The organism is Microbacterium sp. Root53 (genome assembly GCF_001426925.1).
In the GTDB taxonomy this organism is placed as follows: domain Bacteria; phylum Actinomycetota; class Actinomycetes; order Actinomycetales; family Microbacteriaceae; genus Microbacterium.
In genome coordinates, this window is sequence record NZ_LMFR01000012.1 from 1 (window position 1) to 57671 (window position 57671).

48 protein-coding genes and 1 tRNA gene (1 of these 49 running past the window's edge) are annotated in these 57671 nt (G+C 72.5%); 13 read left to right on the forward strand and 36 right to left on the reverse strand.

Annotated features, from left to right (window positions below; all coding sequences use genetic code 11):
• The first annotated feature begins 191 nt into the window (after positions 1-191).
• The gene (locus ASD19_RS14295; protein WP_156377113.1) at positions 192-635 is read left to right on the forward strand and encodes a hypothetical protein; all 444 of its coding nucleotides are present in this window, start codon (positions 192-194) and stop codon (positions 633-635) included.
• Positions 636-833: 198 nt separating this feature from the next.
• Here ASD19_RS14295 and ASD19_RS14300 read toward each other — a convergent pair whose 3' ends face one another.
• The 5 genes from ASD19_RS14300 to dut form a co-directional block, all read right to left on the reverse strand.
• Positions 834-971 (reverse strand): hypothetical protein, encoded by a 138-nt coding sequence (locus ASD19_RS14300; RefSeq protein ID WP_156377114.1) that lies wholly within the window; start codon positions 969-971, stop codon positions 834-836.
• 103 nt (positions 972-1074) lie between these two features.
• The gene (locus ASD19_RS04905; protein ID WP_055989221.1) at positions 1075-3936 is read right to left on the reverse strand and encodes an aconitate hydratase; all 2862 of its coding nucleotides are present in this window, start codon (positions 3934-3936) and stop codon (positions 1075-1077) included.
• 148 nt (positions 3937-4084) lie between these two features.
• Entirely contained in the window at positions 4085-4813 is a 729-nt protein-coding gene (locus ASD19_RS04910) for a DUF3159 domain-containing protein (RefSeq protein WP_055989223.1), read from the reverse strand.
• 9 nt (positions 4814-4822) lie between these two features.
• Positions 4823-5410 (reverse strand): DUF3710 domain-containing protein, encoded by a 588-nt coding sequence (locus ASD19_RS04915; RefSeq protein WP_055989225.1) that lies wholly within the window; start codon positions 5408-5410, stop codon positions 4823-4825.
• Positions 5407-5859: a dUTP diphosphatase gene (dut, locus tag ASD19_RS04920; RefSeq protein ID WP_200941069.1), complete on the reverse strand. Its 453-nt coding sequence runs from the start codon at positions 5857-5859 to the stop codon at positions 5407-5409. The genes ASD19_RS04915 and dut overlap by 4 nt, the downstream gene beginning before the upstream one ends.
• 12 nt (positions 5860-5871) lie before the next feature.
• On the opposite strand from dut, the gene ASD19_RS04925 reads away from it, so the two are divergent.
• On the forward strand, positions 5872-6375 hold the full coding sequence (locus ASD19_RS04925; protein ID WP_055989231.1) for a DUF3093 domain-containing protein: 504 nt from the start codon (positions 5872-5874) through the stop codon (positions 6373-6375).
• On the opposite strand, the gene ASD19_RS04930 is transcribed toward ASD19_RS04925, so the two are convergent.
• Positions 6350-6646 (reverse strand): DUF4193 domain-containing protein, encoded by a 297-nt coding sequence (locus tag ASD19_RS04930; RefSeq protein WP_055989234.1) that lies wholly within the window; start codon positions 6644-6646, stop codon positions 6350-6352. The two genes, ASD19_RS04925 and ASD19_RS04930, sit on opposite strands and share 26 nt — an antisense overlap.
• A gap of 220 nt (positions 6647-6866) precedes the next feature.
• On the opposite strand from ASD19_RS04930, the gene sepH reads away from it, so the two are divergent.
• Positions 6867-7922, forward strand: a complete 1056-nt coding sequence (sepH, locus tag ASD19_RS04935; RefSeq protein ID WP_055989238.1) for a septation protein SepH — start codon at positions 6867-6869, stop codon at positions 7920-7922.
• A 24-nt stretch (positions 7923-7946) separates the two neighbouring features.
• Here sepH and ASD19_RS04940 read toward each other — a convergent pair whose 3' ends face one another.
• On the reverse strand, positions 7947-9071 hold the full coding sequence (locus tag ASD19_RS04940) for an alkaline phosphatase family protein (protein ID WP_055989241.1): 1125 nt from the start codon (positions 9069-9071) through the stop codon (positions 7947-7949).
• A 105-nt stretch (positions 9072-9176) separates the two neighbouring features.
• Here ASD19_RS04940 and ASD19_RS04945 point away from each other — a divergent pair, with 105 nt between their 5' ends.
• Positions 9177-11642: a DNA gyrase/topoisomerase IV subunit A gene (locus ASD19_RS04945; protein WP_055989244.1), complete on the forward strand. Its 2466-nt coding sequence runs from the start codon at positions 9177-9179 to the stop codon at positions 11640-11642.
• 160 nt (positions 11643-11802) lie between these two features.
• On the opposite strand, the gene ASD19_RS04950 is transcribed toward ASD19_RS04945, so the two are convergent.
• Positions 11803-13881, reverse strand: coding sequence for a DNA gyrase/topoisomerase IV subunit B (locus tag ASD19_RS04950; protein ID WP_082542994.1), 2079 nt, complete (start codon positions 13879-13881; stop codon positions 11803-11805).
• Between the two features lie 208 nt (positions 13882-14089).
• Between ASD19_RS04950 and ASD19_RS04955 the strand changes: the two genes are divergently transcribed.
• A complete protein-coding gene (locus tag ASD19_RS04955; protein ID WP_055989247.1) occupies positions 14090-14302 on the forward strand; it encodes a DUF7455 domain-containing protein in 213 nt (70 codons plus the stop codon).
• Positions 14303-14371: 69 nt separating this feature from the next.
• Here the strand turns inward: ASD19_RS04955 and ASD19_RS04960 are convergent, their stop codons facing one another.
• Both ASD19_RS04960 and ASD19_RS04965 read right to left on the reverse strand, forming a co-directional pair.
• A complete protein-coding gene (locus ASD19_RS04960) occupies positions 14372-15403 on the reverse strand; it encodes an alanine racemase (protein ID WP_055989250.1) in 1032 nt (343 codons plus the stop codon).
• Positions 15403-16146 (reverse strand): alanine racemase, encoded by a 744-nt coding sequence (locus ASD19_RS04965; RefSeq protein WP_235562974.1) that lies wholly within the window; start codon positions 16144-16146, stop codon positions 15403-15405. Before ASD19_RS04965 ends, ASD19_RS04960 begins: the two co-directional genes overlap by 1 nt.
• Positions 16147-16190: 44 nt before the next feature.
• Between ASD19_RS04965 and ASD19_RS04970 the strand changes: the two genes are divergently transcribed.
• Positions 16191-17213, forward strand: coding sequence for a sugar-transfer associated ATP-grasp domain-containing protein (locus tag ASD19_RS04970; RefSeq protein WP_055989256.1), 1023 nt, complete (start codon positions 16191-16193; stop codon positions 17211-17213).
• Positions 17214-17365: 152 nt separating this feature from the next.
• Here ASD19_RS04970 and ASD19_RS04975 read toward each other — a convergent pair whose 3' ends face one another.
• The 3 genes from ASD19_RS04975 to ASD19_RS04985 all read right to left on the reverse strand — a co-directional run bounded on the left by ASD19_RS04975 (position 17366) and on the right by ASD19_RS04985 (position 20592).
• Positions 17366-18061 (reverse strand): coenzyme F420-0:L-glutamate ligase, encoded by a 696-nt coding sequence (locus ASD19_RS04975; protein ID WP_055989259.1) that lies wholly within the window; start codon positions 18059-18061, stop codon positions 17366-17368.
• The gene (locus tag ASD19_RS04980; RefSeq protein WP_055989262.1) at positions 18058-19434 is read right to left on the reverse strand and encodes an RNA polymerase sigma factor; all 1377 of its coding nucleotides are present in this window, start codon (positions 19432-19434) and stop codon (positions 18058-18060) included. The genes ASD19_RS04975 and ASD19_RS04980 overlap by 4 nt, the downstream gene beginning before the upstream one ends.
• Positions 19435-19653: 219 nt before the next feature.
• The gene (locus ASD19_RS04985) at positions 19654-20592 is read right to left on the reverse strand and encodes a proteasome assembly chaperone family protein (protein WP_055989265.1); all 939 of its coding nucleotides are present in this window, start codon (positions 20590-20592) and stop codon (positions 19654-19656) included.
• Between the two features lie 112 nt (positions 20593-20704).
• On the opposite strand from ASD19_RS04985, the gene ASD19_RS04990 reads away from it, so the two are divergent.
• The 3 genes from ASD19_RS04990 to sucB all read left to right on the forward strand — a co-directional run bounded on the left by ASD19_RS04990 (position 20705) and on the right by sucB (position 25462).
• Positions 20705-22198, forward strand: coding sequence for a leucyl aminopeptidase (locus ASD19_RS04990; protein ID WP_055989268.1), 1494 nt, complete (start codon positions 20705-20707; stop codon positions 22196-22198).
• Entirely contained in the window at positions 22195-23568 is a 1374-nt protein-coding gene (gene lpdA / locus ASD19_RS04995; RefSeq protein ID WP_156377115.1) for a dihydrolipoyl dehydrogenase, read from the forward strand. The genes ASD19_RS04990 and lpdA overlap by 4 nt, the downstream gene beginning before the upstream one ends.
• 112 nt (positions 23569-23680) lie before the next feature.
• On the forward strand, positions 23681-25462 hold the full coding sequence (sucB, locus tag ASD19_RS05000; RefSeq protein ID WP_055989274.1) for a 2-oxoglutarate dehydrogenase, E2 component, dihydrolipoamide succinyltransferase: 1782 nt from the start codon (positions 23681-23683) through the stop codon (positions 25460-25462).
• A gap of 70 nt (positions 25463-25532) precedes the next feature.
• Here the strand turns inward: sucB and ASD19_RS05005 are convergent, their stop codons facing one another.
• Positions 25533-26888 (reverse strand): hypothetical protein, encoded by a 1356-nt coding sequence (locus ASD19_RS05005; protein WP_055989277.1) that lies wholly within the window; start codon positions 26886-26888, stop codon positions 25533-25535.
• A 142-nt stretch (positions 26889-27030) separates the two neighbouring features.
• Here ASD19_RS05005 and ASD19_RS05010 point away from each other — a divergent pair, with 142 nt between their 5' ends.
• Positions 27031-27738 (forward strand): DUF4191 family protein, encoded by a 708-nt coding sequence (locus ASD19_RS05010; protein WP_055989279.1) that lies wholly within the window; start codon positions 27031-27033, stop codon positions 27736-27738.
• Between the two features lie 60 nt (positions 27739-27798).
• Here the strand turns inward: ASD19_RS05010 and ASD19_RS05015 are convergent, their stop codons facing one another.
• Positions 27799-28200, reverse strand: a complete 402-nt coding sequence (locus tag ASD19_RS05015; protein ID WP_055989282.1) for a transporter — start codon at positions 28198-28200, stop codon at positions 27799-27801.
• A gap of 159 nt (positions 28201-28359) precedes the next feature.
• Here ASD19_RS05015 and glnA (ASD19_RS05020) point away from each other — a divergent pair, with 159 nt between their 5' ends.
• Entirely contained in the window at positions 28360-29784 is a 1425-nt protein-coding gene (glnA, locus tag ASD19_RS05020; protein WP_055989286.1) for a type I glutamate--ammonia ligase, read from the forward strand.
• 177 nt (positions 29785-29961) lie between these two features.
• On the opposite strand, the gene ASD19_RS05025 is transcribed toward glnA (ASD19_RS05020), so the two are convergent.
• From ASD19_RS05025 to ASD19_RS05080, 12 genes are all read right to left on the reverse strand, one after another.
• Positions 29962-32964, reverse strand: a complete 3003-nt coding sequence (locus ASD19_RS05025) for a bifunctional [glutamine synthetase] adenylyltransferase/[glutamine synthetase]-adenylyl-L-tyrosine phosphorylase (protein ID WP_055989289.1) — start codon at positions 32962-32964, stop codon at positions 29962-29964.
• Between the two features lie 10 nt (positions 32965-32974).
• Positions 32975-34312, reverse strand: coding sequence for a type I glutamate--ammonia ligase (gene glnA, locus ASD19_RS05030; protein WP_055989292.1), 1338 nt, complete (start codon positions 34310-34312; stop codon positions 32975-32977).
• A 97-nt stretch (positions 34313-34409) separates the two neighbouring features.
• On the reverse strand, positions 34410-34631 hold the full coding sequence (locus ASD19_RS05035; protein ID WP_055989295.1) for a hypothetical protein: 222 nt from the start codon (positions 34629-34631) through the stop codon (positions 34410-34412).
• 70 nt (positions 34632-34701) lie between these two features.
• Complete coding sequence (lnt, locus tag ASD19_RS05040; RefSeq protein WP_055989298.1) at positions 34702-36351, reverse strand: apolipoprotein N-acyltransferase; 1650 nt, start codon at positions 36349-36351, stop codon at positions 34702-34704.
• Entirely contained in the window at positions 36348-38801 is a 2454-nt protein-coding gene (locus ASD19_RS05045; RefSeq protein WP_055989300.1) for a DEAD/DEAH box helicase, read from the reverse strand. Before ASD19_RS05045 ends, lnt begins: the two co-directional genes overlap by 4 nt.
• Positions 38798-39619, reverse strand: a complete 822-nt coding sequence (tatC, locus tag ASD19_RS05050; protein WP_055989303.1) for a twin-arginine translocase subunit TatC — start codon at positions 39617-39619, stop codon at positions 38798-38800. The genes ASD19_RS05045 and tatC overlap by 4 nt, the downstream gene beginning before the upstream one ends.
• Positions 39616-39888 carry a twin-arginine translocase TatA/TatE family subunit gene (tatA, locus tag ASD19_RS13990; RefSeq protein WP_082542995.1) on the reverse strand — a complete coding sequence of 91 codons (273 nt, stop codon included), beginning with the start codon at positions 39886-39888 and terminating at the stop codon, positions 39616-39618. The genes tatC and tatA overlap by 4 nt, the downstream gene beginning before the upstream one ends.
• Before the next feature lie 84 nt (positions 39889-39972).
• Positions 39973-40935: a helix-turn-helix transcriptional regulator gene (locus tag ASD19_RS05060; RefSeq protein ID WP_055989306.1), complete on the reverse strand. Its 963-nt coding sequence runs from the start codon at positions 40933-40935 to the stop codon at positions 39973-39975.
• Entirely contained in the window at positions 40932-41924 is a 993-nt protein-coding gene (locus tag ASD19_RS05065) for a helix-turn-helix transcriptional regulator (RefSeq protein WP_055989309.1), read from the reverse strand. The genes ASD19_RS05060 and ASD19_RS05065 overlap by 4 nt, the downstream gene beginning before the upstream one ends.
• 47 nt (positions 41925-41971) lie before the next feature.
• Complete coding sequence (locus tag ASD19_RS05070; RefSeq protein ID WP_055989312.1) at positions 41972-42961, reverse strand: FKBP-type peptidyl-prolyl cis-trans isomerase; 990 nt, start codon at positions 42959-42961, stop codon at positions 41972-41974.
• 10 nt (positions 42962-42971) lie between these two features.
• Positions 42972-44024, reverse strand: a complete 1053-nt coding sequence (locus ASD19_RS05075; RefSeq protein ID WP_055989314.1) for a tRNA (adenine-N1)-methyltransferase — start codon at positions 44022-44024, stop codon at positions 42972-42974.
• Positions 44021-44740 (reverse strand): HAD family hydrolase, encoded by a 720-nt coding sequence (locus ASD19_RS05080; RefSeq protein WP_235562975.1) that lies wholly within the window; start codon positions 44738-44740, stop codon positions 44021-44023. The genes ASD19_RS05075 and ASD19_RS05080 overlap by 4 nt, the downstream gene beginning before the upstream one ends.
• Positions 44741-44888: 148 nt before the next feature.
• Between ASD19_RS05080 and ASD19_RS05085 the strand changes: the two genes are divergently transcribed.
• A complete protein-coding gene (locus tag ASD19_RS05085) occupies positions 44889-45788 on the forward strand; it encodes a PAC2 family protein (RefSeq protein ID WP_230667489.1) in 900 nt (299 codons plus the stop codon).
• 208 nt (positions 45789-45996) lie between these two features.
• Here the strand turns inward: ASD19_RS05085 and ASD19_RS05090 are convergent, their stop codons facing one another.
• Together ASD19_RS05090 and ASD19_RS05095 are read right to left on the reverse strand one after the other, a co-directional pair.
• Positions 45997-46830 carry an undecaprenyl-diphosphate phosphatase gene (locus tag ASD19_RS05090; protein ID WP_055989317.1) on the reverse strand — a complete coding sequence of 278 codons (834 nt, stop codon included), beginning with the start codon at positions 46828-46830 and terminating at the stop codon, positions 45997-45999.
• A gap of 46 nt (positions 46831-46876) precedes the next feature.
• A complete protein-coding gene (locus tag ASD19_RS05095; RefSeq protein ID WP_055989320.1) occupies positions 46877-48217 on the reverse strand; it encodes a M20/M25/M40 family metallo-hydrolase in 1341 nt (446 codons plus the stop codon).
• Between the two features lie 125 nt (positions 48218-48342).
• Between ASD19_RS05095 and ASD19_RS05100 the strand changes: the two genes are divergently transcribed.
• Positions 48343-51054 (forward strand): AMP-binding protein, encoded by a 2712-nt coding sequence (locus ASD19_RS05100; RefSeq protein WP_082542996.1) that lies wholly within the window; start codon positions 48343-48345, stop codon positions 51052-51054.
• Here the strand turns inward: ASD19_RS05100 and ASD19_RS05105 are convergent.
• The 7 genes from ASD19_RS05105 to ASD19_RS05135 form a co-directional block, all read right to left on the reverse strand.
• On the reverse strand, positions 50982-52097 hold the full coding sequence (locus ASD19_RS05105; protein WP_082542997.1) for an ABC transporter ATP-binding protein: 1116 nt from the start codon (positions 52095-52097) through the stop codon (positions 50982-50984). The two genes, ASD19_RS05100 and ASD19_RS05105, sit on opposite strands and share 73 nt — an antisense overlap.
• Positions 52094-53584, reverse strand: coding sequence for an ABC transporter permease (locus tag ASD19_RS05110; protein WP_235562976.1), 1491 nt, complete (start codon positions 53582-53584; stop codon positions 52094-52096). Before ASD19_RS05110 ends, ASD19_RS05105 begins: the two co-directional genes overlap by 4 nt.
• Before the next feature lie 62 nt (positions 53585-53646).
• Complete coding sequence (locus tag ASD19_RS05115; protein WP_055989323.1) at positions 53647-54672, reverse strand: iron ABC transporter substrate-binding protein; 1026 nt, start codon at positions 54670-54672, stop codon at positions 53647-53649.
• A gap of 160 nt (positions 54673-54832) precedes the next feature.
• Positions 54833-54917, reverse strand: a tRNA-Leu gene (locus tag ASD19_RS05120).
• A 112-nt stretch (positions 54918-55029) separates the two neighbouring features.
• Positions 55030-56148, reverse strand: coding sequence for a VIT1/CCC1 transporter family protein (locus tag ASD19_RS05125; protein WP_055989326.1), 1119 nt, complete (start codon positions 56146-56148; stop codon positions 55030-55032).
• A gap of 112 nt (positions 56149-56260) precedes the next feature.
• Entirely contained in the window at positions 56261-56719 is a 459-nt protein-coding gene (locus ASD19_RS05130) for an SRPBCC family protein (protein ID WP_055989329.1), read from the reverse strand.
• A gap of 25 nt (positions 56720-56744) precedes the next feature.
• Positions 56745-57671: the 3' portion of a DEAD/DEAH box helicase gene (locus ASD19_RS05135; RefSeq protein ID WP_055989332.1), read on the reverse strand. Its footprint extends 825 nt past the window's final position; the window shows 927 of its 1752 coding nt (coding positions 826-1752); its start codon lies beyond the right edge, outside the window; it ends in the stop codon at positions 56745-56747.

The following is a 57671-nucleotide window of genomic DNA, read 5'->3' on the forward strand; positions in this document are numbered from 1 at the left end:
CGTCTGGGCCGTTTGACGCCGATCGAGTTCGAGACCATCATGAACCAGAACCTGGCCCTCGCGGCCTAACCGAAACTGTCACCACTTCGTTCAGCAGACCCGGCGGGCACTCGAGACCGATTGGGTCTTGGTGCGCGCCCCATTCGCATTTGGGCGGGAATTTCACCTGCCTGCGTTATAGTGTGAGCGGCATGAAACGCGTCCTTATTGTCGCCCTGTGCACTTCATTCGCTCTAACCGGTTGCGCAGCAACGGCGGACGATCCCCCTCCAGAACCAACGTCAAGCCGGAGTGCTGAACCGTCTACCACCCCGACCGCAAGTGCCACGGCTCTCGGCCTGTGCGAGATCGTCGGCGAGAAACTGATGGACTACCCCGATTATGTGCTTCAGATCTCGGAGGGTGGCTTTTCGGAGGATATGCACTTCGACTATTGGTACTGGGCGGAGCGGTTGAGGCGCGCTGCGCCCGCGGACGCAGAGAAGATCGTCGATGACTTCACTGACCCGATCTATCAGGTTCAGGAAGTTGTCGATGCGGGAGGCGGCGCTTTGCAGTTCAGCACCGATGCATACAAGCGTGGTTCTCTCGAGATCCTTGAGTACTGCGTTGACGCCGGGTACCGGCTGGAGTAGCCGGCCAGTCGATCAGCGTCACCGGAAGGTCCGTCTGAAGGTCAACGTGCTCATGTGCGAGGCTCGCAGTCAGTCTGGGGTTCTCGCCCAGACGCTCGAGGTGTTTCGCGGGGAACGACGCGATGACCTGCGACTCGCTCACGGTGAGCACATCCCCGGTCCAGTTCTCCTGCTGGTGCTCGTCCTTCGCTTCGCGGTTCACGACCCGCTACCTGCGGTCGCCATGATCTGCATGAGGAGAGACCCGCGTTCCGGGATCGTGAGCTGGTTGAAGGTGAAGGACGCGAGCAGCGAACGGCCTGAGTGGAACAGGGACACTGACTCGAGACGGTTCATGCGGACACCGTAGCGGCAGCCACCGACATCGACCGCCCGCCCCCCCTAGACGGACCGTGCCCCGCCCCAGGGAATCCGGGACGGGGCACAGTGCCGAGGCTAGTTAGGCCACGAGTTGACGAAGCACGTATTGCAGGATGCCGCCGTTGCGGTAGTAGTCCGCCTCACCGGGGGTGTCGATGCGGACGATCGCGTCGAACTCGATCGTCTGCTTGCCCTCGGGCGAGTGCTCGCTCGGCTCGGCGACGACGTGCACCGTCTTGGGGGTGACGCCCTCGTTGAGCTGCTCGAGGCCCTGGATCGACACGATCTCGGTGCCGTCGAGACCCAGCGACTCCCAGCTCTCACCGGCCGGGAACTGGAGCGGCACGACGCCCATGCCGATGAGGTTCGAGCGGTGGATGCGCTCGAAGCTCTCGGTGATGACCGCCTTGACGCCCAGCAGGCGCGTGCCCTTGGCCGCCCAGTCGCGCGACGAGCCGGAGCCGTACTCCTTGCCGCCGAAGATGACCAGCGGCGTGCCCTGGGCCTGGTAGTTCTGCGACGCGTCGTAGATGAACGACTGCGGGCCCTCGGGCTGCGTGAAGTCGCGCGTGTAGCCGCCCTCGATCTGCTGACCGTCGTTGACCGCCTTGACGAGCGCGTTCTTCAGGCGGATGTTCGCGAACGTGCCGCGGATCATCACCTCGTGGTTGCCGCGACGCGAGCCGTACGAGTTGAAGTCGCGCTGCGCGACGCCGTGCTCGGTCAGGTACTGCGCGGCCGGCGTGCCCGCCTTGATGTTGCCCGCGGGGCTGATGTGGTCGGTCGTGACCGAGTCGCCGAGCGTGGCCAGGACGCGCGCGCCGGTGATGTCCTCGACCGGCGTGAGCTCCATGGTCATGCCGTCGAAGTACGGCGCCTTGCGGACGTAGGTCGAGTTCTCGTCCCACTCGAACACCGGGCCGGTCGGCGTCGGCAGGTTCTTCCAGCGCTCGTCCCCGTCGAACACGGTGGCGTACTGCTTGATGAACTGCTCGCGCGAGATCGACGAGTCGATGATCTGCTGGACCTCGTCGGGCGAGGGCCAGATGTCCTTCAGGAACACGTCGTTGCCGTCCGCGTCCTTGCCGAGCGCGTCGGTCTCGAAGTCGAAGTTCATCGAGCCGGCCAGCGAGTAGGCGACGACCAGCGGGGGCGACGCGAGGTAGTTCATCTTCACGTCGGGGCTGATGCGGCCCTCGAAGTTGCGGTTGCCCGAGAGCACCGCGGTCACGGCCAGGTCGTGCTCGTTGATGGCCTCGGAGACCTCCTCGATGAGGGGGCCCGAGTTGCCGATGCAGATCGTGCAGCCGTAGCCGACGGTGTAGAAGCCGAGGCCCTCGAGGTCCTTGTCGAGGCCCGACTTCTCGTAGTAGTCGGTGACGACCTTGGAGCCGGGGCCGAGCGTGGTCTTGACCCAGGGCTTGCGCTTGAGGCCCTTGCTGAGCGCGTTGCGCGCCAGCAGGCCGGCCGCGATCATGACCGAGGGGTTCGACGTGTTGGTGCACGACGTGATCGCCGCGAGCGTCACGGCGCCGTTGTCGAGCAGGTACGAGTCGCCCTCGGGCGTCGTGACGCGCACGGGGTTCGACGCGGCGTGCGGCTCGCCGCTCGCGACGACCACCGACTCCTCGTGCTCGTGCTGGTACGACGCGCCGTCCGGCTGGATGTGCTCGTGCTCCACGCCGGGCGCGACACCGGGGTCGGAGGCGGGGAACGTGCCCTCGACCTCGACCGCCTCCTCGGCGTGGTTGGCGTAGTTCAGGATGTCCTTCTGGAACTGCTGCTTCGACTCCGACAGCAGGATGCGGTCCTGCGGGCGCTTCGGGCCGGCGATCGACGGCACCACGGTCGCCAGGTCGAGCTCCATGTACTCACTGAAGACGAGCTCGCGGGCCGGGTCGTGCCAGAGGTGCTGCTCCTTGGCGTACGCCTCGACGAGCGCGACGGTCTGCTCGTCGCGGCCGGTCAGGCGCAGGTAGTCGAGCGTGACGTCGTCGATCGGGAACATCGCGGCCGTCGAGCCGAACTCGGGGCTCATGTTACCGATCGTGGCGCGGTTCGCGAGCGGCACCGAGGCGACGCCCTCGCCGTAGAACTCGACGAACTTGCCGACCACGCCGTGCTGGCGGAGCATGTCGGTGATCGTGAGCACGACGTCGGTCGCGGTCACGCCGGCGGGGATCTCGCCGGTGAGCTTGAAGCCGACGACCCGCGGGATGAGCATCGACACGGGCTGGCCGAGCATGGCGGCCTCGGCCTCGATGCCGCCGACGCCCCAGCCGAGCACGCCGAGGCCGTTGACCATGGTCGTGTGCGAGTCGGTGCCGACGCACGTGTCGGGGTAGGCGCGGAGCACGCCGTTCACCTGGCGGTCGTAGACGACCTTGGCCAGGTGCTCGATGTTCACCTGGTGGACGATGCCGGTGCCCGGGGGCACGACCTTGAAGTCCTGGAACGCGGTCTGGCCCCAGCGCAGGAACTGGTAGCGCTCGCCGTTGCGCTCGTACTCGATCTCGACGTTGCGCTCGAGCGCGTTCTCGGTGCCGAAGAGGTCGGCGATGACCGAGTGGTCGATGACCATCTCGGCCGGCGAGAGCGGGTTGATCCGGTCGGGGTCGCCACCGAGCGCGGTGACGGCCTCGCGCATGGTCGCGAGGTCGACGATGCAGGGCACGCCGGTGAAGTCCTGCATGACCACGCGGGCCGGCGTGAACTGGATCTCGGTGTTCGGCTCGGCCGAGGGGTCCCACGAGCCGAGCGCGCTGATCTGCTCCTTGGTGATGTTCGCGCCGTCCTCGGTGCGGAGCAGGTTCTCGAGCAGCACCTTGAGGCTGAAGGGCAGCTTCTCGTACCCCTCGACCGCGTCGATGCGGAAGATCTCGTAGTCGGTGCTGCCGACCGTCAGGGTGCTCTGGGCACCGAAGCTGTTCACCGTTGACACGGGCTGTCTCCTCCTGGGTCGACCGCGCTTGCGCTCCTTATCCTGCCCGCATCCGGGGCACCAGGCCAGCAAGGCGGGCCTAACCCGGACGGGGCCGCGGGCGGACCCGCGAGGAGCGCAGATTTATCTTGACATCAAGATAAATCTATCACGCGCGCGGCGCGGGATAGAGAGCCCGCACGGCGAGCCACGTCACCGCGACGAGCGGCGCGAACAGCGGCAGCCCCATCAGGAGCTTGAGCGTCCCGAGGAGCGTGGTCTCGTTCGCCAGGTACAGCGGCAGCTGCACCCCCAGCCGGGCGAAGAACAGCGCGGCCCAGGCGAGCGCGAGCCAGAAGAAGACGCGGCGCTTGCGCGCATCCCGGCGCCACGACGTGCCCTCGTTCATGAGGAAGCCCGCCGCGAGCCCGATCAGCGACCAGCCGACGAGCGCCGAGACGAGGAACGCGGTGCCGTAGACCCCGTTCGTGACGAGGCCGATCACGAAGTTGTCGCGCCCCTGCCCGGTGAACAGCGCGAGCGCGGCCGCGGCGCCGGCCGCGATCAGACCGCCCAGCGCCGCGGCCGGCGGCGACTTCTGCGCGAGGCGGACGAGAGTGAAGACCGCGGCCATTCCGACCGACAGCCCCAGGGAGAGGATGAGCGGCTCGGGCGCGAGCGTGTAGACGACGACGAAGACGAGGCTCGGCAGGACGGACTCGAGCACGCCCCGGATGCCGCCCATCGCCTTCCACACGACGCCCCCGGTCGTCGACTCCGCGGCGGGGTCGATCCCGGCACGGCGCGCGGCGCCGCCGATCGCCGCGCCCACGAGATCGGACGCGCGCGGCTCGTCGGCCGGCCGGTCGTCGTCGGGACCGGGTGACTGGGTGGTCATGCGGCCGCGTCAGGCCGACGCGGGAGTCGACGGCATCGTGAGCGGGATCAGGTCGCGCGGGGGCATGGGCGCCGTGCCGCGGACGACCACGATCGAGCGGAACAGGTCCTCGACCTGCTCGGCGGCGGCCGGGTCGCTGGTCGCGGCCCCGCCGATCACGCCGCGGAGGAACCAGCGCGGGCCGTCGACGCCGACGAACCGCGCCAGGCGCATCTGCGGATCCTCGCCGGCCACGACCGGCACCTCGGCCAGCAGCTCGGCGCCCAGGGGACCCTCGCGCTCCTCGACCCGGCCGCCCTGCTGGCGGACCTGGTCGCGGATCTGCGCACGCGTCTCGTCCCACAGGCCCGACGTGCGCGGCGCGGCGAACGGCTGCACCTGCAGCGTGGAGTCGGCGTAGTCGAGGCCCACGGCGACGATCCGCTTGCTCTGCTCCTCGACCTCGAGGCGCAGGTTGAGGCCCTCGCGCGGCAGCACCTTGATGCCGCCCAGGTCGATGTAGGGGCGGACCGGGTTGGCCTCGTTCTCGTCCAGCGGGCCCGCGGTCGCGCGGTCCGCCGGCGCCGCCTTGCGGCTGATCTCGAGCTCGTCGCTCATCGGTTCCCTCCCTGGGACTGGTAGCCGGTCGAGCCGAAGCCGCCGTGGCCGCGCGTGCTGTCGGGCAGCTCCTCGACCGGCAGGAAGCGGGCCCTCGGCACCGGCATCACGATGAGCTGGGCGATGCGATCGCCGATCTCGATGTCGTAGGCCTCGGTCCGGTCGGTGTTGAGCAGCGCGACCTTGATCTCCCCGCGGTAGCCCGCGTCGATCGTGCCGGGCGCGTTGACGATCGTGATGCCGTGCTTGGCCGCGAGGCCGCTGCGCGGGACCACGAACGCCGCGTACCCCTCCGGCAGCGCGATGCGCACGCCCGTGCCGACCAGGGCGCGCTCCCCCGGCTCCAGCCGGACGGCCTCGGACGCCACCAGATCGGCGCCCGCGTCTCCGGGGTGGGCGTACAGCGGCGGCACCGATGCGATGATGGGGACGTCCACGGTTTCGGTCACTCCACGAGGGTAATGCAGAACACACAACGGCCCGTCAGGGAGCCCGCCTCGACCGCTCCCCTCTATCGGGAGCGCCTCTCGCCCTCGCTGTGGATCCTCGGATCCGCGGCCGTCGTCGCTCCGATGGCGAGCCTCGTGTTCGTCCAGATCGACGCGGCGCTCTCGCTCGCGATCGGCCTCGCGGTCGGCGTGGCCGTCGTCGCCGGGCTCATCGCGCTCTCGCCCGTGATCGAGGTGCGCGACGGCGAGCTCCGCGCGGGACGCGCCCACATCGACGTCTCCCTGCTGGGCGATCCCGTCACGCTGACGGATGAGGACGCGCGCACCGCGCGCGGCACGGGACTCGACCCGCGCGGATGGCACCTGATACGCGGAGGGATCGCCGGGATCGTGGTCCTTCCGAACTCGGATCCCGACGATCCCGTGACGTCGTGGACGCTGTCGTCGCGCACGCCCGACCGCCTCGCGGCGGCCGTGCGTCACGAGCAGCTCAGGCTGCGCAGTCGCGGCAGATAGGGCCGGCCGACTCCTCGTGGTCGATCTGCGAGCGGTGCTTCACGAGGAAGCAGTTCATGCAGGTGAACTCGTCATCCTGCGGCGGGAGGACGACGACGTCGAGCTCCACGTTGGACAGGTCGGCGCCCGGCAGGTCGAAGCTCGACGGGTTGTCGGAGTCCTCCACATCCACCGACCCCGACAGGTTGTCGGGCACGCGCGCCTTCAGGGCCTCGATCGACTCATTGCTGTCGTCCTCGGTCTTGCGGGGGGCGTCGTAATCGGTAGCCATGTGAGTGGGTCACGCTTCTTTCATCAGCTGCGGTGCGTGCCCCGCCGAGCGGCGGGGCGGCGATAGTCTGCACGTCCTCCGCCGGTTTGGCAAATGCGCGCGGACTCCCCGACGGAACTCGCGGCACGCCCACGGTATTCCCGGCTGTTCCGGCGGGCCCGTGAAACCATGACGACGTCGTGAATGCCAGCGGCGCCAGGCAAGCCAGAGGAGCATGGGCATGGATCAGCTCACCATCATCGGAACCGAGGACGGCCGTCTCGTCCTGGCCACCGAGGCCGGTCAGCGCTTCACGCTCGCGATCGACGACGTGCTGCGCTCCGAGATCCGCAAGGCGCAGCGCGACCAGTCGCCGGCCGAGTCGCGTCCCCCGCTGCCGAGCCCGCGCGAGATCCAGGCGCACATCCGCTCCGGCATGTCCGCCGAGGACGTCGCGCAGCTGCTGGGCGCGCGGGTCGAGGACATCCGCCGCTTCGAGGGCCCGGTGATCGCCGAGCGCGAGCACATCGTGGACCAGGCCCTCGCGGTGCCCGTGCTCATGGGCGTGGACCTCGAGCACGACGAGAACCCCACCTTCGGGGTCGCGATCCGGGCGAAGCTCGCCGAGCTCGGCGCGGTGAACGAGCGGTGGACGAGCTGGAAGGAGAGCTCGGGCTGGATCGTCAAGCTCGAGTTCACGGCGTCCGACGTGGACCACGATGCGCGCTGGACCTTCGAGCCGCGCCGCAGCGCGCTCTCGCCGCTGAACAGCGACGCCACCCAGCTGTCGCGCCAGGGGCCGATGCCCGAGGGGCTCATCCCCCGGCTGCGCGCGCTGGACACCGTCGCGCCGGCCGAGCCCGCCGAGCGCGAGGACGCGCGGTTCGACTCCGGGGCGTTCGGTCCCCGCCGCCTCCCGGAGCCCGACGCCGAGTCGGCTCCCGCCGTGCGCGAGCTCGCGACGAAGCGCGGCACGACCTCCGCGGCGCCGAACCCCGACACCGCCGACCTGCTGGAGGCGCTGCGCCGCCGCCGCGGCCAGCGCGAGCCCGCCCCGTCGTTCGACGCCTTCGACCCCACGCACCCCGAGAGCCCGCACCTCGAGCGGAGCGGTGAGCGCCCCGGCCCCGAGCGCGGCGGCGGCAGCCCCGTCGCGCTGTTCGAGACCCTCCCCGCCGCCGAGGAGCCGCAGGAGCCCGAGCAGCCGGCCGAGCCCGAGGAGACGCCCCGCCGCCGCGGCCGCGCCTCGATGCCTTCGTGGGACGAGATCGTCTTCGGCGCCCGCAGCGAGGATTAGAGGGTCGAGCCCGCCCGCGGCCGTTCAGGCCGCGTAGGCGCCCAGGCGCAGGAGCGGGACGGTGACCTCCTCCGGCGAGATCGAGCCGTGCTGGCCGATCATGCCCTGCGGGCGCTTGTCCTCGAGGCGGTCGTCGTAGAAGGCCCACGCGCCGCGGGCCGCGACCAGCAGGTCCCCGATCCGGGCACGGACCTCGTCGTCGACCGTGCCGAACAGCCCGGCCGAGATCGCCTCGTCGCGCGTCGCCACGTCCGCGCTGCGGCCCGACTCGGCGGACCAGACCGCGGCGGCCGCCGCCGCGTCCGCTCCCGGCTCGAGGTACACGTGCAGGAGGCGCGGCTCGCCGCCGAGATGGGCCACGCCGTCGAGGCGCGGGTCGCCGTCCTGCAGCAGCACATGGCGGTGGCGCGGCACGTCGATCATGCCGTGGTCGGCTGTGACGATCGCGCCGACGCCGGGCGGCACCGGCGCCGCGAAGGCGGCGTCGACCTCCTCGAGCGCGGCGATCCACTCCGCGGAGTCCACCCCGTGTCGGTGCCCCGCCTTGTCGATCTCCGGCAGGTAGCAGTAGACGAGCGCGCCGGGCTCGGCGGCCGCGAGCTCGTATGCGAGGCGCACCCGGGCGCGGACCTCGTCCGAGGCGACGTACTCCGCGCCGCGCAGGATCGCCGCCGTCAGCCCGCTGCGGGCGTATTCGGCGAGGCCCACGGTGAACGCGCGCCGCCCCTCGGCGACCGCGCGCTCGAACACCGTGGGGCGGCGCTGCCACGTCATCGGGTCCAGGCCGTCGCGCTCATAGCCGCTGAGCTGATTGATCACCCGGCCCTGCGCGGGGTCCAGGACGCGATACCCCACCAGCCCGTGCCGGCCCGGATCCGCGCCGGTCAGGATCGAGGACAGCGCGGCCGCCGTGGTCGAGGGGAACACCGACCGGGCGACGTCCTTCTTCCCGCCCGCCGCCGCCAGGCGCCGTGCGTGCCCGGCGTGCGCCCGCAGCTGCAGCGCCCCGAGGCCGTCGATCACGAACAGGACGGCCGAGCGCGCCGGAGCGAGAATCCCGGACGCGCCGGAGAGCGACAGGAGGATCTCCGGCGCAACTCCGGTGAGGCTCCGGGCGGTGGCGGGGCCCGTCGGTACGATGGGGGGCATCCGGGCAAGTCTCGCACAGCGCGCGTCGCCCGCCCCTGTTGAGGGACACGGGCCGCCGGACCCGAAGTCCCCGCCTTCCGTCGAGAGAGCAGTCGAGAGAGCAGTATGGCCCGCAAGTCCTCCGCATCCCCGAGCTCGGCCGTCCCGGTCGAGGAGCGCATCGAGGACATCGACCTCGAGGCGGAGATGCAGGGGTCGTACCTCGAGTACGCCTACTCGGTCATCTACTCGCGCGCCCTGCCCGACGCCCGGGACGGCCTCAAGCCGGTGCAGCGGCGCATCCTGTACCAGATGGCCGAGATGGGGCTCCGCCCCGACCGCGGCCACGTCAAGAGCGCGCGCGTCGTCGGCGAGGTGATGGGAAAGCTCCACCCCCACGGCGACACCGCGATCTACGATGCGCTCGTGCGCCTCGCGCAGGACTTCGCGCTGCGGGTCCCGCTGGTCGACGGCCACGGCAACTTCGGCTCCCTCGACGACGGCCCGGCCGCGGCGCGCTACACGGAGGCCCGGCTCGCGTCGCCGGCCCTGTCGCTGACGGAGGACCTCGACGAGGACGTCGTGGACTTCGTGCCGAACTACGACGGCCAGTTCCAGCAGCCGTCCGTGCTGCCCGCCGCGTACCCCAACCTGCTCGTCAACGGCGCGAGCGGCATCGCGGTCGGCATGGCCACCAACATGGCCCCGCACAACCTCAGCGAGGTCGTCGCGGCCGCCACCCACCTGCTCGAGCACCCGGAGGCCACGACCGAGGAGCTCATGGAGTTCGTGCCGGGACCCGACTTCCCCTCGGGCGGCATCCTCGTGGGCCTCGACGGGGTCCGCGACGCGTACGAGACGGGCCGCGGCGCGTTCAAGCTGCGCGGCAAGGTCTCGATCGAGCAGATCGCGCCGCGCAAGACCGGCATCGTCGTCACGGAGCTGCCCTACATGGTCGGCCCCGAGCGCGTGATCGAGAAGCTCAAGGACGCCGTGCAGTCCAAGAAGCTGCAGGGCATCAGCGACGTCACCGACCTCACGGACCGCAACAACGGCCTGAAGCTCGTGATCGGCGTCAAGACCGGCTTCGATCCGCAGGCTGTGCTCGAGCTGCTGTACCGGCTCACGCCGCTCGAGGACTCCTTCAACATCAACAACGTGGCGCTGGTCGACGGCCAGCCGCGCACGCTGGGCCTGAAGGACCTGCTGCGCGTCTACATCGACCACCGCCTGCAGGTCGTGACCCGGCGCAGCCGGTTCCGTCTCGCACGGCGCCGCGAGCGGCTGCACCTGGTCTCAGGCCTCCTGATCGCGATCCTCGACATCGACGAGGTCATCCAGGTCATCCGCTCGTCCGACACGTCCGAGCAGGCCCGCACGCGTCTGTGCACGGTGTTCGACCTGGACGAGGTGCAGGCCGAGTACATCCTCGAGCTGCGGCTGCGCCGCCTGACGAAGTTCTCGCGCATCGAGCTCGAGCAGGAGCGCGACGCGCTGCTGGCCGAGATCGCCCAGCTGGAGGAGCTGCTCGGCAGCGAGGCGCTCCTGCGGGCGCAGGTCGCGCGCGAGCTGGAGGCGACCGCCGACAAGCACGCCACGCCCCGCCGCACGCTGCTCATGAACGGCAGGCCCGCCGCGCCCGCGGCGCGGCGCGGCGCCGGCAAGGCCGCTCCCGACCTGCAGATCGCCGACGGCCCGACGCTGATCGCGCTGTCCACCACGGGGCGCGCGGTGCGCGTGGAGGTGGCCGAGGGTCAGGTGCTGTCGGCTCCCGCGCGTCGGAGCAAGCACGACGCGATCCTGGTCACGGTGCCCGCGACCATCCGGGGCGAGGTCGGGGCCGTCACGTCGAAGGGGCGCCTGGTGCGCTTCTCCCCCGTCGATCTGCCGTCGGTCCCCGCCAACTCCGTGCAGCTGGGCGTCGGCGCCAGGCTCCACGACTACATCGGGCTGACGGACCGGAACGAGCGCATCGTGACCCTGATCGCGCTCGGCGACGACACGCCGGTCGCGCTCGGCACCGCGCAGGGCGTCGTCAAGCGCATCGTGCCTTCCGCCCTCCCGGCCAAGCCCGAGCTCGACATCATCGGCCTCAAGCCCGGCGACTCGGTGGTCGGCGCGGCGAAGGCCGGCGACGACGACGAGCTCGTGTTCGTCACATCGGACGCCCAGCTGCTGAGGTTCGCGGCGTCCTCGGTGCGACCCCAGGGCGCCCCCGCGGGCGGCATGGCGGGCATCAAGCTCGCGGCGAAGGCGGAGGTCGTGTTCTTCGGCGCCGCGGCGGGCGACGAGACCGTCGTCGTCACGGTGTCGGGCGCGTCCGAGGCCCTCCCGGGCATGGACGCGGGCCGCGCGAAGATCACCGACTTCTCGGAGTTCCCGGCCAAGGGACGCGCCACGGGCGGCGTGCGCGCGCACGCGTTCCTGAAGGGCGAGGACCGGCTGACGCTGGCGTGGGTCGGACCGGATCCGGCGCGCGCCGTCGACCCGTCCGGCGCCGTGCGGAAGCTGCCCGAGTCGCTGTCGCGCCGCGACGCGTCCGGCCAGCCGCTCGAGGCCGTCGTCGGCTCGATCGGCCGCACGCTCGTCTGACCCGGCAGCGGCATGGATGCGGCTCACTCGCCGGATCAGCGGCTCAGTGGTCGGACCCCTGGGACGGGTGCTGCGTCATGACTCATCGTGCGTCACACCAGCCCCACGTCTCCTACGAGTGAGCGACGGATCCGACGACTGAGCGCGATCGCGCATCCGCTCAGGCGTCGATGGCCTCGCGCGACAGGCGGTCGGCCGACTCGATGATGAACTCGCGACGCGGCGCGACCTCGTTGCCCATGAGCATCTCGAACACGCGTCCGGCGGCCTCGGCGTCCTCAAGGCGCACGCGGCGCAGCAGGCGGCCGTCGCGCATCATGGTGGTCTCGGCCAGCTGGTCGGCATCCATCTCACCCAGGCCCTTGTAGCGCTGGATGGGCTCCTGCCAGCGCTTGCCGGCCTTGCGCAGCTTGTCCAGCAGGCGGTGCAGCTCGGCCTCGCTGTACGTGTAGATCGTCTCGTTGGGCTTCGAGCCGGGGTTGATCACGATGATGCGATGCAGCGGGGGCACCGCCGAGAACACGCGGCCGGCCTCCACGAGCGGGCGCATGTAGCGATAGAAGAGCGTGAGCAGGAGGGTCCGGATGTGCGCGCCGTCGACGTCGGCGTCGCTCATCATGATGACCTTGCCGTAGCGCGCCGACTCGAGGTCGAACGTGCGGCCGGAGCCGGCGCCCACGACCTGGATGATCGACGCGCACTCGGCGTTCGAGAGCATGTCGCTGATCGACGCCTTCTGCACGTTCAGGATCTTGCCGCGGATGGGCAGCAGCGCCTGGTACTCGCTGTTGCGCGCCAGCTTCGCGGTGCCGAGGGCCGAGTCGCCCTCGACGATGAACAGCTCGGACTGCGCGACGTCCTGCGTGCGGCAGTCGACGAGCTTGGTCGGCAGCGACGAGCTCTCGAGCGCGTTCTTGCGGCGCTGCGTCTCCTTGTGGGCGCGCGCCGAGACGCGCGCCTTCATCTCGGCGACCACCTTGTCGAGCAGCATCGACGTCTGGTTCTTGTCGTCGCGCTTGGACGACGCGAAGCGGGCCTTGAGCTCCTCGCGCACGACCTTCGCGACGATCGAGCGGACCGCGGGCGTGCCGAGCACCTCCTTGGTCTGACCCTCGAACTGCGGCTCGGGCACCGTGACGGTGAGGACGGCGCTCAGGCCCGCGAGCACATCGTCCTTCTCGAGCTTGTCGTTGCCGACCTTGAGGCGCCGGGCGTTGGCGGCGACCTGATCGCGCAGCTGCTTCAGCAGCTCCTGCTCGAAGCCCTGCTGGTGCGTGCCGCCCTTGGGCGTGGAGATGATGTTCACGAACGACCGGATGGTCGTGTCGTAGCCGGTGCCCCACCGCAGGGCGATGTCGACCTGGCACTCGCGCTCGACCTCGGTCGAGACCATGTGGCCGTTGGGCTGGAGCATCGGCACGGTCTCGGTGAACGTGCCGGACCCGGTCAGACGCCACGTGTCGGTGACGGGGGCGTCGGTGGCGAGAAACTCCACGAACTCCGAGATGCCGCCGTCGAACCGGTAGGCCGTCTCGCTGGGCTCCTCGCCACGCTCGTCGCGGATGACGATCTCGAGACCCGGCACCAGGAACGCCGTCTGGCGGGCGCGCGTCACGAGCTCATCGAGCTGGAACGCGGCGTCCTTCGTGAAGATCTGCCGGTCGGCCCAGTAGCGCACGCGCGTGCCCGTGACGCCCTTGGCGACCTTGCCGACCACACGCAGCTCGCTGCGCTCCTCGAACGGCGTGAACGGTGCATCCGGGCGGGGCTCGCCCTTGTCGGCGAACACGCCGGGCTCGCCGCGATGGAACGACATGGCCCACGTCTTGCCACCCCGGTCGACCTCGACGTCGAGGCGCTCCGAGAGCGCGTTGACGACCGAGGCGCCGACGCCGTGCAGGCCACCGGATGCCGCGTACGAGCCGCCGCCGAACTTCCCGCCCGCGTGCAGCTTGGTGTACACGACCTCCACACCGGACAGGCCGGTGCGGGGCTCGACGTCGACGGGGACGCCACGCCCCCGGTCGCGCACCTCCACGCTGCCGTCTGCGTGCAGGATGACGTCAATGCGCGATCCGTTGCCGGCGACGGCCTCGTCGACGGCGTTGTCGATGATCTCCCACAGGCAGTGCATGAGGCCCGGCGAGCCGTTCGAGCCGATGTACATGCCCGGACGCTTGCGGACGGCCTCGAGGCCTTCCAGCACCTGGAGATGATGGGCGGAGTACTCGGCGGTCACAATCTTCGATGCTATCCGCGCGGGCCCGGAACGCCGGGGTGACACTCCCTTCCATGGCGCCTCGGAGACACCGTCATGCCCGGCCATCGGCGCTCGCGTACGCGGTGAGCGAAACATGCCGCGACGCGGGCAGGAATGTCAGGATCCCGTGGTTGTATGTGACGAATCCCGTCACACGTGGATGGATCGAACGAATGAGGAGGCAGACATGACGACGACCGCACCCGAAGCCCCCGCTGTCTACCGCCTCACGGCCATGGACCGTTGCGACTCGTGCGGCGCTCAGGCGTACATCGCCGCCGAGGTCAACGGCAGCGAGCTGCTGTTCTGCGCGCACCACGGCCGCAAGTACGAGGAGAAGCTCCGCGCCGTCGCGACCTCGTGGCACGACGAGACCGCGCGTCTCGCCGAGGCGGACTGATCCCGACAGCCCACAGGCTTCACGAGCCCGTCGCCCTCAGGGCGGCGGGCTCGTCCGTTTCGTCGGCGGTCAGGGCGTGACGACCCGGGGAATGAGCGGGGAGACCCGCAGCACCGGCTCCTCGCCCACCGTGCCGATCGCCTCGGCGAGCGTGGTGGGCGACGACTCCCCCGCGCCGCCCGGGCCGAAGACCGCGACGTCGTCGCCGGGCGCGGCGTCCGGCCAGCCCGCCACGCGGCTGGTCGTCAGCCCCACCGAGATCAGCGCGCGCGGCCCGGCGGGCGTGCCGACGTCGACCCTGCCGCCCAGGCTCGAGGGCAGGCCGTCGAGCGAGCCGACGCCGATCTCGACATCGCCGCCCCGCACCGCGGTGACCCGCGCCACCAGGGTGGCGGCCGGCGCGATGCCCGGGATCTCGGGGCCGTCGGCCGATCGGATGCCGTAGCAGAACGCGCCCAGGCGCACGAGGTCGTAGCGGAACTCGGGCCGCGCCCAGCCGGCCGCGCTCGCGGCGAGATGACGGACCTCGGGATCCAGGCCCGCGGCGCGGGCCGTGTCGACCGCGGCGTCGAACAGGGCGCGGGCGACGTCGTCCTCCTCGTCGCTCGCCTCGGCGATGTGGCTCCAGATGCCCGCCACGCGGATGCGCCCGGCCCGCTCGAGCTCGGCGGCGCGCGCCGTGAACGCGGGCCAGTCCTCGCGGCGGACGCCGTTGCGGTGCAGGCCCGTGTCGATCTTGAGGTGCACGACTGCGGTGGTCCGCGCGACGCGCGCGATCCGCTCGAGGTATCCCGCGTCGCCCACCCCGAGCTCGATGCCCGCCTCGAGCGTCGCGGCCGCCTCGTCGGCGCCCAGCGTGAGCCAGCAGAACACGCGGGCCCGGTCCCCTGCCACCGCCTTCGCGCGCAGCGCGCTGCGCGGGTCGATCGCGCCCAGCCAGCGCACCCCCTCCTCCACGGCGACGGCCGCGACCGCGTCGACGCCGTGCGCGTACGCGTCGTCCTTGACGACCATGAGCAGCTCGGCGGGAGCGATCCGGGCGCGCACGGCCGCGATGTTCGCCGCGAGGCGCGACCGGGAGATCCGCAGCTCGGCTTCCATCAGGACACCGCCTCGCGCTCGACATGCAGCCCCACCGCGCACACGAGCTCGGCCGGGGTCAGCCCGGTCGCGCCCGCCCAGGCCGACAGGGCGTCGGCCACCGCTCCCGACCCGAAATACACGGCCTCGTCCCCGGGGGCCACGTCCAGGTCGCCCACGTCGATCACGCACACGTCCATGGCCACGCGGCCGACGATCGGGCAGAGACGCCCGCGGAGCTCCACGCCGACCCGGTTGCCCAGCGCGCGCACGACGCCCTCGGCGTAGCCGCCCGCAATCAGCGCGATCGTGGTGTCCGCCGTGGCGCGGTGGGTGTAGCCGTACGACACGGCCTCCCCTGCGAGGAGCGGCTTGGTCGAGAGGACCGGCGTGACGAGCTCGAGCGCCGGCTCCCCGGCCGTGCCCGGGAGGCCGTACAGCACGTCTGACGGGTCCGGCTCGACGTCCACGGCGCGCAGGCCGAGGGCCTCGACGACCGGGATGTCGCGCGCGTCGACGGCGACCGAGACGATGCCCGCCTCGCAGACGGCGCGCCCGACCGTCTCGACGCCGTGGCCCCACGCGTCGCGCCGCAGATCCGCGACGGGATCGCCGCCGGCGGCGCGCATCCGAGCCGCGTTGGCCCGCAGAGCGGCGCGGGAGACGCGCGCGAGCGGAGCGCTGCGGAGGGGCGACGGGGCGGCCGCTGCATCCGGGTGCGCCACGTCCTGCGACAGGGGGCGCCGGGGGTTCGGCCAGGTCACCCATCTAGACTAACCAGGTCCCGTCGACCCCCTTCGGAGTGTGCATGACTGACAACCGCCTCGGCCTCGCCGGCAAGTTCCGCTACCTCGCGGAGCGCGCCCGCCGCATCGACCTCAAGTCGGTCGCGGAGCGCGCCAAGGAGGTGCACGAGCAGCACGGCACCTGGACGCCGAAGGTGTTCGCCGACATGCTCTGGTCCGCCGCGCGACACGACGTCGCGTTCCAGGACTACGTCGACTACGACTTCGCGATGCTCACGAAGCAGGAGCGCGCGACCTACATGACGCACCCGGTCTCGATGCAGCTCGCGGCACGCTTCGCACGCCGCGACAAGCGGGTGCTGTTCGAGAACAAGATCGAGTTCAACAAGGTCTTCGCCGATTTCCTCAAGCGCGACTGGATGATCGTCGAGCCCGGCGGCGCCGACGCCGTGCGCGAGTTCGCTCAGAAGCACGGCACGATCATCGCGAAGGTGCCGGTCAGCCACATGGGCCTGGGCGTGCGCCGCTATCACGCGGCGGACGTGTCCGACTGGGACGCGTTCCACCGCGGTCTCATCGAGCGCGACGAGGTGCTCCTGGAGCAGGTCATCGAGCAGCACGCCGACCTCGCGGCCGTGTGCCCCGGCACCGTGAACACGACGCGCGTGACGGCGTTCTTCGACGGCACGGATGTGCACATCCTCGCGATCGCGCAGAAGTTCGGACGAGGCGCCGTGAGCGACCAGATGTCGTACGGCGGCTTCTACACGATGCTGCACGACGACGGGCGCGCGTTCGGGCACGGCTACGACTCGCACGGCCACGTGCACGAGAAGCACCCCGACACGGGCTTCCCGATCGCCGATTTCCGCCTGCCGATGATGGACGAGGTGCGCGCGTTCATCGACCAGGTCGCCCGCGTGGTGCCCGAGGTGCAGTACGTGGGCTGGGACGTCGTGGTCTCCCCCGACGGCCCGGTCCTCGTCGAGGGCAACTGGGGCGCCGGCGTGTACGAGAACAAGCCCAGCGTCACGGGCATCCGCACCGGTCACAAGCCCCGCTACCGCAAGGCCATCGGGTTTTGACGCGGGCAGGATTCGGCCCGTTTCGACTCCGGCTCCTTCGTCGCCTCCGCTCAACGACCGGTCGTTGAGCGGAGCGCAGCGGAGACGAAACGGCCCACTCCCATACGAACAAGGCCCCTCCGCGAGGAGGGGCCTTGTTCGTGTCGGGCGGGTCAGGCGGGCCGGACGATGCCGAGCGGCGTGGACTGGTGGCCCTGACCCAGCGGGTTGTCGCCGAGGATGCGCACGAGGCGCTTCTCGCCGGCCTTGTCCAGGGTCGACCCCAGGATGTTCCCGCCGATGTCGTTGATGTCGACCACCGCGACGTCCAGGTCGCCGCCGAGCAGCGCCTTGAGGTGCGTCGCGACCTCGCGGGGCCGCTCGGGACCGAGCACGACGGCCTGGTTGTACGGCGGGATGGTGCCGCTCGTGGGGCCGTCGATCGCGCGCGCCCTGTCGCCGGCGATCCGGTAGAAGTCGCCCTTCCGCCCGAACGCCTTCGTCACCGCCGCGACCGCGGCCGCGAACAGGATGCGCGGCGTGCCGCACTCCCGCAGCGCCATCTCCATCGTCTCGGGCATGCCGAGGCCGATGCCGTACGGCGTCTTGACGACGTACCGGGAGAGGAAGCGGGCCAGCGGACGGACCTTGATGTCCGACAGCAGGTACGAGCGGCCCTGCGTGATCGCCACGATCTTCTCGGTGACGAACAGCAGGTCGCCCGGCTGCACCGCGTCCTTGGCGTACGTGGTGATGATCTCGTCGAGGTCGTCCTCGGGCATGACCACGCGCGTGCGCAGCGGGATGCGCTGCACGCGGTCGCCGTCGATCTCGACCTCGAGGGCCTTGCCCTCGTTCGCGGCGCTCACTCGAGGTAGTCCCGGAGCGACTGCGAGCGGCTCGGGTGACGCAGCTTCGCCATGGTCTTCGACTCGATCTGGCGGATGCGCTCGCGCGTCACGCCGAACGTGTCGCCGATCTGGTCGAGCGTCTTCGGCTGGCCGTCGCCGAGGCCGAAGCGCATGCGGATGACGCCCGCCTCGCGCTCCGACAGCGAGTCCAGCAGGCTCTCGAGCTGGCGCTGCAGCATCGTGAAGCCCACCGCGTCGGCCGGCACGACCGCCTCGGTGTCCTCGATCAGGTCGCCGAACTCGCTGTCGCCGTCCTCACCCAGGGGCGTGTGCAGCGAGATCGGCTCGCGGCCGTACTTCTGCACCTCGATGACCTTCTCGGGGGTCATGTCGAGCTCCTTCGAGAGCTCCTCGGGTGTGGGCTCGCGACCCAGGTCCTGTAGCATCTGGCGCTGCACGCGGGCGAGCTTGTTGATGACCTCGACCATGTGCACCGGGATGCGGATCGTGCGCGCCTGGTCGGCCATGGCGCGCGTGATCGCCTGCCGGATCCACCAGGTGGCGTACGTCGAGAACTTGAAGCCCTTGGTGTAGTCGAACTTCTCGACCGCGCGGATCAGACCGAGGTTGCCCTCCTGGATCAGGTCCAGGAACTGCATGCCGCGGCCCGTGTAGCGCTTGGCGAGCGAGACGACCAGGCGGAGGTTCGCGCCCAGCAGGTGCGACTTGGCGCGCTGGCCGTCGCGGGCCACCCACTGCAGGTCCAGGCCCAGCTGGCTCGACTTCTCGGCCGCCGACATCTTGGAGAGCTTCTCCTCGGCGAACAGGCCCGCCTCGATGCGCATGGCGAGGTCGACCTCCTCCGCCGCGTTCAGCAGCGGGACCTTGCCGATCTGCTTCAGGTAGTCCTTGACCGGGTCGGCGGTCGCGCCGGTGATCTGCGTCGAGTAGACGGGGACCTCGTCCTCGTCGCTCGACGTGATGACGATCGCACCCGTGGGCAGCGGCTCGGTCACCACCTTCTTGGGCGCGTCGTCGTCGTCGGACGTCTCGGCGGACTCGTCCTTGCCGGCCTCGTCGTCGGCGACGTCGTCGATCGCGACGTCCTCGATCTCGACGGCCTCGTCGTCCTCGGGCTCGTCCGACTTCTTCTTGGCGGCGGCCTTCTTGGGAGCGGCCTTCGCGGCGGTCTTGCGCGCCGGCGCCTTGCGGGCGGGCTTCTCGGCAGCCTCGCCCTCCGCCTTCGCGGCGGCGGTCTTGCGCGCCGACGTCTTCGCGGCGGGCTTCTTCGCGGCCGCGCTCTTCGGGGCGGCGGCCTCTGCGGCCTCGTCCACCTCGGCGGTGTCGTTGTTCTTCGCGGTGCTCCGCGGAGTCTTCGTGGCAGTAGTCACGTTTCGCCTTTCACCGGCGGCGCCGCGCGCCGCGCCCCCGGGTGTGTTCGGGCACTAGTAAGACCCTTGTCAAGTCCGGCGCCGTCTCACGCGCCCCCTCGACAACGGGTCGGACATCCATTGTCTCATAGGTCGAGCGGCGCGCCGGACGACGCGTGGTGCGTCACCGGATGAGAACGACGTCACGTCTTCCGGTATTCCCCGGGCGCGGCCGGCGCGTCAGCTGCCGCGCTTGTCCTCGTCGCCCGTCTGGCGGGTCGCCAGGTAGCGCTCCAGCTCGGCCGCGAGCTCGTCCGCGCTCGGGAGCTCGCCCTCGCGGAAGCCGCCGACTCCGGTCGGCACCCCGCCGCCCGAGAGGCCCGCGGCGTAGGCGTCATAGCGCTCCTCGAGCCCCTGCACCATGCGACCCAGCTCGTCGTTCCCGGCGATCTGCTCCTCGACCTTGCCCAGGTACTCGCGGTTCTCGGCGTACAGGTCGTCCATCGTGAACACGAGCCCGGTCGCCGCCATGACCTTGTCGAGCGCGGCGATCGTGCTGGCGGGGTAGTCGGTCTCGGCGAGGTAGTGCGGCACGAGCAGGACGAAGCCCGCCGTGTCGAAGCCCGCCTCGACGAACCGGTACTCGAGCAGGTGGCCCACCGTCGCGGGCACCTGCGTGCGCGGGTGCCAGATGGAGTGCGCCTCGATCAGGTCGGCGCGGTTGCCGCTCACCGTCACGCCCAGCGTGCGCGTGTGCGGAACAGGCATCGCGATCGCATGGACCCAGGTCATGGAGCGGACCGAGAACAGGTCGGCGAAGTCCAGCGCGGCCTCCGCGAACGCGTCCCACGCGAAGTCCGGCTCGTACCCGGACAGCAGCAGGAACGGCTGACCCAGCGCGTTGTGCACCAGCGAGAGCTCCAGCCGCGGCGGCCGGTAGTCGCTCAGGTGGTCCTGCTCGAAGGTGACGATGGGACGACGCGCGCGGTAGTCCAGCAGGGTGTCGTTCGAGAAAACGACGACGGGCCGCGGATCCAGCTCGTCGCGGGCGAAGTCGATCAGCCCTGCGACCGCTCCCCCGGCGTCCGTGAAGCCGGTCATCAGGATGACCAGCGGCAGGCCGTCCGGCACCACCGGGGCGTTCGCGACCCGCTCGTAGATGTCACCAGTCGAGGGCATGCATCCATGCTACGAGCCGCGACGGACCCCGGGTCCGGTTCCGCTGAGCGCGTACGCGGCGCGCGCGAGCCCGCTCCGCCCGCGCGGACGGCGCGTACCTAGGATGGACGACATGCCGATTCCCGCTCTCGCGCTGACCACCGATCCGTTCCCCGCCGGCGGCGCCGAGGCCGCGATCCTGGCGATCCCCTCGTTCGGCGAGGGCGACGAGCCCGCCGCGGGCTTCCCGGGGCTGCGCCCGGCGCTCGAGGCGATCGGGTTCACCGGCGCGAAGAACGCGTTCGCGCGGGTCTACGCGCCCGACGTGTCGCCGCGCCCGCTCGCGGTGGTCGGGCTGGGCGCCGAGCCGGACGCGAACGCCGTGCGCGAGGCCGTCGGCGCCGGGGCACGGCAGCTTACGGGCTTCGACACCGTCGCGGTGTCGGTGCTCGCCGACGTCGACGGCGCGTGGCGCGCCGCGGCCGAGGGCGCCGCGCTCGGCGCGTACCGGTTCGAGGGGTACAAGAGCGAGAGCGCCGAGAAGTCCGCGCGCAGGCGCCGCGCTTCCTCCTTCCTGATCCACGTGCCCGGCCCCGTGGACGACGCCGCGCTCGCGGCCGTGCGCGCCGGCGCCGAGGCCGTCGCGCTCGTGAAGGACCTCGTCTCGACGCCCGCGGACCGGCAGAGCCCCGCACAGCTCGCCGAGGCCGCCGTCACGGCGGTCGAGGGGCTGGGCGTCGACGTCACGGTCTACGACGAGCAGGCGCTGGCCGAGGGCGGCTTCGGCGGCATCCTGGGCGTCGGCCAGGGCTCGGAGCGGCCGCCCCGTCTGGTGCGCCTCGAGTGGGCCCCCGAGGACGCCGAGCGCCACATCGCGCTCGTCGGCAAGGGCATCACGTTCGACACCGGAGGCCTCTCGCTGAAGCCGGCGGCATCGATGGTCGGCATGAACGAGGACATGACCGGCGCCGCCGAGGTGCTGGCGGTCATCCGGGCGGCCGCGCAGCTGCGCCTGCCCGTGCGCGTCACGGCGTGGATGTGCATCGCCGACAACATGCCGTCCGGTCGTGCGACGCGCCCCGGCGACGTCCTCACCATGCTCGACGGGACCACGGTCGAGGTCACGAACACCGACGCCGAGGGCCGGCTGGTGCTCGCCGACGGCCTGGTCGCGGCGAGCCGCGAGCATCCCGACGTGATCGTCGACGTCGCGACCCTGACCGGGGCCATCCTGGTGGCGCTGGGCACGCGCCACACCGGCGTGATGGGCCACGGCGACGCGGTCGACGCGTTCCTGCGCTCGGCCGACCGCACCGGCGAGCTCGCCTGGCCGCTGCCGCTGCCGGAGCACATCGCCGAGCAGCTCGACTCCCGCATCGCGGACATGCGCAACGCCGACATGGGCAACCGCAACGGCGGCTCGCTGTTCGCCGGCCTCTTCCTGCAGCGCTTCATCGGCCGCACGAGCGACGCCGACGACGCCCCGCGCATCCCGTGGGTGCATCTCGACATCGCGGGGTCCGCGATGAGCTCGACCGCCGCCTACGGGTTCACGGACAAGGGCCCCACGGGCGCCACGGTGCGCGCGCTGATCGACTTCGTCGCGGCCGGCGGGGAGGTCCAGTGATGGCGCACGAGTTCGACGTCGTCATCCTGGGCGGCGGCAGCGGCGGATACGCCGCCGCGCTGCGCGCCGCGGAGCTGGGCAAGCGCGTCGCGCTCATCGAGAAGGACCGGCTCGGCGGCACGTGCCTGCACCGCGGCTGCATCCCGACCAAGGCGCTCCTGCACGCCGCGGAGATCGCCGACTCGGTGCGCGAGGCCTCCGCATACGGCATCACGGCCTCGCTGGGCGGCGTCGACGCGGCGGGCCTGCGCGCCTACCGCGAGGGGATCGTCGCGAAGAAGTTCAAGGGGCTCGAGGGCCTGGTCTCCCGTCGCGGCATCACGGTCGTGGCCGGCGAGGGCCGGCTCGAGCCGGGCCGCGCCGTCCGCGTCGGCGAGGACGTCTACACGGCCGCGGACATCGTGCTCGCGACCGGCTCCTACAGCCGCACGCTCCCCGGCCTGGAGCCCGGCGGCCGGATCCTGACCAGCGAGACCGCGCTCGCCCTCGACGAGGTGCCGTCGCGCGTCGTGATCCTGGGCGGCGGCGTGATCGGCGTGGAGTTCGCGAGCGTGTGGCGCTCGTTCGGCGCCGAGGTGACGATCGTCGAGGCGCTCGAGCACCTCGTGCCGAACGAGGACGTGGCCCTCAGCAAGGGCCTCGAGCGCGCCTACCGCAAGCGCGGCATCCAGGCGCGGCTCGGGGTGCGATTCGCGTCGGTCGCGCAGGACGACGCGTCCGTCACCGTCACGCTCGAGGACGGCACGGCCCTCGAGGCCGACTACCTGCTCGTGGCGGTCGGGCGCGGCCCCGCGACCTCGGGTCTCGGATTCGAGGAGGCGGGCGTCGCCCTGGACCGCGGCTTCGTCGTCGTCGACGAGCGCCTGCGCACGGGCGCGGAGGGCGTGTGGGCCGTGGGCGACATCGTCCCGGGCCTCCAGCTCGCGCACCGGGGCTTCCAGCAGGGCGTGTTCGTGGCCGAGGCGATCGCGGGCCTGGATCCCGTGCCCGTGCCGGAGACGCAGATCCCCAAGGTGACGTACTCGCACCCCGAGGTCGCCTCCGTCGGCCTCACCGAGGCGCAGGCCGTGGACGCGCACGGCGCGGCCGGCGTGACCTCGTACGAGTACAACCTCGCGGGCAACGGCAAGAGCGAGATCATCGGCACGGGCGGCCTCGTCAAGGTCGTGCGCCGCGTCGACGGCCCCGTGCTGGGCGTCCACCTGATCGGCGACCGCGTGGGCGAGCTGATCACCGAGGGCCAGCTCGCCGTCGCGTGGGAGGCCCACCCCGAGGACATCGCCCCGCTGATCCACGCCCATCCGACGCAGAGCGAGGCGCTGGGCGAGGCGTTCCTGGCGCTCGCCGGAAAGCCGCTCCACACCATCTGAGCGGCCCCGCCGCCCGCCGCGATCTGGTCGCCGCGCCCGCCCGCGGCGACCAGATCGCCACACCGACTCACTAAGCTGTTCACGTCATCGAAATCCTGAAGGAGACTCCGACATGAGTACTTCCGTGGTCCTCCCCGAGCTCGGCGAGAGCGTCACCGAGGGAACGGTCACCCGCTGGCTGAAGAAGGTCGGCGACACGATCGCCGTCGACGAGGCCCTGCTGGAGATCTCGACCGACAAGGTCGACACCGAGATCCCGTCCCCCGTCGCCGGCGTGATCGAGGAGATCCTCGTTCAGGAAGACGAGACCGTCGAGGTCGGCGCCGTGCTGGCCAAGATCGGCGACGGCTCGGGTGCCGCGCCCGCCGGCGACGCGCCGGCGCAGGAGGCCTCGGCCGCCGAGGCCGCGCCGGCCGAGGCGCCCGCCGCCGAGCAGGCCGCGCCCGCGGCCGAGCCCGCTCCGGCCCCCGCCGCCGAGGCCGCGCCCGCGGCCCCCGCCGGCGACGCCACCGACATCGTGCTCCCGGAGCTCGGCGAGAGCGTCACCGAGGGCACCGTCACGCGCTGGCTGAAGAAGGTCGGCGACGAGATCGCCGTCGACGAGGCGCTGCTGGAGATCTCGACCGACAAGGTCGACACCGAGATCCCGTCGCCGGTCGCCGGCGTCATCCAGGAGATCCTGGTCCAGGAGGACGAGACGGTCGAGGTCGGCTCCGTGCTGGCCCGCGTCGGCAGCGGCGCGCCCGCCGCCGCCCCGGCCCCCGCCGCCGCGCCCGAGGCTCCGGCCGAGCAGCCGGCCCCCGCTCAGGAGGCCCCGGCTCAGGAGGCCCCCGCTCAGGAGGCGCCCGCCCAGGCGGCCCCGGCGCCCGCCCAGCCCGCGGCGCCGACCGAGCCCGTCGCGGCCCCGGCCCCCAGCGCCGAGGCTCCGAAGGCCGAGCCCGCGGCGCCGACGTTCACCCCGCCCGCCGAGGGCGACGACAAGGTCTACGTCACGCCGCTCGTGCGCCGCCTGGCCGCGCAGAACGGCGTCGACCTCGCGACGGTCAGCGGCACCGGCGTCGGCGGTCGCATCCGCAAGGAGGACGTGCTCAAGGCCGCCGAGACCGCTGCGGCTCCCGCCGCGGCCGGTGCGGCGCCCGCCGCCGGCGCGCCCGCCGCCACCAAGCTCCCCGTGTCGGAACTGCGCGGCACCACGCAGCCGATGACGCGCCTGCGCAAGGTGCTCGCGTCGCGTGCGGTCGAGTCGATGACCTCGACCGCCCAGCTGACCACCGTGGTCGAGGTGGACGTCACGAAGCTGGCCGCGTTCCGCGACCAGGTGAAGGGCGACTTCCAGGCCAAGACCGGCGCCAAGCTGTCGTTCCTGCCGTTCTTCGCCCTGGCCGCCGCGGAGGCGCTGCAGGCGTACCCGATCATCAACTCGACGCTCGACGGCGAGAACATCGTCTACCCGCCGACCGAGAACCTCTCGATCGCGGTCGACACCGAGAAGGGCCTGTACACGCCGGTCCTGCGCGACGCGGCGTCGAAGAACCTCGCCGAGATCGCGGCCGGCATCGCCGACCTCGCTGAGCGCACGCGCAACAGCAAGCTGAAGCCGGACGACCTCGCGGGCGGCACGTTCACGCTGACGAACACGGGCTCGCGCGGCGCGCTGTTCGACACGCCGGTCGTGTTCCTGCCCCAGTCGGCCATCCTCGGCACGGGCATCGTCTTCAAGCGCCCCGGCGTCGTGAAGGTCGACGGCGTCGAGGCGATCGGCATCCGCTCGTACGTCTACCTCGCGCTGTCGTACGACCACCGCACGATCGATGGCGCCGACGCGGCCCGTTACCTGTCGGCCGTCAAGGCGCGCCTGGAGGAGGCGGCCTTCGCCGCCGATCTCGGCATCTGACGCAGACGTCCCCGAGGGGCTCGGCCGCATCCGCGGCCGGGCCCCTCGTCGTTCGGGGCGGCGCCCGTCCTCACCCGGCCGCCATGGGGGTCGCCGTGCGGAGCAGCCAGCGCCCGTCGAGCCGGACGAGCTGCAGCAGCAAGGACCCGCGCTCCCCCGCCGGGTCGTCCGCGCGCAGCACGGCGACGTCGCCGTAGTCGTCGAGCAGTGCGAGCTGCGTCGCACCGACAGCGGTCTCGAGCGCCTCCGGCGGCAGCGGCTCGGCCCCGGCATCGCGGATGCCCGCGCACAGCGGGTCGCCGTGCGCGACGCATTCGGCCAGCTCGTCGAGCAGCCGCTCGGCGGCCGCGGCGGGATCCTCAGGAGCGGGCGCCCCCGCGACAGGCTCCTCCGAGGACGCCGGCGACGCATCCGGCGAGGGCCCCGGCGCCGCCGCCGGCGATCGCTCCGACGCGCCGCGCGCCGCGGCGGGCTCCGGCTCGGCGGGCCAGAGCAGGCCGCCGCCGAGCACGAGCGCCGCGACGACGCCGCCGGCCAGCAGCGGTGCGCGCCGCCCGCCCGCGAGGCGGGAGCGGAGTGCGGCACGGGTGCGGTCGAGCGCATCCCCCACCGCGTCGGCGATCCCGGCGTCGCCGAAGCGCTCGATGAGCCCCGGGATCCCGGATCCCGCGGGGCGGAGCTCGACAGCCGTCCGAGGCGCCGCCACGCGCGGACCGCCCGCCCTCTCCTCGGCGCGCTCGATCGCGCGCGGGGCGCACGCCTCGAACAGGGCGTCCTCGAGCTGCGGCAGCGCCCTCACGAGCGCCCTGGGCCGCTGCAGAGCGGACCGCCCCTCCTCCAGGAGCCGGACCAGGACCCGGTCCCGCGTGTGCTCGGCCGCCTGGGCGATCACGGCGTCGGCGGCCGAGACCACCGGCTCGGCGTCGTCGGATCCGGGCGCGAACAGCGGCCGGCCCCCGTCGTCGATCCACCACGTGCCGCGCGGGCCCTCGGACTCGGGCGCCTGGTCGGCCCAGGCCTCCCGCACGCCCCGCAGCAGGCTGACGACCAGGGTCACGAGCTCACCCCCGGCCAGCGGCGCGCCACCCGCCGCGCGCGCCGCGAGCAGCCGCGCCAGGGGCTCCCGGCACCAGGGCAGCTCGAGGTCGTGCCCGTCCCCGCGCCGGACGACGTCGCACGGCGCGAGCAGGTGCTGCGGCGGGTCGGGCCGCCCGCAGAAGACGCGGTCCCGCGCCTCGACCGCGTCCGCGAGCACGACCCGTCGATCGCCCGCGGCGGCCAGCACCCCCGCGACGGGCGAGAGGGGCGGCTCGACGCGGCGGATCGGCCGGTACGCGTCGGTCAGCGCGGGCGCCCGCGATCCGACGGGGGTCGTGCCCGAGGACGCGGGCGGCTGCTCGAGAGGCGCGATCGGCGGGCGGGTCATGGCCTCATCCTGCGCCCGCCCCGCCGTCCCTTCGCCCCGCCAGCAGCGCCGGGAGCGAACGCGCCCGGATCGACGGCCTGTGGACGAGTCGCGCGCCGCCCTCACGGTCGGCGCACCGCATCCCACTGGGTACTCTTGACGTATGGCAGCACGCACCCCCGAGGCCGAGAAGCGGCCCGGATTCTTCCGGCAGATCAGGTCCCTGTTCACCTTCACGCGCGAGGTGTACCCCTGGCTCGGGTGGCTGCTGCTCGGCATCCTCGTCGCGGGCGTCCTCGTCGGCGTCCTGATCGGCGTCCTGCTCCAGCCGACGTGGTGGGGCATCCTGCTGTGGGCCATCGCCGGCCTGATGCTCGGCGCGCTCGCGGCCATGACGACCATGACGCGCATCTCCACGCGCGCGATGTACCGCAAGATCGACGGCATGCCCGGCGCGACCGGCCACGTGCTCTCCACGATGCTCGGCCGCAGCTGGCGCTCGAGCGAGATGCCCGTCGGGGTCAACCCCAAGACGCAGGAGGCCGTGTACCGCGCGGTCGGCCGCGGCGGCGTCGTGATCGTCGGCGAGGGCTCGCGCGGCCGCCTCGCGCGCCTGATGCGCGACGAGCGGATGAAGGTCAGCCGCGTCGCCACCGGCGTGCCGGTGCACGAGCTCTACGTCGGCCACGGCGAGGGCGACGTCCCGATCGCGGACCTCGCCAAGACCATCAAGGCGCTCCCCAAGGCCATCGACCGCGCCACCATGGGCGCCGTCGTCCAGCGCATCGAGTCGGTCTCGCAGTCGCTCGCCTCGCTGCCGATCCCCAAGGGCATCGACCCGACCAAGGCCCGCGCGCCCCGACCGCGCTGACGCCTCCGAGCGAAGAGCCCCCGCCGCCGGCGGGGGCTCTTTCCGTCCCGGAGGTCCGGATCAGGCGCGGACGAGCACCGTACCGGCGGCCCGGTCGTGCAGCCCGCGCTGATCGCCGTCCCAGATCACGGCGGGGATGACGAGGACCAGCAGCAGCGTCCGGACGATCGGGCGCCAGACGCCGGGCCACCCGCCGCCCTGGAGCTGCAGCCGCATGCCGGCGAGGCGGTGGCCGGGGCTGCCGCCGATCGTCGGGATGAACAGGATCTGGACGACCGCGAACACGAGCATCGTCGCGATCGCGTCGTACTGGAAGAAGGCGATCGAGATCACCACCGCGGCGAGCCAGTCGATCGCGAGGCCCGCGAGCCGGCGCGGCACCCGGGCGACCGAGCCCGACCCCTCTCTCGGCAGCCCGAGGCGCTGCCCGGGATAGGTCTCGTCGGCGGTGGAGGACGTCATCCGTCCAGCCTACGTGCCGCGGAACGACGCGGATCACGGCGCCCGCGTAACATGCCGGAAACATGAGGGACACCCTCGGGCAACGCCGGGCCTATAGGTTCAGGCCGTCACCTGTGTTCCAGGCGATCCCACCCGAAGTCCCACCAATCTGGAGCCGCAATGTTCAACGACTCATCCGAGGTGCTGAAGTTCATCAAGGACGAGGATGTCAAGTTCCTCGACATCCGCTTCACCGACCTTCCCGGCGTGCAGCAGCACTTCAACATCCCGGCTTCCACCGTCGATGAGGACTTCTTCACGATCGGCCAGCTGTTCGACGGCTCCTCGATCCGAGGCTTCGCGAACATCAACGAGTCGGACATGCAGCTGATCCCCGACGTGACCACCGCGTACGTCGACCCCTTCCGCGAGGCCAAGACCCTCGTGATGGTGTTCGACATCTACAACCCGCGCAACGGCGAGATCTACTCGAAGGACCCGCGTCAGGTCGCCAAGAAGGCCGAGAAGTACCTCGCCTCGACCGGCATCGCCGACACCGCGTTCTTCGCGCCCGAGGCCGAGTTCTTCATCTTCGACGACGTGCGCTACGAGGTCTCGCAGGGCAAGAGCTTCTACTCGGTGGACTCCGAGGAGGCCGCGTGGAACACCGGCCGCGAGGAGGAGGGTGGCAACCTCGCCAACAAGACCCCCTTCAAGGGCGGCTACTTCCCGGTCTCGCCGGTCGACAAGCAGGCGGACATCCGCGATGACATCGTGCTGAAGCTGATCGAGGTCGGCCTCGAGGTCGAGCGCTCGCACCACGAGGTGGGCACCGCCGGCCAGGCCGAGATCAACTACAAGTTCGACACGATGGTCCACGCCGCGGACGACATCCTGAAGTTCAAGTACATCGTCAAGAACACGGCCGAGCAGTGGGGCAAGACCGCCACGTTCATGCCGAAGCCGCTCTTCGGCGACAACGGCTCGGGCATGCACACCCACCAGTCGCTCTGGTCGGACGGCAAGCCGCTGTTCTACGACGAGAAGGGCTACGCGCAGCTCTCGGACATCGCCCGCTGGTACATCGGCGGCATCCTGAAGCACGCCCCCGCCGTGCTCGCGTTCACGAACCCCACGCTGAACTCGTACCACCGCCTGGTCAAGGGCTTCGAGGCGCCGGTCAACCTGGTCTACTCGGCGGGCAACCGCTCGGCGGCCATCCGCATCCCGATCACGGGCTCGAACCCGAAGGCCAAGCGCATCGAGTTCCGCGCGCCGGACTCGTCGGGCAACCCGTACCTCGCGTTCGCCGCGCAGCTGATGGCCGGCATCGACGGCATCAAGAACCGCATCGAGCCGCACGAGCCGGTCGACAAGGACCTGTACGAGCTTCCGGCCGAGGAGGCGAAGAGCATCCCCCAGGTGCCGAACTCGCTGCTCGACTCGCTCGAGGCCCTCAGCAACGACCGCGAGTTCCTCACCGCGGGCGGCGTCTTCACCGACGAGCTGATCGACACGTGGATCGAGTACAAGTACGAGAACGAGATCCTGCCGATGCAGCAGCGTCCGCACCCGTTCGAGTTCGAGCTGTACTACAGCGTCTGATCCGAGCCGCGCGAGGCCCCGTCACCTTCCGAGGTGGCGGGGCCTCCGTCGTCGCGCGAGACTGCAACGCCGCGCCGACACAGCGGGTGACCGCAGCGTTCTCAGCGCGGCGATGCGGTATCAGCGCGGCGATGCGGTCTCAGCGCGGCGATGCGGTCTCGGCGCGGCGTTGCGGTATCAGCCGTAGAAGAGGCGGTCGAAGACGCGGCGCGCGCGGCGCGCGGTGCCGAGCCAGTCCTGCTCCACCTGCGTGGCGCTGTGCGGCGGGTACTCCAGGATGCGGCCGATGCCGTCGAGCAGGCGGCGGTCCGTGGGCAGGACGTCGCTGGTCTGACCCGACAGCAGCGTGTTGGCCGAGCGCAGGCGCGCCGCGAGGAGCCACGCGGCGCGCAGGCGGGAGGCGTCCTCCTCCCCCACGAGGTCGGCCTCGACGGCGGCCTGGAGGGCGTCCAGGGTCGACGTGGTGCGCAGCCCCGGCACCGCGTGGGCGTGCTGCAGCTGCAGGAGCTGGACGAGCCACTCGACGTCGCTCAGGCCGCCGGGGCCGAGCTTGAGATGCCGGGTCGGGTCGACGCGGTGCGGCAGCCGCTCGGTCTCCACGCGCGCCTTGATCCGCTTGATCTCGCGCAGGGCCTGCTGCTCGACGCGCTCGGGGTAGCGCACGTCGTCGGCGAGCTCCGTGAACGCGGCGATCAGCTTCACCGACCCCGCCACGCCCCGCGCGCGCAGCAGCGCCTGCGCCTCCCACGAGAGGGACCAGCGCCGGTAGTACTCGGCGTAGGCGTCGAGCGACCGGACGATCGGGCCCTTGCGCCCCTCGGGGCGCAGGTCGGCGTCGAGGTCGAGCGGCAGGCGGAAGTCCTCCGAGACGCGGCGCACCTCGGCGACGATCTTGAGCGCGAGGGCCTCGGCGCGGTGCGGCTCGACTCCCTCCGGGCGGTACACGTACAGCACGTCGGCGTCGGATCCGAAGCCGAGCTCGGCGCCGCCGAACCGGCCCATGCCGATGATCGCGAAGTCCAGGCTCGCCTCCTCGTCCGGCACGATCTCGCGCCGGACGGCCCGCAGCGTGGCCTGCAGCGTCACCTCGGTGATCGTGGTGAGCGCGTGGCTGAGCTGGTCGATCGTCGTCACGCCGAGCACGGCGCCCATCGCGGTGCGCAGCATCTCGCGGCGGCGGAGCGCCCGCACGGAGCGCATGGCGTCCTCGATCGTCGCGTGGCGGGTCTGGATGGCGCGCGCCTCCTCCTCGAGGGAGGCGCCCGGCCGCGGCAGCAGCTGATCGTCGCTGTCGAGCCACGCGACCGACTCGGGGATCCACTCCATGAGCTCGCCGACGTAACGCGAGGTCGACAGCAGGCGCGTCAGGCGCTCGGCGGCGCCGGACGAGTCGCGCAGCATCCGGAGGAACCACGGCGTGTCCCCCAGTCGCTCGCTGATCCGGCGGAACGCCACCAGCCCGTAGTCCGGATCCGCGCCGTCCGCGAACATCCGGAGCATCACCGGCATCAGATGCTTCTGGATGGTCGCCTTGCGGCTCAGGCCGCTCGTCACCGCGCCGATGTGGCGCAGCGCGACGGCGGGCTCACGGAAGCCGATCGCCGCGAGGCGGTCGCGGGCCTGCTCCGTGGTCAGGCTGCCCTCGTCCTCCGGAAGGCGCGCCACGGCCCCCAGCAGGGGCCGGTAGAACAGGCGCACGTGCACCTCGCGCACCTCGCGCTTGACGTCCTCCCACACCGTCTGGATGCCGTCGGCCGAGTCGGCGAGACCGGTGGCCCGCGCGAGCGCACGCAGGCCCTCCTCCGTGCGCGGCATCAGGTGCGTGCGCGTGAGCCCAGCGAGCTGCAGGCGGTGCTCCAGGAGGCGCAGCGTGCGGTAGTCGCGCGCGAACACGGCGGCCTCGGCGCGGCCGATGTAGCCGCCGGCCTCGAGCGCGTCGATCGCGGGGAGCGTGCCGCGGTGGCGCACCGACTCGTCCGTGCGGCCGTGCACGAGCTGCAGCAGCTGCACCGCGAACTCGATGTCGCGGATGCCGCCGGGGCCGAGCTTGACCTGCAGCGGCACGTCGGCTGGCGGGATGTGCTCCATGACGCGCTCGCGCATCCGCTGGACGCTGTCGACGAAGTCCTCCCGGCCGGCGCTCGCCCACACCTTCGGCTGGGTGGCGGCGACGTACGCCTCACCCAGCTCGTGATCGCCCGCGAGCGGGCGCGCCTTGAGGAGCGCCTGGAACTCCCAGCTCTTGGCCCATCGGTCGTAATACGCGATGTGCGACTCGAGCGTGCGCACGAGCGCGCCCTGCTTGCCCTCGGGGCGCAGGTTCGGGTCCACCTCCCACAGCGGCGGCTCGGCCTCGATGCCGTCGATCCCCCGCATGGTCTGGATGGCCAGGCGCGTGGCGATGTCGATCGCGCGGCCCTCCGACAGCTCCGCCCCCTCGGCGGGCTCGGCGACGAAGATGACGTCGACGTCGCTGACGTAGTTCAGCTCGCGCGCGCCCGACTTGCCCATGCCGATGATCGCGAGGCGCGTGCGCGCGACGTCCTCCCGCGGGTACCCGCCGCCGAAGCCGCCCGCGGCGGCCGAGACCTTGGTGCGGGCGATCGCGAGCGAAGCCTCCAGCGCAGCGCCCGCGGCATCCGCCAGCGCCGCCGTCACGGCGTCGACGACGCTCACGGGCTCCGGATGCATGAGGTCATACGCCGCGATGCCCGCCAGCTGCGCGCGGTACGCGACGCGCAGGCTCACCCAGGCTGCGTCGTCGCCCGAGGACGCGAAGCCGTCGTCGTCGGCGCCGACCGCCTCGAGGAGCGCGGAGCGCAGCGCCTCGCGGGTGGGCAGCTGCATGCCCGCCGCCGGAAGCTCTGTGAGGCGCTCCGGCCGGCGCAGGTAGAAGTCCGCGAAGCCCCGTGAGGCGCCGAGGAGCCGCCACGCGACCTCGCGTCCCCGCGGGTGCGCGAGCACGTCGCGCACGCTCTCCGCCCGCCGGCGGGCGATCCGCACCAGCCCCGCGAGTGCCTCATCCGGATCGGCCGCGCGCGCAGCGTCCGTCAGCAGAGCGTCGCGTTCGAGCCCGACGAGCCCGCCCAGCTCGGCGAGCTGCGTCTCGGCCTCGTCGAGGTGCGCGAAGCCGAGGCGCGCGAGATCCGTGAGGAACGACCTGCGGTCGCGGCTGCTCATGCGCGCCGATTCAGATGATGTCGAGGCTGTGACTCAGCTCGAACTGCGTGACCTGCGCGCGGTACTGCTCGAACTCGCGGCGCTTGTTGCTGAGCACGTAGCTGAAGACCTGCTCGCCGAGCGTCTCGGCGACCAGCTCGCTCTCCTCCATGTGCTCGATCGCGTCGTCGAGGCTGGCCGGCAGCGGCTGGTAGCCGAGCGCACGGCGCTCCCCCGGCGTGAGGGCCCACACGTTGTCCTCGGCCTCGGCGGGCAGCTCGTAGCCCTCCTCGATTCCCTTCAGGCCCGCCGCCAGCATGAGGGCGTAGGCCAGGTACGGGTTGGCGGCGGAGTCGACGCCGCGGTGCTCGATGCGCGCCGACTGGCTCTTGCCCGGCTTGTACAGCGGCACGCGCACGAGCGCCGAGCGGTTGTTGTGACCCCAGGTCACGTAGCTCGGCGCCTCGTCGCCGCCCCACAGGCGCTTGTACGAGTTGACGAACTGGTTGGTGACGGCGGCGATCTCGTTCGCGTGGCGCAGCAGGCCCGCGATGAAGCGACGTCCGGTCTGCGAGAGCTGGTACTGCGCGCCCTCCTCGTAGAAGGCGTTGACGTCGCCCTCGAACAGCGACATGTGCGTGTGCATGCCGCTGCCCGGCTGGCCGGCGAGGGGCTTGGGCATGAAGGTGGCGTGCACGCCCTGCTCGATCGCCACCTCCTTGACCACGGTGCGGAAGGTCATGATGTTGTCCGCCATGGTCAGGCCGTCGGCGTAGCGCAGATCGATCTCGTTCTGGCCAGGGCCGCCCTCGTGGTGGCTGTACTCCACCGAGATGCCGAGGTCCTCGAGCATCCGCACCGAGCGGCGGCGGAAGTCGTGCGCCGTGCCGCCGGGGACGTTGTCGAAGTAGCCCGCGTGGTCGACCGGCTCCAGGCCGTCGGGGCCGGGCGTGGACGACTTGAACAGGTAGAACTCGATCTCGGGGTGCGTGTAGAACGTGAAGCCCGCGTCCGCGGCCTTGGCGAGCGTGCGCTTGAGCACGTTGCGCGGATCCGCGACCGCCGGCTGCCCATCGGGGGTGGTGAGGTCGCAGAACATGCGGGCGGTCGGATCGACCTCGCCGCGCCACGGCAGCGTCTGGAAGGTCGTGGGATCCGGGTGGGCGAGCAGGTCGGACTCGTACGTGCGGGTCAGTCCCTCGATCGCGGAGCCGTCGAAGCCGATGCCCTCGCTGAAGGCGCCCTCGACCTCGGCCGGCGCGATCGCGACCGACTTCAGCGTGCCGACCACGTCCGTGAACCACAGACGCACGAACTTGACGCCGCGCTCCTCGATCGTGCGCAGCACGAAGTCCCTCTGCTTGTCCATCGTGTCCCCTCTGGAGGCGATATAGACGGGCGTTCCCGCTCGCCCAGCCTAGTGGTCAGAAGGGACCCGGCCCCGCTCGACACGGCCCCGCCGGGGGTCAGGGCGTGCCCGCGCCCCAGCCGCGCTCGCGCTCCTCGTCCTCGGCCCAGGCCTTGGACCGCGTCTGCAGCAGCTGCGGGGCGTTGCGCGCCTCCTCCGCGGTGTCGAACGGGCCCACGCGATCGATCGCGGGCGACTCGGGCCCGTGCTCGACCTCGCCGGTGCGCATGTTGTACCAGTACTTGCTCTCGATCTCGTCGGGCGTCTCCGAGGTGCTCATGCCCCTGATCCTAGGCACGCGCCCCTCCGCGCCGCAGGGGCTTGCGCTCGAGCGCCCGTGCCGTTCCGGATCAGCGGAACATGGCGCGGACGCGGGCGGCGTCGTCGGCGCGGCGCGCGCGGCGGGCCGCGGGGCGGCGGGGCGTGCGGCGGCTCGAGCCGCCACGGCCGCGAAGGGCGTGCAGCACGCCGACGAGCGCGAGGCCGAGGAGGCCTCCCCAGAACAGGAGGGCCTGCACCCACGGCCCGACGACGACGCCCGGCGTGAGGCCCTCGCGGAGCTCGACGTCGCCGATCAGGATGCCCGACTGGTCGACGGCCAGCGACGACATCGTCGTTCCGTCGGGCGCGACGATCTGGCTCGTGCCGACCGTCGAGAGGTTGACCACCGACCGTCCGGTCTCGATCGCGCGCATCCGGGCGAACGCCAGCTGCTGCAGGTTCTCGTCGGTGCCGCGGAAGTCGGCGTTGTTGGTCTGGAAGACGTACAGCTGGGCGCCCCGGTGCGCGCCCTCGCGGATGATGTCGTCGTAGATCACATCGAAGCAGATCGCGAGGCCGATGATCGCCTCGCCCACGTCGATCGTCGGCGCGTCCGTGCCGGGCGTGTACTCGCGCCCGATCAGCCCGATGAGATCGGGGACGAGGCCCTCGTAGAACGCGCGGTCCGGCACGTACTCGCCGAACGGCACCGGATGCCACTTGGAGTGCGTCTGCAGCCCGCCCGCGACGTCCGCGCCGTCGGCGGTCCACAGCATGGAGGTGTTGTAGATGAGGTCGTCGCGCACCGAGGCCGCGTTCATCAGGATCGGCGCGTCGAAGGCGCGCGCCGCGGCGGACAGCTCGAGCGCCGTCGTCTGATCCTGCAGCGGGTCGTATTCGACGCCGCCCTCGGGCCACACGACGACGTCGACCTGCTCCCCGCGCAGCGGCGCCGAGGCGTCCAGCTGCGCCTGCAGCACCGAGTACGGCTCGCGGTGGTCGAAGTACGCGGTGGGACCGTCCCCCTGCACCGCGCCGACGGTCAGGGTCCCCGCGCTCGCCGTCTGCCATTGCGGCACCACCAGCAGGACGAGCGCCACGGCCGCGGCCGGGGCCAGCGACGACGGCCGCCACGCGCGCGTGCGCACGATCTCGATCACCGCGGCGCTGAACATCACGATGAGGAACGTCAGCCCGCTCACGCCGATCCACGACGTCACCTGCGCGAGCGGGCTCTCGGACTGGCTCATGCCGATCCGGCCCCAGGCGAACCCGCCGTACGGCCAGGACCCGGTCGCGAGCTCGCGCGCGGTCCACAGCGCCGCGACGAGCGCCGGGAGCCCGACCAGCCGGGCCCACCGGCCCGTCGGGAACCAGCGGTAGGCGAGCGCCATCGGGACGGCGCCGAGGCCCGTGAAGATGGTCTGCAGCCCCGCGAGCGCCACCCAGGGCAGCCAGGCCAGCGGCTGGTCGGCCAGGAACCGCGCCGTCCAGTCGATGTGCGGGAACCAGAACGCGGCGCCGAACGCGAGGCCGGCGAGCAGCGCACCGCCCGCGCGACGCCCGATCAGGGACGCGAGAGACAGCGCCACCGCCACCGGGGCGAGCGCCCAGATCCCGAGCGAGGGGAAGGACGCGTCGAGCGCGAGGCCGCCCGCAGCCGCGACGACGAGCGCCGCCCAGAGCGGTAGCGCCGTCCGCTCGTCCGGCCCGGTCCGGGGCCGCCTCGATCGGCTCATACCGAGCTGTACGCCACGACGCCGCGGCGCACCGCGTCGAGCGCCCGACGGGCGGTTCGGGCGAGCTCGCCCTCCGCGACCAGCGACAGCTGGTCGAGCAGGTCGATGGTCTGCTTCGCCCAGCGCACGAAGTCGCCCGCGGCCATGTCCGCCTCCACCAGCACGCTGTCGAGCAGTGCGCCGCGCGCCCACATGTGCATGGCAGCCGCGAGCCCCGTCGCGACCGGCTCGGATCCGGGCAGCCGGTGATCCTGCTCCAGGTCGTCGAGACGGGCCCACAGGTCCTCGGTCTCGCTGAGCGCGAGGCGGAAGGCCCCGCGCGGGAGCGACCGCGGGTCGGCCCCGCCGTCGTTTCCGCGCGGCTCGTACACCAGGCAGCAGGCGAGCGCCGCGAGTGAGGCCGCGTCGAGGTTCTTCCATATGCCGGTGCGGAGCGACTCGGCGACCAGCAGGTCGCGCTCGCCGTAGATCCGGCGCATCCGGCGGCCGGCCTCGGTGAGCGTCGCCTCGTCGCCGTCCAGGCGCACGTAGTCGAGCGCGGTGAGCACCTCGATGATGCGGTCGAACACGCGGGCGACCGTGCCCGTGCGGTTCTCGATCTGGCGCCGCGTCTTGTCGGTCTGGCGGCGCAGCTTCCAGTACCGCTCCGCCCAGCGGGCGTGCTGCTCGCGGTCCGGGCAGCGGTGGCAGGGGTGGCGCTGCATGCGCCGGCGCAGCCCGCCGATCTCGCGCTGGCGCTGCTCGCGCGTGCCGCGCGAGGCGCCCGCGTCCTTGCGGTTCAGCTTCTCGAGGTCGCTGAGGTCGCGCCGGATGGCCGAGTACTCGGTGAAGTCGCCGTGCTCGCAGGTCATCGCCTTGGCGTACCCGGCGAGCGACTCCTCGGCGTCCTTCACCTGGCGGGCGAGGCCCACCACCGCCCGGTCGGCCTGGAACTGCGCGAACGACGATTCCAGGATCTGCCGCGCGCGGGCCCGACCGAACTGGTCGATCAGGTTCACGGCCATGTTGTACGTCGGCCGGAAGCTCGAGTTCAGCGGGTAGGTGCGGCGCGAGGCGAGCGCGGCGACGGCCTGCGGGTCCATGCCCTCGGTCCACTGCACGACCGCGTGCCCCTCGACGTCGATGCCGCGCCGGCCCGCGCGCCCCGTGAGCTGCGTGTACTCCCCCGACGTGATCGCGACGCGCGCCTCGCCGTTGAACTTCTCGAGCTTCTCGAGCACGACCGTGCGGGCGGGCATGTTGATGCCCAGCGCGAGCGTCTCGGTCGCGAACACGACCTTCACCAGCTTGCGCTGGAACAGCTCCTCGACGACCTCCTTGAACGCGGGAAGGAGCCCGGCGTGGTGCGCCGCGACGCCGCGCTCGAGGTTCTCGACCCACTCCCAGTAGCCGAGCGCCGCGAGATCCTCGTCCGGGAGCGCCCCGGTGCGCGACGCGACGACGGCACGGATCTCCGCGCGCTCCTCGGCGGTCGTGAGGCGCAGGCCCGACCGGCGCACCTGCTGCACCGCGCCCTCGCACCCGGCACGGCTGAAGATGAAGAAGATCGCCGGCAGCAGGTTCGATCGCTCCAGGAGGTGCACGACCTCCGGGCGGTCGATCCGCTCGAGCCGCCGCGGCGGGCCGGGTCGCTTGAAGCCGGGCTTGGGACGCCTTCCGCCCCCGCCCTTGCGCCGGCCGTCGAAGTAGGCGCTGTTGGCGGCGAAGGCCTGACCACCGCGGATCCGCATCAGCTCCTGGTTGACCTGCGCGGTCGCCACGCCGGCGCGGTCGTCGAACAGCGGCAGGAGGTCGCCGCGCACCAGCACGTGCTGCTCCAGCGGCACGGGCCGGGTCTCCGACACGATCACCTCGGTGTCGCCCCGCACCGTGTCGAGCCAGTCGCCGAACTCCTCGGCGTTCGAGACCGTGGCGCTCAGCGACACCAGGCGCACGTCGGCGGGCAGGTGGATGATGACCTCCTCCCACACCGCCCCGCGGAACCGGTCGGCAAGGTAGTGGACCTCGTCCATCACGACGTACCGCAGGCCGCGCAGCGCCGGGGAGTCCGCGTACAGCATGTTGCGCAGGACCTCGGTCGTCATCACCAGCACGCGCGCGCCGCCGTTGATGTTGGTGTCGCCCGTGAGCAGGCCCACCTCGTCCTCCCCGTAGACGTCCTGCAGCTCGCGGAACTTCTGGTTCGACAGCGCCTTGATGGGCGTCGTGTAGAACGCCTTCTGGTTCGGCGTCTGCATCGCGAGGTGGACCGCGAACTCGCCCACGATGGTCTTGCCCGCGCCGGTGGGCGCCGCGACGAGCACGCTGCGGCCGTCCTCGAGCGCGTGGCACCCGGCGATCTGGAAGTCGTCGAGCGTGAACCGCTGCGCGTCGGCGAACGCCCGGGTCTGCGGGTGGGCGCGGTCCGCGCGCGCCGCCGCGTAGCGCTCGGCCGGGCTCGGCTCGGTCATGACTCCTCCGCGAGCAGCGCCTTCTCGCGCCTGCTCTTGCGGCGGTCGAAGAGCAGCGAGACGCCCGCCGCGGCGAAGTAGAGCACGATCAGCGCGGCCGCGAGCAGCATCATCGAGGCCACGTCGGCCGCCGGGGTCGCGAGCGCAGCGAAGGCCGTCGCGACGACGATCGCGACGCGCCAGCCCTTGAGGATCTCGCGCGCCGTCAGCACACCCGCAAGGTTCAGCGCGACCAGGAACACGGGCGACACGAACGCGATGCCGATGACCGTCACGGTCTTGAACGCGAAGTCGTAGTACGCGGCGGCCTCGTAGAACTGCGAGGCGAACTGCTGGTCGGGCACGAACGACGACATGAGCAGCAGGATGTGCGGCATGATCAGCACGCCTACATAGCAGCCCGCGAAGAACAGCGGGATCGCGGTGGCCATGAAGCCGATCGTGTACCGCACCTCGCGCCGGGTCAGGCCCGGCATCACGTACGCCCAGATCTGCCACAGCCAGATCGGCGCCGAGAACAGCAGGCCGATCGCGAACGCGATGCGCATGCGCATGTCGAACGCGCTGGACACGCCCGTGTACGTCAGGCGCGTGAAGTCGTCGCCGAGCCGCTCGGCGACCTCCTCGATGGGCCCGAGCAGGAACGCGATGATCGGGTCGGTCACGAAGAACGCGACGACCATGCCGACCACGAGCGCGGCCGCGGCGATCATCAGGCGACGGCGCAGCTCGACCAGGTGCTCCGCGAGCGACATCCGCCGGTCGCGGTACGGCTGGTCGTCCCGCGACGCCGCGGGGTCGATGGCCGTCACCGTCAGGACTTGGGCGGAGTGCCCGGGTCCTCCGCGCCCGGCAGGCGGTCGGTCGGCTCGCCGTTGACGGTGTACCCGCCGGCGGGCCGGTCGGTCGCGGCGCCCGTGGCCTGAGGAGTCTCGTCCTCGGCCTTCATCTGCTTCATCTCGCCCTTGAACACACGTGCAGACTGGCCGATGCTCTTCGCGAGCGCGGGGAGGCGGGCGGCACCGAACAGAAGCAGGATCACGGCGAGCAGGATGAGCAGGTGCCAGCCGTTGAGGTTGCCAAGCATGGGGGATCTCCGTCGTTCGGCGGTACGGGAATGCGGGTTCAGTCTAACCGCGCCCGCCGGGGGGGCGATCTCAGCCGCGCCGCGTCAGTCGGTCTCGCCGTACAGCGCGAGCGCCTCGGCCGCCCACTCGGCGGCGGCCCGTCGGGCCGAGGCGGGCTCCAGCACCTCGACGCGGCCGGCGCGGCGCGCGGCGAGCCGCTTCAGGCTGCGCGCGTCCGAGACCCGCAACCGGGCGGTCGTGACCCCGTCGGCCTCGGTCGTCTCGGCGCCCGCCAGGTAGTCGCCCACCAGGGGCGCGAGCGACGACGCGAAGCGCACCACGGCGACCTGGTCGTTCTCGCCCGGCTCGAACAGCCCCGGCACCGGCTCGTGCGCGTGCTCGATCGGGATGTCCGTGAGCGTCGGATCGCGCACGCGCTCCAGCAGGAAGTTCCGCATGGCGCGGCGCAGGTGGCACCACCCCTGCAGGTACCACTGGCCGTCGGTCACGATCACCTTGACCGGGTCCACCGTGCGCGTCGTCGGCTCGGCGTCGGGACGACGGTACGTGAAGGACAGCGCGACCTGCTCGCGCAGCGCCTGCGACACGAGCGTGCGGACCTCGTCGACGGGCTCGGGCGCGACGATCACCTCGGCGGGCGTCGACGACGCGCCCCGCGCGAGCTTCGCCAGCAGGCCGGACAGGACCTCGCCCGGCGCGACGCCGGGCAGCGAGCTGGCGAGCCGGAGACCGGCGAGCAGCGCGGCGGCCTCGCGGGCCGTCAGCCGCGGGGCGCGCTCGAGCCCGACGGTCTGGGTGATCTCGATGACGTCGTGCTCGTCGAGCAGGTCCCAGTTGATGTCGAACATCTCGTTCGGCATCTGCAGGTAGTCGCCCTCGCCCGGCATGCCGATGACCGTGAGCTTCTCGACCATCGAGCGCATCTCGTCGGGGGTCACGTCGAACTCGCGCGCCGCTTCGGCGAGCGAGACCTCGCCGCGCTCGATCAGGTACGGCACGAGGGTCAGGAACAGCCGGACCTTGTCCGGCGTGAGCAGGCGGGTCACGCGGCCTCCCCCGGCTCGGGCGTGCGGTGGGCGTCGCGCGCGGCGCGCAGCCGCTCGATCACGGCGGTCCGCAGCGACTCCGGCTCCACCACGCGGACCTCGGGCCCGTACGAGGCGAGCTCGTCGGCGAAGATGTGCGCGTCGACGTACGGAACGCGGATGCCCTGCTCGGCGGGCTCGCCGCGGCGCGTCAGCCGCAGCGCGGCCTCGGTCCCGGGGGTGATCTCCACCAGCGCCCGGTTGCGGGCGGCCACGTCCCGCAGCCCCTGCATGGCGCGCTCTCCCGCGCCCTCGCGCAGGGCCGGGTCGAACCCCTCGCCCGTCATCGCCACGTCGCCCACGATGCGCGACAGGAGGAACATCCGCTCGCCGTCGGCGTCGACGTCGTGGGCCGACACGTGCCAGCGGCCCTCGTAGTCGACCAGCGCGAGGGGCCGGACCGTGCGGCGGCGCGGCTTCTCCTCCCCCGGCTTGAGGTAGTCGAAGGAGACCACGCGGCAGGCCTCGATCGCGTCCTGCAGCGGCCCGAACGACGGCTCGCGCACGGTCATCCGGGGCGCGAAGCCGATGATCGGCTCGTCGACCTCGATGCCGAGCGCGCGGATCTTGCGCAGCCCGGTGTGGGCGTCCTTGGACAGCGACCCCTCGCTCCACACCGAGCCCGCGAGGGCCAGGATCGCCAGCTCGGCCGGCGTGAACGCGATGTCGGCGGGCAGGTCGTATTCCGCCTTCGGGATGCGATAGCGCGCCTCGCGCAGGTCCTTGGGGTCAGCGTGGTCGCCGAGCGTCTCGATCGGCACGCCGATCGCGCGCAGGTCGTCCTTGTCGCGCTCGAACATCTTGTCCAGAGCGTCGGCGCGTCCCCCGGACCGCTGCCGGTACCCCGACACGGTCTCGAGGACCTGCTGCTTGGTCAGCCCGATCTCCGTGGCCATGAGGGCCACGATCAGATTGAGCTGGCGCTCTTCCGCCGGGATCTGCTGGGCCACGCACCCATCCTAGGACGGGCCGTCGGCGCCGAGCGCGTGCGCCTCGGCTACTGGGGCGGCGTCTGTCCGGCGGGCAGCGTGCCCAGGATGTCGATCGCGAACACGAGCGTCGAGTTCGCCGGGATGGCGCCCTGCTCCTGGTCGCCGTAGCCCTGGTCCGGCGGGATGACCACGAGCACCTGCGAGCCGACGGTCTGGCCCTTGAGCGCCTCGGCGAAGCCGGGCACGACCTGGTCGGCCGACAGGGCCGCGGGGGCGCCGTTCTCCCAGGTGGAGTCGAACACCTCGCGGTCCGCCCACGTCACGCCGGTGTACTGCACGAGCACGGTCTCGTCCTCGCCCAGGACCGGGCCGTCGCCCTTGATGAGCGTCTGCACGACGGTCTCGGAGGGCGGCGGCGCGTCCGGGACGATGATGCCGGGGCGGCCGTCGGGGGCGCGCACGACCGTGGGCAGGCCCAGGCCGTCGTTGTACTGCGGCGTTCCCGACGCGGCGCGCGGCAGCACCTTGCGCACGTCGACGACCGCGATGAGCGAGCCCTCGGCGGGGAGGCCGGCCTGCGCGTATGCGGCGCGGGTCTCCTCGGTGACGCCGTCCTGCGACATCGCGACGGCGATCCGGGATCCCTCGGTCGCGCACAGCAGGGCGTCCTCGAGCGCGGGGAACTGCTCGGTCCAGCCGGTGAGCGGGCCGACCGCCGAGACGTCGCCGCTGTACGCGGTGCCGATCAGCGCCTGCCCGGTCTCGCCGTCGAAGAGCGTGATGTCGAGCACACCGGGCTGCGCGAGGTCGGTGATCACGGGGCCGTCGCCGCGCTCGACGTCGGCGTAGGCGTCCTCGTCGGTCGTGAACGGCGTGAACACGTCCAGCGTGGGCGCCGACTCCAGGGCGCCGGACACCTCGATCAGCGACATGGTCTCCGGGTCGCTGTCGGCGACGCGGTCGCACGTGGCTCCGGCGGTGCCGGCGGGCGCGCAGCCCACCAGGGCGACTCCGACGAGGGCGGCGATCGAGAGGACGGCCGAGGTTCTCCGCATGCCGTTCAGTCTATGCGTCCCGCTCGGGTGCCTCCGACGCCGCGGTGGCGCCCCCGGGCGCGTCCTCCTCGGCCGCCCGGCCCGATGCGAGCCGTGCGCCCTGCGCGGCCTTCTGCGCCTCGCGGATGCGCTTGCGGAGGTTCTTGTCGGTGATCTCGCGGTCGCCGACGGCGCCGGGCGTCCAGATCTCGACGTCCTCGTCCGAGAAGCTCTTCTTCGAGGCGCGGCGCTTGACCTCGGGCGGCACGACGCCCGGGGCCAGGCGACGCGCGGAGATCAGGAACGCCGTGTGCGCGACCATCCGGTGGTCGGGGCGCACCGCGAGGCCCTCGACGTGCCAGCCGCGCACCAGGGTCTCGTTCGCCTCGGGGTCGGTGAAGGCGCCCGTGCCGCGGATGTACTCGGCGACGCGCGAGAGCTGGGTGGCGGTCGCGACGTAGCAGATGACCACGCCGCCGGGCGTGAGCGCGTCCGCGACCGCGTCCATGACCTCCCACGGGGCGAGCATGTCGAGCACGACGCGGTCGACCGATCCCGGCTCGACCGCGGCGGGAAGCGCCTCGGCGAGGTCGCCGATCACGACCTGCCAGGTGTCGGGCGTCTCGCCGAAGAAGGTCTCGACGTTCGCCTGCGCCACCTCCGCGAACTCGGCGCGGCGCTCGAACGAGATCAGCCGCCCCTCCGAGCCGACCGCGCGCAGCAGCGACAGCGACAGGGCTCCCGAGCCGACGCCGGCCTCGACCACGACCGCGCCCGGGAAGATGTCGGCCTGCGCGACGATGGCCGCCGCGTCCTTCGGATAGACGATCGCGGCGCCGCGGGGCATGGACATCACGAAGTCGCGTAGCAGCGGACGCAGCGCCAGATACTCGTGCCCCGAGCTGTTCTCGAACACCGACCCGTCGGGGTGGCCGACGAGCTGCTCGTGCTTCAGCACGCCGTGGTGCGTGTGGAGCTCGCCGCCCTCGCGCAGCGTGATGGTGTGCATGCGGCCCTTGGGACCCGTCAGCTGCACGCGGTCGCCGTAGCGGAACGGACCACTCGGACGCGCCGCGCCGGTCACGCGAGCTCCCCCGCGGTGCGCACCGCGTACGCCGCATGCAGCGCCGCGAGGTCGCCGGAGGTCCGGCCCGCCAGGGTCGGCCACAGCTCCGCGGCGCCCACGCCGTCGAGCGAGACCATGTTGGGCACGCCGAGCGCCACGGCGCCCGAGGCGATCGCCGCGCGCAGGCCGTTGGGCGAGTCCTCGATCGCGACCGTGTCGGCGATGTCGACGCCCAGAGCCTCGGCCGCCTGCAGGTAGGGGTCCGGGTACGGCTTGGGGCGGTGCGCGTCGTCGCCGGCGACGACCACGTCGAAGGCCGGGAAGTCGATCAGGTCGGCGATCGCGAGCGCCATGTGGCGCATCGACATCGTCACGAGGCCCGTGCGGATGCCCGCGGCGCGCAGGTCGCGCAGCAGCTCGAGCGCGCCCGGGCGGAACGGCACGCCGTTCTCCACGCACGAGGCGATCACCCGCGCGCTCAGCGTCGTGATGATCTCGTCCACGCTGAGGCGCACGCCTGCCTGCTGCAGGATCCGCGCGGACGCGTCCAGGCTCAGGCCCACCAGCTGCAGGGCGTCCTCGTGCGTCCAGGTGCCGCTGTACTCCTCGACGAGCGGCGCCTCGGCCGCGATCCAGTACGGCTCCGTGTCGACGAGCGTGCCGTCCATGTCCCACAGGACGGCGCGGAGCTCCGGGCTGCCCTCGGCGGGCGCGGCGGCGTGAGGCGAAGTCATCCGCCCAGCCTAGTCCGCGGGCGTCGCGCGGATCCTGTCAGACGGCCGCGCGACGGATCACCGCGGCCCTGGCGCCCGCGGGCCGGGACGCGCCTATCCTGGGACGAAGCTCCGCCGGGCGCCAGGCGCGGCGGAAGGGAGGAGCCGAGTGGACCACGAGGCCGAGACGACCGGCGTTCCCGCCACCCTGGGCCGCCGCATCATCGTCGCAGCGTTCGACGGATGGAACGACGCGGGCGAGGCGGCGACGAGCGCCGTGAACCTGCTGCTCGCGGACCGTCCCTACGAGCGCGTCCTGAGCGTGGATCCCGAGCTCTACTTCGACTACCAGTACACGCGCCCGACCGTCGAGACCGACGGCGAGGGCCGCCGGCGGCTGCGCTGGCCCGAGGCCACCCTGCACCGGCCGCTCCCCCGCCCGGGTGACGCCGACGTCGGCGGGACCGAGTTCTGGGTGCTCACGGGCGTCGAGCCGGCGCGCGCCTGGCAGGCGTTCGCGGCCGAGTTCGTCGACGTCGCGCTCCGCGAGGACGTCACGGGCTTCGTCACGCTCGGCTCGATGATGGCGGATGTGCCCCACACCCGCCCGATCTCGATCTTCGCGGGGAGCGACAACGAGACGCTGCGCTCCTCGCTGGGCCTCGAGCGCAGCACCTACGAGGGGCCGGTCGGCGTGCTGAGCGTGCTCGGCGATGCGGCGGAGCGGGCGGGCATCCCGTCGGTGAGCCTCTGGGCGAGCGTGCCGCACTACGTGGCCGGGCACACCCCCTCGCCCAAGGCCACGCTGGCGCTGCTGGACCGGCTCGAGGAGCTGGCCGCCGCCGACGTGCCGCGCGGCACGCTCGCGGCCGAGGCCGCCACATGGGAGGCGACGATCGACGCGGCCGCCGCGGACGACGACGAGATGCGCGAGTACATCCACCAGCTCGAGCAGGCGCGCGACACGGTCGAATCCCCCGAGGCGTCGGGCGACGCGATCGCGCAGGCCTTCGAGAGCTACCTGCGCCGCAGCGACGGCCGCGACGACCGCGGCCGCAACGGACGCTGAGCCGACCCGCTCCCCTCCGGCCGGGCACGCTCGGCCACGTTTCGACTCCTCGCTGACGCTCGTCGCTCAACGACCACCGGGTTGAACCCGTTTCGTCTCCGCTTCGCTCCGCTCAACGACCGGCAGCAACCCCCGGTCGTTGAGCGGAGGCGAGGAACGAGCCGGAGTCGAAACGTGGCCGGATCACCCCGCCCGGCCGAGCCCCGTGCTAGAACGCCGAGATCGTCCCCGTGGCGAGGAGCACCAGCAGGACGCCGCCGAGCAGGATGCGGTAGATCACGAACGGCAGGAAGCTGCCGCGCTTGAGGTAGGCCATCAGGTAGGCGATCACGAGCCAGCCGACCACGCCCGCGACGACGGTGGCGACCGCGGTCTCCGCCAGGCCGTACGGGCCGCTCGCCGGCTCGGTCAGCGCGTGCAGCAGCTCGTAGAGGCCGCTGCCGAACACCGCCGGCACCGCGAGCAGGAACGCGTACTCCGCGGCGGCGGCGCGATCGTAGCCGAGCAGCCGGCCGGCCGTCACGGTCGCGCCCGAGCGCGAGACGCCCGGGATGAGCGCGAGAGCCTGCGCGACGCCCATCGTGAGCCCGGACGGATAGGTGACGTCGTCGAAGTCGCGCTCGCGCCGGGCATAGCGGTCCGCGATTCCGAGCACGATGCCGAAGACGATCAGCACGGTCGCCACGATCCACAGGTTGCGGTTGAACGTGCGGATCTGGTCCTGCAGCAGGAATCCGGCGATCCCGATCGGGAGGGTCCCGATGATGACGATCCAGCCCATCCGCGCGTCCGGGTCGCTGTGCGGCACGCGGCCGGCGAGGGACTGCGCCCATCGCGAGATGATCCGCGCGATCTTGCGCCAGAAGTACACCAGCACGGCCGCCTCGGTGCCGATCTGGGTGATCGCGGTGAACGTCGCACCCGGGTCGGTCGCCGACGGCAGGAACTCGCCGAGGATCCGGATGTGAGCGCTCGAGGAGATCGGCAGGAACTCGGTGAGCCCCTGCACGAGGCCGAGGATGATCGCTTCGATGAATGGCACGGCTACCGAGCCTAGGTCACGGGCCCGCCGTCGCCTGGGAGCGACGTCAGAGCGAGCGGATCAGGTCGGTCAGCACGCGCTGCCCGAACTCGAGCGCGTCGAGGGGCACGCGCTCGTCCACGCCGTGGAACATGCCCGTGAAGTCCAGGTCGTGCGGCAGCTTCAGCGGAGCGAAGCCGTACCCGGCGATGCCGAGCGTGGACAGCGCCTTGTTGTCCGTGCCGGCGCCCAGGAGGTACGGCAGCACCGGCACACCGGGGTCGTGGCGGCCGAGCGCGGCGACCATCTGGTCGACGAGGTCGCCCTCGAACGGGATCTCCAGGCCGATGTCGCGCAGGAACATCTCGATGCGGATTTCGTCGCCCACGATCCGCTGGATCTCGGCGAGCACGGCGTCCTCGGTGCCTGGCAGCACCCGCACGTCGACGGTGGCCTCGGCGAGATCGGGGATCACGTTGTGCTTGTATCCCGACGTGAGCCCCGTCGGGTTCGTCACGGTCTGGTACGACGAGCGGATGAACGCCTCGGCCGGCCCCGTGAGGGCCGCGAGCTCGTCGGGGTCGCGACTGTCGGTCTCGGCGAGCGTGCCGATGCCGTCGAGCAGCGCCCGGGTCGTGTCGGTCAGCTCGACCGGCCAGCGCGCGGTCCCGAGCCGCGCGACGGCCTCCGCCAGGCGGGTGACGGCGTTGTCCGGGTGCACGCGGCTGCCGTGACCCGCGCGCCCGCGCGCGACCAGCCGGATCCACATCAGCGCCTTCTCCCCCACCTGGAGGAGATAGGCGCGGCGATCGCCCACGCCGATCGAGTACCCGCCCACCTCGCTGATCGCCTCCGTGGCGCCGGCGAACCACTCCGGCCGGTCGCGCACGACCCGCTGGGAACCCTCCACGCCGCCGTTCTCCTCGTCCGAGAAGAACGCGAGCACGATGTCGCGGTCGGGCTGCTCGCCCGCGCGCAGCAGCTCCGCCACGGACGTGAGGATCATGGCGTCCATGTTCTTCATGTCCACGGCGCCGCGGCCCCACAGCATGCCGTCGCGGATCACGCCCTCGAACGGGTCGACCGACCAGTCCTCGGCGACGGCGGGCACCACGTCCAGGTGACCGTGCAGCACCAGGGCGGGCCGCGTCCGGTCGCGCCCGGGGATCCGCGCGCTCACGTTCGTGCGGCGCGGCACCGGCTCGTAGTACTCGGCGCGCAGGCCGAGCGACTCGAGGTACGCGCCCACGAACTCGGCCGCCTCGCGCTCGCCCTTCGCGCGTCCGGCACCCCAGTTGGTGGTGTCGATCCGGATCAGGTCGCGCGCGATCCGCACGACCTCGGACGGCTCGGCCCCCGCCGGGGCGGCCCCCGTCGCCGCGGTCCCGGTGCGCTCGGTGTCGGCCATGCTCCCACCGTATCCCGCCGCCCGGGGCCCGCGGGGCCCGCGCGGGCGGGGCGCGCCCGGTGAGTTAGGATGTCCTAACCTCGCTGCCCCTGCCGAGGCGCCCGCTCCCGAAGGTCTCCGCGCCCATGCCCTCCACCGACGTCCGCCCCGGCCTGTCCCTGCTCTCGGGTCATCCCGACGCCCCCGCGCTCATCGCCGACGGCCGCGCGGTCACGTACGGCGAGCTCGACGGGCTGGTCCGCGCCCGCGTCCGCGCGCTGGGACCCACGCGCCGGCTCGTGATGATCGCCGCCCGCAATGCGGTCGAGCCGATCGTGACCTACCTCGCGGCGCTCGAGGGCGGCCACCCGGTGCTCATGGTGTCGGGCGGCCAGGACGAGACGAGCCTGCGGCACCGGGCCGCGCTCGTGGAGCGCTTCGATCCGGACGTGATCGCCACGGACGGCGTCGACGGCTGGCGGCTCGAGGAGGTCCGCGCGGGCACGCGGCACGAGCTGCATCGGGAGCTCGCGATGCTCGCCAGCACCTCGGGGTCCACCGGGTCTCCCAAGCTTGTGCGCCTGTCGGCGGAGAACCTGGCGAGCAACGCGGCCGCGATCGCGGAGTACCTCCGTCTCGAGCCCCGCGACCGCGCGGCGACCACGCTGCCGCTGCAGTACTGCTACGGGCTGTCGGTGGTCAACAGCCACCTCCTCGCCGGAGGGAGCCTGCTGCTCACGGAGCGCTCGGTGTCGGACCCCCGGTTCTGGGACGACGCGGCCGCCCACGGGATCACCTCGTTCGCGGGTGTGCCGTACACGTTCGAGCTGCTCGAGGCCGGCGGGTTCGCCGACCGGGACCTGCCGCACCTGCGCTATCTGACGCAGGCGGGCGGGCGGCTCGACCCGGCGGCCGTGCGGCGCTTCGCCGCGCTGGGCGCCCGCAAGGGCTTCGAGCTGTTCGTGATGTACGGGCAGACCGAGGCCACGGCCCGCATGGCCTATCTGCCGCCCGAGCTGGCGGAGACGTGCGCGGGCGCGATCGGCCGTCCCATCCCCGGCGGGGCGTTCCGCCTCGACCCGCTCGACGGCGGCGATCCCGTCGCCGAGGGCGACAGCGGCGAGCTGGTGTACCAGGGCCCCAACGTCATGCTCGGCTACGCCGAGACCCCCGCCGACTTCGCGCTGGGGCGGACGGTCCACGAGCTGCGGACGGGCGACCTCGCGCGCCGGCGGCCCGACGGGCTCTACGAGATCACGGGTCGGCTGAACCGGTTCGTCAAGATCTTCGGTCTGCGCATCGACCTCGACCGGCTCGAGCGCCTGCTCGCCGAGGAGGGCATCACGGCACGCGCCGCCGGTGCGGACGAGCGCCTCCTGGTCTTCGCGACGTCCGACCGGGCGGCCGCACGCGCGCGCGATCGCGCCGCGGCCCTGACCGGCGTCCCGGCCCACGCGATCGCCGCGCACGTCGTGGCGGAGTTCCCGCGCACCGCCAACGGCAAGCCCGACAACGCCGCGCTGGTGCGCATCGCCGAGGAGCAGGATCGCGCCGCCCGCGCCGTCGCGGCGGTCGCGGGCGGCGACGGCGCCGTGACGCCGCAGTCCGTGCGCGACCTCCTGGCGCTCCTGCTGGACCGGCCCGACGCCGGCATCGACGACTCGTTCGCGGGCCTCGGCGGCGACTCGCTCAGTTACGTCGAGGTCAGCCTCCGGCTCGAGGCGATGCTGGGCGCCCTGCCGCGCGACTGGCCCACCCGCTCGGCCCGAGGGCTCGCCGAGCTCGCGGCCCCCCGCGCCGCGCAGGACGAGACGGCCCGGCCCGCGGCACGCGCGCGGCGGTCGCGTCTCGCGCACGTCGAGACCCCGGCCGTCCTGCGCGCGCTCGCGATCGTGCTCATCGTCGGCACGCACGCCGATCTCTTCTCCCTCAAGGGCGGCGCGCACCTGCTGCTCGCGGTCGCCGGGTACAACATCGCCCGCTTCGCGCTGACGGACGCGCCGGGCGTGACGCGCGTGCGACGCCTGATCCGCGGCATGAGTCAGCTCGCCGTCCCGGCCGTGCTGTGGATCGGCGCGGTCGCCCTGATGACGGGCTTCTACCTGCCCACCACGGCGCTGCTCGTGAACAACCTGGTGCCGGGCGACGGGCGCTGGAACGAGCAGTGGCAGTTCTGGTTCCTCGAGGCGATGCTGTGGGGCATGGCCGGCCTGGCGCTGCTGCTCGGCGTGCGCGCGATCGACCGGCTGGAGCGGCGGATGCCGTTCGCGTTCCCGCTCGCCCTCCTCGGCGCGGCCCTCGCGGCGCGACTCACGCTCACGGGCCTGCACGCCGAGCACGTCGAGCGGTACGCGGCCGCGTCGGTCGCGTGGCTCATCGTGCTCGGATGGCTGGTCGCGCGCGCCGACACCACGTCGCGACGGGTGCTCGTGTCGGCGCTGACCGCGGTCACGGTGTTCGGCTTCTTCGGCGATCCGGCGCGCGAGGCCATCGTGGCGGGCGGCATCCTGCTCCTCGTGTGGCTCCCGGCGATCCCGCTCCCGCAGGCGCTGTCGCCCGCGGTCGGCACGCTCGCGGGCTCGTCCCTGTTCGTCTACCTCACCCACTGGCAGGTCTACCCGCCGTTCGAGCAGAGCGCGCCCTGGCTGGGCACGCTGCTGTCCTTCGCGGTCGGGATCGTCGCGTGGCAGGCGTACACGCGCGCGAGCTCGGCGGGGGCCGCGGCGCTGCGCCGGGTCCGCACGCTGCGCCGCACCGGCCGCCGCGTCGCCGCGCCGACGGCCGCTCAGACCGCCGTCGTCGAGCCGGCCGCGGCCGGCACCGAGGCCGCGGCCGAGACCGCGCCCTCGCCCGCGTAGAGGACCACGCCGCCCTCGACGGCGACCGCGACCCGGCTGCGGGGCGCGTACGCGCACACGGGGCCGGTGATCACGTCGTGCAGCGGCACCCGGTGCGTGAGCTCCTCGCCGTCCGACAGCCGCAGCGTGAGCTCCGCGGCGGCGCCGAGCGAGCGGACCGCCGTCACGGTCGCATTGGCGGCCGCGGCGTCCGCGGGCCGCACGCTCAGCTGGTCGGGCCGCAGCATGGCCCGCACGGACGCGGCTCCTCCGCTCCGGTCGTGGCGCACCGCCACGCGGCCCAGCGCGCAGTCCACGGCGCCGGGGCCGGCGACCTCCGCCGGCAGGAGCACGGCGTCGCCCAGGAACAGCGCGACGCCGGCGTCCCGCGGCGCGTCGAACACGGCCGCCGGCTCGCCCGCCTGCACGAGCTCCCCGTCGGCGAGGACGCCCACCTGCTGCCCGAAGGTGAGCGCCTCCTCCTGATCGTGGGTCACGAGGACGGCGGTCACGCCGCTGCGCTCGAGCACGTCGACGACCGCCTCGCGCGTGTGCGCGCGAAGGCCCGTGTCCAGGGCGCTGAACGGCTCGTCGAGCAGGATGACGTCGGGCCGCTGCGCCAGGGCGCGCGCCAGGGCGACGCGCTGCTGCTGCCCGCCCGACAGCTGGTGCGGCATCCGGTCGGCGAAGTCGGGGGCGAGCGACACGAGGGCCAGGAGCTCGCGCACCCGGGCGATGCGGTCGGCTCCCCTGCGCAGGCCGAAGGCGATGTTGCGGGCGACCGACAGATGCGGGAACAGCGCGCCGTCCTGCGCCACGTAGCCGATGCGCCGGCGGTGCGCGGGCACCGCGCGGCCGCGGCCCGCCAGCACACGGTCGCCGAGGGCGATCTCACCGGCGTCGGGCTCCTCGAACCCGGCGACGAGGCGGAGCAGGGTGCTCTTGCCGCTGCCCGACGCGCCGACGAGGGCGAGCCGGGTGCCGTCGGGCACGGCGAGCGACACGTCGCGCAGCACGGTCGTGTCGCCGAAGGCCTTGGAGACGCGGTCCAGTCGCAGGGTCATCGCAGCTTCCGTCCGGTGGCGTGGGCGAACATGAGCGCCACGGCGGGCGCCGAGAGCAGCACGAGCATCACGGCGTACGGGGCGGCGGCGGGATAGTCGAGGGAGGACGCGGCCGACCAGAAGCTCGTCGCGACTGTCCGCGTGCCCGTCGGGGCCAGCAGCAGGGTGGCCGTGAGCTCGTTGGCGGCGCCGAGCGCCACGAGTGCTCCGCCGGCGGCGAGCGAGGGCAGCAGCAGCGGCAGCGTCACCCGCAGCCGCGCCGCGGCGGGCCGCACGCCGAGCGCGCGGGCCGCCTCCTCGAGCGACTCGGGCACCTGGGCCAGCCCCGCACGCAGCGGCACGAGGGCACGCGGCAGGAAGATCAGCGCGTAAGCCGCCATGACCGTGAACGCCGTCTGGTACAGTCCCGGCGCGACCGCCAGCGTCACCGTGACGAGCGCCAGGGCCACGATGATCGCCGGCAGGCTGCTCGCGATGGACGCGGCGCCCTCGAGGACGCGCGAGAGGCGCCCGGGGTGGCGCACCGACATCCAGGCGAAGGGAAGCGCGATCGCGAGAGCGACCGCCGCCCCGCCGAGCGACAGGCCGAGGGTCTGGATCGTGGCGCCGATCACCGGTCCGAGCGCGCCGAGATCGGAGAGGGCGAGCCAGCGCACGACGCTGGCCAGGGGCACCGCGATCGCGGCCGCCGTCAGCGCGATCACCGCGAGCAGGGCGACCGGCGTCATCCGCCCGAGCGGCAGCCGTCGCGCGGGGTGGGACGCCCCGGATCCGACGCGCGCGTAGCGCCGGCGTCCGCGTGCGACCGACTCGGCCGTGAGGACGACCAGGCACAGCACGGCCAGCGCGATCCCCAGCGCCGCGGCGTTCGGGCCGGCGAACGTGGCCTGGTACGCCACCACGATGACCGTCGTGAAGGTGTCGAAGCGCAGGAACGCGAACGCGCCGTACTCGGCGAGCAGGTGCAGCGCGACGACGAGCGCGCCCCCGAGCACCGCGAGTCGCAGCTGCGGCAGCACGACGCGCGCAAACACCGCCCAGGATCCGAGCCCCAGCGCGCGGGCGGACTCCTCCAGCGCCGGGTCCAGGCCACGCAGCGCCGCGAGCACCGGCAGGTACACGAGCGGGAAGTACGCCAGCACGGCCACGAGCACGCCGCCCCACAGGCCGCTGATCGACGGGATCGCGCTGGCCCAGCCGTAGCTCGCGACGAACGCCGGGATGGCCAGCGGCGCCGCGAGCGCGACGGCGAACAGCCGCCGCAGCGGCAGATCCGTGCGCTCGACCAGCCACGCGCCGCCGACGCCGAGCACCGCGGTCGCGGGCACGCCGATCCCGACGAGCAGCACCGTGTTGACGAGGAGGTCGCCGACCTTGGGGCGGAACAGCAGCGCGGCCAGCTGCTCGCCGCCCATCGCGAACGCGGCCTGCACGACGTACCCGATCGGGACGAGGGCACCGGCCGCCAGCACGACCGAGACGGCCACGAGAGCCGCCGAGGGCCGTCGTGTCCGCGCCCCGGCCGACCGCGGCGCCGCGACGCTCGTGGTCAGAGGAGCCCGGCTTCCGTCATGAGCTCGATGACCTTCGGGCCGTTGAGCGTGGACGGGTCGATCACGGGCGCCTCGAGCGTCTCGAGCGCAGGCAGCCCGTCGCGGGTCGGCGCGCCGGGGACGACGGGGTACTCGAAGCTGTAGCCCTCGCCCAGGATGCGCTGGCCCTCCTCGCCCGTGATGAAGGCGAGGAACTGCTGGGCCTCGTCGGCGTGCGGCGCGTTGGCGAGCACGCCGCCGCCGGACACGCTCACGAACGCGCCCGGATCCTGGTTCCGGAAGTAGTGCAGCTCGGTGTTCCCGCTGTCCTCGGCCGCCTTGTTCTGGTCGCGGAACCAGTAGTAGTGGTAGATCACGCCGAGGGGGATCTCGCCCGCGTTGACGGCCTTCATGGTGACGATGTTGTTGCGGTACTCGGTGACGTTCTCCGCCATCCCCTCGAGCCACGCGCGCGCGCCGTCCTCGCCCTGCGTCTCGAGCACCGCCGAGATGATGGCCTGGAAGTCGGCCTTGGCGGGCGCCGCGCCCCAGCGACCCTGCCACTCCGGCTCGGCGAGGTCCAGCAGCGACGCGGGCAGCTCGTCCTCGGAGATCAGGTCGGGGTTGTACACCGCGACGGTGGAGCGGGCGGCGATGCCCGTCCAGAGACCGGATGCCGGCCGGTAGGCCTCGGGCACGGCGGCGAGGATCTCCTGGTCCAGCGGCGCGAACAGTCCCGCCTCCTCGACGAGCGACATGGCGGGCGAGTTCTCGGTGAGGAACACGTCGGCGCCCGACGCCTCGCCCTCCTGCACCAGCTGGTTGGCGAGCTCCGAGTCGTCGCCGTTGCGCAGGACGACCTGGATGCCGGTCTCCTCGGTGAACGCGTCGGCCCATTCCTGCGTCAGCTCCTCGTGCTGCGCGTTGTAGACGACGAGCGCCTCGGGATCCACCGCGCCGGCGTCCTGCGCGGCGCAGCCGGGGAGGACGAGGGCGGTGATCGACGCGGGGACGACGAGCGCGCGAAGGAGGCGTGACGACATGGCGGGCCTTCCGGTCCAGGGGTTCGGGGTGAGGTAAGCCTAACAAGTCAGCCGCGCATCCGTTTCACCCGCCCACCTGCAAGAAACCGGACAGCGCCGTCCGGCTTCGTGCGCATGCGGAAACGACGAAGGGCCCCTCTCGGGACCCTTCGTCGTTCTGTGCGCGAGGGGGGACTTGAACCCCCACGCCCTATACGGGCACTAGCACCTCAAGCTAGCGCGTCTACCTATTCCGCCACCCGCGCAACTGGGTGACCGGCCTTCCGGCCGGTGCCGATCGCTTTCGCGACCGAAGAGAAACATTACCACGCCCGGACCACCCGGGCGAATCGGCGCACCCTCGGGCGCGTCCGCGGGTCACGCCACGGACACCCCGAACAGCAGTCCGAGCGCATACGTGACGGCCGCGGCGCCGTAGCCGATCGCGAGCTGCCGGAGTGCCCGCTTCAGCGGCGGTGCTCCCGACAGCAGCCCGACCGTCGAGCCCGTGCCCAGCAGCGCCAGCCCGACCAGCACGAGCGAGACGATCACGGCGGTCGCGCCCGTGAGGCCGAACAGCCACGGCAGCACCGGGATGATCGCCCCGCTCGCGAAGAACAGGAAGCTGGACGCGGCCGCGTGCCAGGCGCCGCCCACGATCTCGTGCGCGTCGTGGCCCGCCGCCCGGACCGGCACGCGGCCGGCGTGCGCCTCGGCGATGGCCTTGCGGGCGCGGGCGACGGCCTCCTCGTGCGACATGCCGCGCGCGCGGTAGACGAGCGCCAGCTCGTTGGAGTCGATGTCGAGGTCGGGCAGGGCGGCGTCGCCGAACGTGCCCGGGTCCGTCGCGTCGAGCAGCTCGCGCTGCGATCGCACCGACACGAACTCCCCGGCGCCCATCGACAGGGCGCCGGCGAGCAGGCCGGCGATGCCGCTGAAGAGCACCACCTGCGGTGCCACTCCCGTGGCGCCGATGCCCAGCACGAGCGCGAGGTTGGACACGAGCCCGTCGTTGGCGCCGAACACCGCGGCGCGGAACGTGCCCGACAGCCGCCGCCGTCCGCGCGCGGCGAGGCCGCGGACGACCTCGTGGTGGATCTTCTCGTCGGCCGCCATCGCGGTGGTCGCGAACCGCTCGCCGTCGTACGGGGAGCGCGCCTCGGCGGCCTGGGCCAGCGCGAGCACGAAGATGTGCCCGAAGCGGCCGGCCATCCACCCGAGCAGTCGAGTGCGCAGGCCCGCGCGCGGCATCCGCGCAGGCTCCCCGCCCAGGAGCCGCAGCCAGTGCCGCTCGTGACGCCCCTCGGCCGCGGCCAGCTCCTCGAGGATCGCGCGCTCCTCCCCCGTCTTGGAGCGCGCGAGCCGCCGGTACACGGCGGCCTCCGCGCGCTCGTCGGCGAGGTAGCGCGCCCAGCGCCGGCGGTCGGCCGGGGTCGCCGCGGCGACCGCGCCGGTGTCGGGGCCGGACGGCGAGGGAGACGGGGCGGGCGCGCGCAACGGACCTCCGATGAGGGATGTGAAGGGGGTTCCCCTCCACGCTAGCCAGCGACGCGCCGCGGTCCCGCCCCGGGAGCGCGATTGACAGGTTTTCGGATCCCCGAAGTGCGGCCTACCGACCGACCGCCACGGCGCGACGGAGCCCGCGCTCCCCCGCCCGCATGACCATGCCGTGCGCGAGCGCGAACACGGGGCGCAGCACGGGCCCCGTCACCCGCATCCACCGCCGCCGCACGGCCACGTCCCACGCGAACCGGATCTCGGATCCGCCGCCGCGCGGGCCCACCTCGACCGAGCCGCGCCCGTCCAGGTCGCCGCCACTGGCCGCCTCCAGGCGGCGACCCGGCACGACGTCGGTGATCCGCAGCGAGAAGCGCAGCCGATAGCCGAACGGCGCGCGCACGACGACGCCGATCACGCCCCCGGGGGCGGGCGCTCCGGGCGACTCCACGCGGAAGCCTGGCCACCACCCGTCCGACTCACCCGCGACCGCCCGCTCGAGCTCGCGCCACACGCGCTGCGGCGCGGCGTCGACCCGCCACGTCGTGCGGAACGAGTACCGGGCGGCCATGCCCCGAGCGTATGCCGCGGGGAGTTCAGCTGCGCACGCGCTTGCGCAGCACGTCGATGCGCGCCTGCAGCTGCGCCACCGTCGCCTTGGCGACCTCGGGACCGCCGCAGCGGCGGCGCAGCTCGGCGTGGATCACGCCGTGGGGCTCGCCCGTCTGGCGCGCGTACACGCCGACCAGGCTGTTGAGCAGCTGCCGCTGCTCGCGCAGCGTGCGGTGCAGCGGCGCCGGCAGCGTGGACACGGCCTCGCCGCCGGTCTCGGTCTCGCGGGCCTCGCGCGCCTGGCGGTGCCGAGACTGCCGGGCGACGCGCTGCATCAGCAGCTCGTGCACGTGCTCGGGCTCGAGCAGGCCCGGCAGGCCGATGAACTCCTGCTCCTCGTCCGTGCCGGGCACGGCCAGCTGGCCGAACTCCTGGCCGTCGAACACCACGCGGTCGAAGTGGGCGACCGACCCCAGCGCCTCGAAGGACCCCTCCTCCGTGAGCGCGTCGGACGCCTTCTCCTCGCGCTCGGCGGCCTCCAGCAGGTCGTCGTCGAGGCCGTCCTCGTCCTTCTCGCCGCGGTCGAGCACGTGGTCGCGCTGGCGCTCCATCTCGTTCGCGAGCGACATCAGCACCGGCACGTGGGGCAGGAACACGCTCGCGGCCTCGCCGCGGCGCCGTGCGCGCACGAAGCGCCCGATGGCCTGCGCGAAGAACAGCGGCGTCGACGACGACGTGGCGTACACGCCCACGGCGAGCCGCGGCACGTCCACTCCCTCCGACACCATGCGCACGGCGACCATCCACCGGTCGGTGCCCTCGGAGAACCGCTCGATGCGCTGCGACGCCTCGGCGTCGTCCGACAGCACGACCGTGGCGCGCTGCCCCGTGATCGAGTGCAGCAGCTTGGCGTACGCGCGCGCCGCGGTCTGATCGGTCGCGAGCACGAGGCCGCCCGCGTCGGGCACGTG

Bases quoted from the DNA above. Each gene is read 5' to 3' on its own strand.
- ASD19_RS04990 (WP_055989268.1), top strand. From the start codon at position 20,705: ATGCCGATTCCCGCTCTCGCGCTGACCACCGATCCGTTCCCCGCCGGC.
- glnA (WP_055989292.1), bottom strand. From the start codon at position 34,312: ATGGACAAGCAGAGGGACTTCGTGCTGCGCACGATCGAGGAGCGCGGC.
- ASD19_RS05045 (WP_055989300.1), bottom strand. From the start codon at position 38,801: ATGACCGAGCCGAGCCCGGCCGAGCGCTACGCGGCGGCGCGCGCGGAC.
- ASD19_RS04945 (WP_055989244.1), top strand. From the start codon at position 9,177: ATGGCCCGCAAGTCCTCCGCATCCCCGAGCTCGGCCGTCCCGGTCGAG.
- ASD19_RS05105 (WP_082542997.1), bottom strand. From the start codon at position 52,097: ATGACCCTGCGACTGGACCGCGTCTCCAAGGCCTTCGGCGACACGACC.
- ASD19_RS04940 (WP_055989241.1), bottom strand. From the start codon at position 9,071: ATGCCCCCCATCGTACCGACGGGCCCCGCCACCGCCCGGAGCCTCACC.
- sucB (WP_055989274.1), top strand. From the start codon at position 23,681: ATGAGTACTTCCGTGGTCCTCCCCGAGCTCGGCGAGAGCGTCACCGAG.
- ASD19_RS04960 (WP_055989250.1), bottom strand. From the start codon at position 15,403: ATGGAAGCCGAGCTGCGGATCTCCCGGTCGCGCCTCGCGGCGAACATC.
- ASD19_RS04915 (WP_055989225.1), bottom strand. From the start codon at position 5,410: ATGAGCGACGAGCTCGAGATCAGCCGCAAGGCGGCGCCGGCGGACCGC.
- ASD19_RS05005 (WP_055989277.1), bottom strand. From the start codon at position 26,888: ATGACCCGCCCGCCGATCGCGCCTCTCGAGCAGCCGCCCGCGTCCTCG.
- ASD19_RS04985 (WP_055989265.1), bottom strand. From the start codon at position 20,592: ATGCCCTCGACTGGTGACATCTACGAGCGGGTCGCGAACGCCCCGGTG.
- ASD19_RS04955 (WP_055989247.1), top strand. From the start codon at position 14,090: ATGACGACGACCGCACCCGAAGCCCCCGCTGTCTACCGCCTCACGGCC.
- ASD19_RS04925 (WP_055989231.1), top strand. From the start codon at position 5,872: ATGCAGAACACACAACGGCCCGTCAGGGAGCCCGCCTCGACCGCTCCC.
- ASD19_RS14295 (WP_156377113.1), top strand. From the start codon at position 192: ATGAAACGCGTCCTTATTGTCGCCCTGTGCACTTCATTCGCTCTAACC.
- ASD19_RS05080 (WP_235562975.1), bottom strand. From the start codon at position 44,740: ATGACTTCGCCTCACGCCGCCGCGCCCGCCGAGGGCAGCCCGGAGCTC.
- ASD19_RS05070 (WP_055989312.1), bottom strand. From the start codon at position 42,961: ATGCGGAGAACCTCGGCCGTCCTCTCGATCGCCGCCCTCGTCGGAGTC.
- ASD19_RS05100 (WP_082542996.1), top strand. From the start codon at position 48,343: ATGCCCTCCACCGACGTCCGCCCCGGCCTGTCCCTGCTCTCGGGTCAT.
- ASD19_RS05025 (WP_055989289.1), bottom strand. From the start codon at position 32,964: ATGAGCAGCCGCGACCGCAGGTCGTTCCTCACGGATCTCGCGCGCCTC.
- ASD19_RS05130 (WP_055989329.1), bottom strand. From the start codon at position 56,719: ATGGCCGCCCGGTACTCGTTCCGCACGACGTGGCGGGTCGACGCCGCG.
- lnt (WP_055989298.1), bottom strand. From the start codon at position 36,351: ATGAGCCGATCGAGGCGGCCCCGGACCGGGCCGGACGAGCGGACGGCG.
- ASD19_RS04910 (WP_055989223.1), bottom strand. From the start codon at position 4,813: ATGACCACCCAGTCACCCGGTCCCGACGACGACCGGCCGGCCGACGAG.
- ASD19_RS05115 (WP_055989323.1), bottom strand. From the start codon at position 54,672: ATGTCGTCACGCCTCCTTCGCGCGCTCGTCGTCCCCGCGTCGATCACC.
- ASD19_RS05015 (WP_055989282.1), bottom strand. From the start codon at position 28,200: ATGACGTCCTCCACCGCCGACGAGACCTATCCCGGGCAGCGCCTCGGG.
- ASD19_RS05010 (WP_055989279.1), top strand. From the start codon at position 27,031: ATGGCAGCACGCACCCCCGAGGCCGAGAAGCGGCCCGGATTCTTCCGG.
- sepH (WP_055989238.1), top strand. From the start codon at position 6,867: ATGGATCAGCTCACCATCATCGGAACCGAGGACGGCCGTCTCGTCCTG.
- ASD19_RS04930 (WP_055989234.1), bottom strand. From the start codon at position 6,646: ATGGCTACCGATTACGACGCCCCCCGCAAGACCGAGGACGACAGCAAT.
- ASD19_RS14300 (WP_156377114.1), bottom strand. From the start codon at position 971: ATGAACCGTCTCGAGTCAGTGTCCCTGTTCCACTCAGGCCGTTCGCTG.
- tatA (WP_082542995.1), bottom strand. From the start codon at position 39,888: ATGCTTGGCAACCTCAACGGCTGGCACCTGCTCATCCTGCTCGCCGTG.
- ASD19_RS05035 (WP_055989295.1), bottom strand. From the start codon at position 34,631: ATGAGCACCTCGGAGACGCCCGACGAGATCGAGAGCAAGTACTGGTAC.
- ASD19_RS04970 (WP_055989256.1), top strand. From the start codon at position 16,191: ATGACTGACAACCGCCTCGGCCTCGCCGGCAAGTTCCGCTACCTCGCG.
- glnA (WP_055989286.1), top strand. From the start codon at position 28,360: ATGTTCAACGACTCATCCGAGGTGCTGAAGTTCATCAAGGACGAGGAT.
- ASD19_RS05095 (WP_055989320.1), bottom strand. From the start codon at position 48,217: ATGGCCGACACCGAGCGCACCGGGACCGCGGCGACGGGGGCCGCCCCG.